Below are 57,671 nucleotides of genomic sequence, written 5' to 3'. Positions count from 1 at the left end.
ACCGAAACCGATATTACAGCTTTAGTAATCGTTGCCGATCCTGAAATCGAAAAGAAACAAACCCCGCATGGTGAACTTTCGTTTTTACAAATAGTCGGAATAACTTCTGCTGAATACGAAGCCATAAAAGAAAATCCCGGAATTGTCGAAGAATTAGTTAATAAGCTAAAAGAAAACAATCCGCTGTTAATTACAGATTTAACGAGAAAATCATAAAATATCAAAAATCCGATTGGTGAAAACAAATCGGATTTTTTTGATTTCCGTCTGTTAAAAATAATCTACACCCGCATTAATTTTAATAACTTTATCGGTAAATAATAACGCTATGAAAGAAATATGCATTGTTGAATTCACTTCTAATTTAGGTCTAAAAGAACCGAAACCAGGAAAAGAACCAGGCGTAAATCGTTTGCCGGATTGGTTATGGAAACATAATTTGCATAAAGCAATTAATCCAAAAAACATCATAAGAGTCGATCCTCCAAAATATTCGAATATAAAAGATCCCGAAACCAATATTCTCAACGCAGATTCATTAGTTACCTACGCCAGAGAACAAGCCTATTTAATAAACAATTTATTGAGTGCCAATAAATTTCCGTTTATTTTAGGCGGCGATTGCAGCATTCTTTTAGGCCCTGCAATGGCTTTAAAACAAAAAGGAAATTACGGCTTATTTTATTTTGACGGTCATACTGATTTTATGGATGTTTCTTTGTCTGAAACCGGTGGCGTTGGCGGCATGGCAGCTTCAATTGTTACCGGAAACGGGCATCAAAAACTAACCAACATTCTCAATTTATCTCCTTATATAAAAGAAGAAAATCTTTGGTGCGTTGGTAATCGCGAATACGATGATGAATACGAAAATGAAATCCAAAAATCTTCGGCAACATACATAAGCCTTCAGGAACTGCGAAAACAAGGTATTGCAAAAGCTGTAAAAACATTTCTTTCAGAAGTTGAAAACAAAAACTTAGATGGTTTCTGGCTTCATATTGATGTCGACGTTCTTAACGACGATATTATGCCGTGCGTAGACAGCAGAACGCCAGACGGTTTAACCTATGATGAATTTAATGAACTTACCTCCTATCTATTTGAAAGTAAAAAACTAAGCGGACTTGAAATAACAATTCTCGATCCTGATTTAGACGAAACCGGAAAATATACCAAAGATTTCGTAAACAATATTACACTTACTTTCAACAAACATTTCAATACTTGATTTAAAAACATAAACACCAAATAATCAATATTTTAATATTATTTTTACTTACTGACAAACCGTTGTCACAATGCCATTTTACCTTTACTAAAAAATAAGATTTATGGAAATGAAAGACGGAAAATTAGCAGTTTATGCCGAAACCAGAGCAGACTGGCGCAAATGGCTGACAGAAAACAGTGTAAACGAAAAATCAGTCTGGCTGATTTTGTTTCATAAAAAAAGCCAGACCAAAAGCGTAAATTTAATTGAAGCCACAGAAGAAGCGCTTTGTTTTGGGTGGATCGACAGTTTGTGCAAAAAACGTGACGGCGAAAGTTATTATCTCACTTTTTCGCATCGCAACCCAAAAACCAGTAAATGGAGCAAACCCAACATAGAAAGAGCCGAACGCATGATTCAGGAAAACTTAATGACCGAACACGGACAAAAGTTAATTGACATTGCCAAAGAGCAAGGAAAGTGGATTACAGATTAATAGAATAATTTGGGCGTTTCCTTCGGCCGGGCTGTACACTATATTCCCGATTAACAAAAACTACGGCTAAAAAGCCTTGTTTTTCTAAATCGGGAGATGCCGCTTCCATCCCTAACGCAAATCCGGTTTCATAAGAACATTGTTTTTTAATTGATCATTTTAGACAAAAAAGATTATTTTTAAAACAAAATTCAACAACCCGATTTGATGAAAATAACAGAAATTACAAAAAGTGATTTTGAACCTTTAAAAATCCTGTTTTTAAAAGAAAGACAAAGAACATTTTCGTGGCTTGATACATCAGAATTTAAATTAGATGATTTTGAAAAACATACGCAGGGAGAATACATTTTAGTAGCACATATTAATGATATTCCGGTTGGTTTTATTTCGATTTGGATGCCAAATAGTTTCATTCACCATTTATATGTTGATCAGGAATATCAAGGGCAGAAAATTGGAACCGAATTATTAAAAGCAGCCATTCAAAAAACTAAATTTCCGCTTACTCTAAAATGTTTAGAAAACAATAGCAAAGCCGTTGAATTTTATAACAAAACAGGATTTATTGAAAAAGAAAAAGGACGCTCTGAAAACGGAACTTACATTTTATTTGAACTTTCAAAAGATATTAATTAAAATTCAAAACCATGAATAAGGAAATCCAGGCATACAACGATTCTCAAAACGCTGAAGACAAAAAAATATGTGATATTTTAAGTGTCGAAATTAACGATTTCCTGCAAGAAGCCGAAAGCAAAATCTGGCATCGGCATCCGGTTTGGTTTTTAGACGGAAATCCTGTTGCCGGATATAGTAAACTTAAAGATTCTGTCAGACTGCTTTTTTGGAGCGGACAATCTTTTGAGGAAAGCGGACTTCAAAATGAAGGAAGCTTTAAAGCCGCTGAAGCACGTTATACAAGCCCCGATCAAATCAATATCGACGATTTAAAAAGATGGCTCGATAAAGCCAGAAACATTCAATGGGATTATAAAAATATTGTAAAACGTAAAGGCCTTTTGATTCGGTTGAAATAATTTAAACTTTTTAAAACACTTTAAAGCAACCATTTAACTTTTTTTTTCATCTATAAATAAACTACCAAAATTTAAACCGATGAAAAAATATTTACTTCTCCTTATTTTAATTGCATTCTCTTCCTGTAATGATAATGATGATAATCACTCTGCCGAAAATCGCTTAGAAGGCAAATGGAGCTGGGTTCGCACTTATGGCGGGTTTGGAGGACCAACCAGTTCAGAAACATCAGATCAAAAAGTTGTAATTGAGATCTCAAATTCTACAATTAAAACCTATATAAACGGAAATCTGTCCCAACAGCAGAAATTTTTTATCATAACAAAAAAATCTGTTTTTGGCGGAGACAGAAAAATGATTGTTATTGATAAAGGCGACTTCATTACACAAGAATATTATTTTGACAGGTCATTTGAGTTTCATGGCAATAAACTGTATTTAATACAAGAATGTATTGATTGCTCTACATCAGAATATGAACGCGTCAAATAATTGTAATTTGTTAATTATGAATTGTTAATTCAAAACTCAATTAAGTTAATAATCAATAATTAACGATTAATATTTAATAAATTTTTATCGATAAACAATAAATTACTATATTTGTTGCATACTTATTTTAAATCAAAATATTATGTCAACAAGATCAACTTACATTTTAAAGCTCCTATACGTAGTGTCATGGATTGCTTTTATTGGGCTTTGTATCAAAGCAGGAACACTTTTAGCCTCTTACGGGGTTAGTATGTTTATCAGCGAAGTTGGAGCAAAAAACCTGCAGTTAGGTTTAGATTTATCTTCGTTAAAAGCATACGACGTTGTCGATTACTCTATTATGGTTTTCTCAATTACGGTAATTACAATTTTAGAAGCTTTGGTGTTTTATTCTGTCATTCAAATTTTCCTCAAGATTAATTTTGTCAGCCCGTTTCATGAAACAATTGGAAAACTGATCCAGAAAATGAGTGGATTCTCCTTACTTGTTGGCATTTTTAGCAACATAACCGTTAATTATTCTCAAAAATTTACTGCAATGGGAATCCAGCTTCCAAATCTTACCGAACATATTGGTCTTGGAGATGCATTCTTCTTTTTTGCCGGAATTTTATATTTTATCTCACAGCTTTTTGCTAAAGGAATCGAACTTCAAAAAGAAAGCGAATTAACCATATAAGTTATGCCAATTATAGTAAATTTAGATGTAATGATGGCGAAACGAAAAATGTCATTAAATGAACTTTCAGAAAAAGTTGATTTGACTTTATCCAATCTTTCCATATTAAAAACAGGCAAAGCAAAAGCCGTTCGTTTTAGCACGCTCGAAGCAATCTGCAAAGTTCTGGAATGCCAGCCCGGAGATATTTTAGAATTTGTCGAAGAATAAGGTATTAGGATTTTATTCGTAATTTCGTATTAAAGAGAACTTTAGGTTCTCTTTTTTGATTTTATAACTTTCTAAAACCATCAAAATGAATATCTTAATCGTATACAGTCATCCGAGTAAAAAGTCTTATACATTTCAGGTTTTAGAACAATTAAAATCTGCAATTGCAAAACAAAACTGGAATCTTGAAGTTTCAGATTTATACGCTTCTAATTTTCAAAGCGATATGTCTGAAGAAGAATATAATAGAGAAGGTTTTGTAAAACTTAATCTTCCCATTTCTAAAGATGTTTTAGCAGAACAGCAAAAAATCGAAAAAGCCGATTGTATTATTTTTCTATATCCCGTTTGGTGGAGCGATTGTCCCGCAAAACTTAAAGGCTGGTTCGACCGCGTTTTTTCAGTTGGATATGCTTACGGACAAACCGACGATTTTCCAAAAATGAAAATAATTCCGTTTGGACTTGTAATCTGCACCGCCGGACATCCAAATGCTTTTTTAACCGAAATTAAAATGGCGCAAAGTATGGAAACCATAATGCTTGAAGATCGTTTGGGAAAACGCTTCGAAAACAAAGAAATGCTAATTCTGGGCGGAACTTTAGATTTGGAAAATGTGATGGAAAATCATTTTGTACAAATTCAAAAAGCCGTTGAAAATATTAAAAGTTATATTGCCTAAAAAATAGAAACTCATATTATAAAACAATCCCAAATAATGACAATAGAAGAAATAATGGACATTCAAATGTCAGCATTTAACAATAGATTCATACAACAAATGATGCCTTTGTACAGTGATGATATTAAAGTTTATAATTTTCAAGATCTTACATTAGCAATAAACGGCAAAAAAGAATGCGAAGAAATGTTTATCAACCTTTTTAAACAATCCCCAAATTTGAATGCCGAAATAATAAAATCCATCTTTTTTGATAACAAAGTAATACTTCACGAATATGTTTCCGGCCGAAATGGCGATGAAACTAAAAAAGAACAAGTTGTTATTTTTGAGATAACAAATTAAAAAATAAGCAGAATGGATATCATGAGATAATTTGAAAATTAGAAAATTAGAAAATGAGACAATTATATAATTAACTCAAAGTAAAATCTAAAATCAAAACATCTGTCCGAAATACACCTCACAATTGTCTTATTAAAACCTAACTTATTGATTTTTAAAGAATAAATTTGATATACAACTTAAAAACCATAAAAATGAGTGCATCAGATTTTACTACAGCAATATTAGTCAGTCAATCTCCGGAGGAAGTTTTTAATGCCGTTACAAACGTGCGCGGCTGGTGGTCAGAAGAAATTGAAGGAAATACAGCCAAACAAAATGATGAATTTAATTATCATTATGAAGATATTCACCGTTGCAAAATTAAGTTGACAGAAGTAATTCCGAATCAAAAAATTGTCTGGCTGGTTGAAGAAAACTATTTCAAATTTACCGAAGACAAAACCGAATGGACTGGAACAAAACCCACTTTTGAAATCACAGAAAAAGACGGAAAAACAGAACTTCGTTTTACGCATTTTGGTTTAAATCAAGAATACGAATGCTTCGAAATTTGCCGTGATGCCTGGACAAACTATATTCAAAACAGTCTTAAAAAACTAATAGAAACCGGAAAAGGCGAACCAAACGCAACCGGAAAACCCCAAACCGAAAACGAAAAGAAACTATCTCAAAATTAAGATACTGATTTAGCACACTGATTTTACGGATGAAACGGGTTTTCGCAGTTTATTTTAAAATATGCCACAGATTTAAAGGATTAAAATGATTTTAAAAATCTGAAATAATCCTTTAAATCTGTGGCAAAAAAATTAAAACGATCTAAAAAAAGCAACCAGTGAAAACCTGTTCAATCCGTAAAACCCGTGGGCAAAAAAGCAAAAACTTAGAATCTCAGCATCTAAGTAACTTAGAATCTTTTTTTCAGCTACAACAATAGTAGATTTGGCTACATTCCTCTTTTTGATGTTACGCAACTTTGTAACATCAAAATTTAGAACTTATGAAAATTATAATTACAGGTTCTCTAGGGAACATCAGCAAGCCTTTGGCAAAAGAATTAATTGAAAAAGGACATTCCGTTACCGTAATTGCCAGCAGTAACGAAAGAACACAAGAAATCGAAACCTTAGGTGCAAAAGCTGCTATTGGTTCTGTCGAAAATGTAGATTTTTTAACTAAAACATTTACAGACGCAGATGCCGTTTACTGCATGATTCCACGCGCTAATTATTTCGATCCGAAATTAGATTTAGACGCTTTTACACGCAAAATCGGAAATAGTTATGCCCAAGCCATTAAACAATCTGGTGTAAAACGTGTTGTTTTCCTGAGCAGTATTGGCGCACATTTAAAAGAAAAATCAGGAATTATTCAGCGTTATAATGAAATCGAAGCCGTTTTAAATCAGCTTTCAGACGTTTCGATTACGTTTATGCGTCCAACTTCTTTTTATTACAATTTACTCGCTTACATTCCTGCAATTAAAAATCAAGGTTTTATTTCGGCAAATTATGGTGCCGATGAATTAGTTCCGTGGGTTTCACCAAATGACATTGCCGAAGCTATTGCAGAAGAGCTTACAACTCCGCTTGACGGAAAAAAAGTTCGTTATGTTGCAAGTGAAGAATTAAACGGACACGAAACCGCTAAAATTTTAGGCGCAGCAATTGGAAAACCAGATTTAAAATGGAATTTCATAAGTGATGAAGAAGTCCTAAACGGAATAATTTCAGTAGGAATGCAACCCAAAATCGCAGCCGGTTTGGTCGAAATGTACGCTGCACTTTACAACGGTTTATTGGGCGAAGATTATTATAAAAACAAACCGGCAGTTTTAGGAAAAACAAAGCTGGCAGAATATGCAAAAGAATTTGCAGCAATATATAATCAAAAATAGGTAATTTAGGCTATGGCAAATCAACAACCACATCGAATAAAAAGTATCAGCGAATTTCATGAGTTTAGAGATTTGCCAAAGCCTGAACATCCGCTTGTTAGCGTATATAATTTTGAAGATTTAAAATTTCTCAACGAACAAGAACCCAAAAGTCTCATTCTTGATTTTTATTCCATTGCATTAAAAAGAAATGCCAATGCCGTAATGCGCTACGGGCAGCAAGAATATGATTTTAAAGAAGGCGTTTTATTGTTTATTGCGCCCGGTCAGGTTTTTTCTATCGAAGGAAACTCAGAATTGAAACATACAGGATATTCATTACTCGTTCATCCCGATTTTTTATGGAATACGCCGCTTGCGCAGAAAATCAAACAATACGAATATTTTGGATATTCGGTTTACGAAGCGCTTCATCTTTCTGATAAAGAAGAAAAAATGATTATCGATATCATGAAAAATATTCAGCAAGAATATCAATCTAATATCGATAAATTCAGTCAGGATGTTATTATAGCACAAATAGAATTACTTCTAACCTATTCTGAACGTTTTTATAACCGACAATTCATTACCCGAAAAATAAGCAATCATGAGATTCTGGCCCGTTTAGAAAAACTTCTCGAAGAATATTTTGCAAACGATTCTTTATCTAAAAAAGGTTTGCCAACAGTTCAGTTTATTGCCGATAATCTAAATGTTTCTCCCAATTATTTAAGCGGATTACTCAAACATCTTACTGGTCAAAGCACGCAGCAACACATTCACGATAAATTAATCGAAAAAGCAAAAGAAAAACTTTCGACCACAAATTTATCTGTAAGCGAAATTGCTTATGAATTAGGCTTTGAACATCAGCAGTCATTCAGTAAATTATTCAAAACAAAAACAAGCATTTCTCCTTTAGAATTCAGACAGTCTTTCAATTAAAAAAAATCCGGGCAAAACACGCATAATTTTCCTATATTCGTAACAATAAAATCAAAATTATGAATCCCGTTTTAAGGAATACTTTGGCTGTTATTGCCGGAATTATTATTGGAAGTATTGTTAATATGAGTATCATTTTAATCAGCGGTTCAATTATTCCACCGCCAGATGGAGTCGACAACACAACCATGGAAGGTTTGCAAAAAACAATGCATTTATTTGAAGTACAGCATTTTATTTTTCCATTTCTGGCTCACGCAATCGGGACATTTGCAGGAGCAGTTACAACGGCTTTAATCACTATTAATCACAAAAAGAAATTAGCCTTAGTAATTGGCGCTTTCTTTTTATTGGGCGGAATTGTAAGTGTCTGCTCTCTTCCGGCGCCAATGTGGTTTACTTTTGTAGATTTGGTTTTTGCTTATATTCCAACTGCCTATTTGGCTTTGAGATTAGTTTGTAAAAAGACGCAGAAAACAGCCTATTAAAATTCAGTAAAATGAGCGAGAAACCAGCAAAACAAAAACCGGCAAAAATGTGTTACGAACATATTGGCGGAAAACTCGGTCAATTGCTCGCTGTAACTTTTGCAGAAAAAAGATGGATCGCCAAGAAAAATCCCGCCGACAAACATTTTTATATTACCGATTTAGGTGAAAAAGAATTCACAAAATTAGGCATCGATATAACACAGATAAAACCTGAAGATTTATAAAAATTTTCAGGTTTTTTTAATTCAAAAAGTACTTCTAAATTTCATAACTTAGTTTGCTGTTTAATCCTGTTGATTATGACTAAGAAAGAAATCGTAGAAAACTTCTTAAAACTTGCTGCAAGCGGGCATCCGCATGAAGCCTTTAGACTTTATGTAGGGAAAAAATTTAAGCATCATAATATTCATTTTAAAGGAGATGCCCAGACTTTAATGCTGGCAATGGAAGAATCGTCAAGAAAAAATCCAAATAAAATTTTTAAGATTCATCATATCATTGCTGACCATGATTTGGTCGCTGTACATTCGCATTTAAAACAAAATTCAACCGATTTGGGATTTGTCGTAGTTCATATTTTCAAATTCGAATCAGATAAAATAATTGAACTCTGGGATTTAGGACAGCCAATTCCGGGTGAAATGGTTAATGAAAATGGAATGTTCTAAAATAGTGTACAGTTTTCAGTCACAGTCGCAGATGAAAACCGAAACTGAAAACTGAAAACTGAGACTGAAAACTAAAAAAAACCGAGACTAAAAAATGAGCCTTAAATACAAAATTCCTGCTTTATTACTTTTGACTTTTCTTTTGTCATACTGCTATTCTTCTGCACAAAAGAAAGATGATTATATCGCTAAAATTGACAGTCTTGTTGAACATACAACTTCTCCGGTTTTTAATGGTGTTGTTTTGATTTCTAAAAACGGAAAAACTTTATATTCAAAAGTAAAAGGTGTTGCCAATTTTGAAACCAAAAAACCTTTAACGGTAAACTCTCAATTCGAAATCATGTCAAACAGCAAACAGGTTGCTGCGGTTTTACTTTTGTTGGAAGTTGAAAAAGGTAAAGTCGATTTAAATACTCCAATTAAAAAATATCTTCCGGAATTAACCCAATCGTGGGCAGATTCGGTTACGGTTCATCAACTTTTAAATCATACACACGGAATTGTCGATTTGCAAAAACCTTTGGCTTTTAAACCCGGAACTCAATTTAGCTACGGAAATTTAAGTTTTAGCCTTGCTGAAAAAATTGTTGAATTAAGTACTAAAAAAAGTTATACCGAAGTGGCGAATGTTCTTTTTAAAAAATTAAAAATGAACAATACTTTTTGTTATGCAAAAGATAAAACCCAAAATTTAGCTACGGGATATTTTAACTCAAATGGAAAGTTTGAAGCTGTAAAAACTACACAGATTACACCGCAAAGTTTAGGCGCAGACGGAGTTGTTTCTACTGTGAATGATTTATCGATTTGGAATAATAATCTTCATAAAGGAAAAATCCTAAAACCAGAAACGTATCAATTAATGTTGAAATATAATATTTCGGCACAGCATGATTTCTTCGGAAAAGCAGATGAAGGTTATGGCTACGGAATTAAAATTATTGAGAAAGAAGCGGTAAAATATGTAGGTCACACCGGTTTAGGCGACGGATTTTCATCAGTAAATTTATATTTCCCTGAAAGTGATGTCAGCTTAATTGTGTTAGAAAATCAAATGAACGAAAGCCGCGATTTGTTTTATATTTCTGAATTTAAAATCAAAAATATTTTACTGAAAAGCGATTTAGTACATCAAAAATAAAAGACAATGGCAAAGAATAAAACAGCAGAAACCCAAAGCAGTGTTATTGATTTTATAAATACTGTAGACAGCGAAGCAAAAAGAAATGATGCTTTTGAACTGGTAAAAATAATGAAAGCGATTACAGGTTTTGAACCTAAAATGTGGGGACCAAGTATTATTGGCTTTGGAACTTATCATTACAAATATGCCACGGGACACGAAGGCGACGCACCTTTGGCCGCTTTTTCTCCCAGAAAAGCCGCAACAACAGTTTATTTTTATTTACCCGAAGAAAAGAGAGAAGAACTTTTTTCAAACTTAGGAAAATACAAAATATCAAAAGCATGTATTTACATCAAGAAATTAGCTGATATCGACGTTGAAATCTTAAAAAAGATTATTTCGCTTTCGATTGAAGAAGTTAAAAATTTATATCCCCAAAAATAAAAATGATCACATTCTTAATCGTACTATTAATAATAGTGCTTCTCGTTTACAATTTTTTACAACATCCAAAATTCGGAAAAAAGCCTTCCGGCGAAAGGTTAGCTTTAATTGAAAAATCGCCTCAATACAAAAACGGAAAATTCGAAAACCAAAATTTCACACCAGATCTTGCTGAAGGCGCGACTTATTTTAGCGTTTTAAGTGAATTTTTCTTCAAAAAAGTCGACAGGAAAATCCCAACCGATTTAATTCCGTCAGTCAAAACCAATTTACACGAAATTCCTCTCGATCAGGATGTTTTAGTTTGGTTTGGACATTCCTCTTATTATATTCAGTTAGAAGGAAAACGTTTCTTAATAGATCCCGTTTTTAGTGGTAACGCCTCTCCTATTGCAGGAACCACAAAATCGTTTAAAGGAACAGATATTTACACCGTTGATGATATACCGGAAATTGATTATTTGCTGCTTACACACGATCATTACGACCATTTAGATTATAAAACAATTCTTCAGCTAAAGCCGAAAACAAAAAAAGTAATCACCGCACTTGGCGTTGGTTCACATTTTGAATTTTGGGGCTTTTCAAAAGAAAATATTATCGAAAAAGACTGGCATGAAAAAATAGAATTAGACGAAAATCTAACGCTTTATATAACTCCGTCAAGACATTTTTCTGGCAGAAGTTTTAAACGCTGCAATACACTTTGGACTTCTTTTGTTTTAGAATCCAAAGATTTTAAAATGTATTTGGGCGGAGACAGCGGCTACGACCAGCATTTTGCAGAAATTGGCGAGAAATTCGGCCCTTTTGATATTGTTTTAATCGATAACGGTCAATACAATAAAAACTGGAAATACATTCATAATATGCCCGAAGATGTGATACAGGCGATTCAGGATTTAAAAGCAAAAAGAGCATTTCCGGTTCATTCGTCAAAATTTTCATTATCACTGCATGCCTGGGATGAACCCTTAATTAGAGTTACAGAACTAAATGCAAATTCAGCAAATCCAGTTCCTTTAATTACACCAATGATTGGAGAATTAGTTGAACTGAAAAATGAAAATCAGGAATTTAAGCAATGGTGGAAAGGGGTGAAATAATTTTAGATTGCAGATTTTAGATTTTAGATTGAAAACCTGAAACTTGAAACCTGAAACTTGAAAAACTGCATTGTCATCCTGAGCGAAGTCGAAGGGCACGCAAAGGGCTTCGACTTCGCTCAGCCTTACAAGACTTGAAACTTGAAAAACCTGACACAAAAAAATGAAACAAAAAATAAACTTCCTAACGATTGTATTTCTGATAACCTGCAGTATGTTTTCTCAAAATACTTATGTGTTTTTAGGATCATATAATCGGGATAAAACGGCAGAAGCAATTCAAATATATCAATTAGATACTTTAAACGGAAAACTATCCAAAATAGCCTCGGCAAAAAATATTATAAATCCTTCTTATTTAACTGTTTCGCCAAACGGAAAATATGTTTATGCCTGTACGGATACCAAAACGCCAAATGCCGGAAGTATAAGCAGTTTTGAATTTAATCCCGAAAACAAAAGTCTGATTTTTTTAAACAGCCAAAGAAGCGTCGGCGAAAATCCGGTTTATGTTACGGTTCATAAAAGTGGAAAATGGATTGCAAATGCCAATTATACAGAAGGAAGTGTTTCGGTTTTTCCAATTCTGGAAAACGGAAAAATTGATTCTATCGCGCAGAATTTTCAATATATGGATGGAAGTACACATAAAGAAAGACAAACAAGATCTCATGTTCATTCGGCTGTGTTTTCTCCTCAATTTGATTATTTATTTTACCTGATTTAGGTGCTGATAAAATTCGTAGTTATGCTTTTGATGAAAATAAAAAACAGCCTTTAACCGAAACTCAAACTCCATTTACAAAAACGGATTTAGAGGCCGGACCAAGACATTATTTTGCTTTTCATCCAAATCAGAAATTTGGATATTGTATTGAAGAAATGGCGGGACAGATAAGCGTTTATAATTATGTAAACGGAACTTTAAATAAAATCCAGCGTATTGCGACACATCCGGATAAAATAAAAGAAGGTTTTGAAAGTTCTGATATTCATATTTCACCAGATGGAAAGTTTCTGTATGCCACAAATCGCGGAAAGGAAAATAACATTGCTATTTTTTCAATTGATGAAAATGGATTATTGAAAAACATTGGTTATCAATCGACTTTAGGAAAACATCCGAGAGTTTTTGCCATCGATGAAACCGGAAAATTCTTGGTTGCTACCAATGTAATTACTGGAAATATTATTGTTTTTAGAAGAAATCCTAAAACCGGATTATTGAAGAAAACTGGAAAAGAAATTAAAATGGAAAATGTTTCGTGTGTGCAGATTAGAAGGATTTGATTACTTGATGGATGGCACACGGATTTAACTGATTGAAATGGGTTAACACGGAGGTTTTGTCATTTCGACTGAAAGGAGAAATCGCACAAGTAATTCCGCAACGAAAATCGCCCATCTTTGTCGATCTGCGTGTGTAATCCTTCGACTTCGTTCAGGATGACAAAAAAACAAACTATAAAAAACGCTATAAAATAACATTATAAAAAATGAAAAAAATAACTGTTTTCTGCGGATCAAGTTTTGGTACCGAAGAAATATATAAAGAACAAGCCGGGTTATTAGGAAAAACTTTAGCCAAACAAAATATTGGTTTGGTTTATGGCGGAGCAAATGTGGGTTTAATGGGCGCTGTTGCGGATGGAGCTTTGAGCGAAAACGGAACTGTAATTGGTGTTCTTCCTAATTTTTTAAGATCAAAAGAAATCGCGCATAAAGGTTTAACCGAATTAATTTTGGTAGAAAGCATGCACGAACGCAAAACTAAAATGAATGATTTATGCGACGGTGTAATTGCGCTTCCGGGTGGTTTTGGAACTCTTGAAGAGCTTTTTGAAATGCTGACCTGGGCGCAGTTGGGTTTACATAAAAAACCAATCGCAATTTTAAATATCAACGGATTTTATGATTCGCTTTTAGAATTACTTCAAACCATGAGTGAAAAAGGTTTATTGAAAGAAGCCAATCAAAAAATGCTTTTAGTAAGCGATGATATTGAAGATTTATTAAACCAAATGAAAAATTATACTCCGCCAACGGTTGGAAAATGGATTGAAAAAGATAAAGTTTAAAATTAGATTTATCTACAATTAAACTCTTTTAAACTGCTTTTTATAGTCACTTGGATTCAAGCCTGTATGTTTTTTAAACAAGCGATTCAGGTGACTTGCATCGCTAAAACCAAATTCATATACAATTTCATTGATCTGCATATTGGTAAATTTTAATCTCGTTTCGATTAATTTTACTTTATAAGCCATTGTGTATTCCTGAATACTCTGCCCTGTTTTGGTTTTAAAATATTCGCTGATGTAAGTTGATGAAACATTAAATGCTGCCGCCATATTTGACGCTTTTAATTGTTCTGGCTGATAAATATTCTGATGTACATAATTCAATAAATCCAAACTCGGAACCACATTGGTTTGGTTAAGATTAAGTGGTGCAATAAGTGAAATGTTTCTGGCTGCAATTGTAATAATCGTATTCAGAATTTGCTTAATAACTTCCTGCTGTTGCGGAAAGTTCGTGCTTTCTTCTCTAATAAGAGCTTCAATCATTGCCCTTACCAAAGGTTTGTCTGTTACAGTTTTTAAAATACAGCCCGGCCTGTGATTGTGGTTATGAAAAATAAATTCAAGCTTTTGAATCCAGTCACTGCTTTGTGTTTTAAGATAACTGTCATGAAATCGTATAAAGAAAAATTTCGTTTTCTCTGTAACTTCAAAACTATGCGTATCTTGCGGAAAGATTAAAAAAAACTTATCGCTGCTATAAGGCCATCGATGATCGTTTATAATTTGAGTTCCTTTTCCTTCCAGAACAAAAACCATTTCAAAAAAAGTATTTTTACGTTCTTTCGCTTCATATTCTAAAACTTCTAAAAACTGAAGTTCAAATGGGTGGTATAAATTTCTAATTTCCATCTTTCAAAAGTACAAATTATTCCAATGATTGTACAAATTTTAAAAAGCTGTTATCCGCAACTTTGTAGTATAAAATCACTTAATATGGAAACAACCTCTTTTTTATTATTACGTCTTGCAATTGCAATCAGCATGTTTGGCCACGGATTAGTCCGACTGCCAAAACTGACCACTTTCAGTAATTGGATGGTTGGCACTTTTGAAAATTCAATGCTGCCAAAAATCCTCGTAACACCTTTTAGTTATATTTTACCAATAGCCGAGTTTACCATTGGTCTTTTGTTATTATTAGGCTTATTTACCAAACCAGCTTTAATTGCCGGAGCTGTTGTTATGCTTGTCTTATTATTTGGCACTTCGATGATTGAGAACTGGGAAGCCGTTCCGTCACAATTAATTCACATTGCTTTTTTTGCTTTGCTATTGCATTTTGCAGCTTATAATAGCTGGGCTATTGATACCTTAATTAAAAAATAAATAGTATGAGTTCAAGAAGAAATTTTATTAGACAAACGGGAATAATAGGAATGGTGGGAATGATAAATCCTATTGAAACTTTTTCTGAAGTTTCAAAAAATACTCCAATTTTCTCTCCTCAAAAAACAAAATGGGCAGACGGTTCAAGATTAGTGGTTTCGATTTCAATGCAGTTTGAAGCTGGAGGACAACCTCAAAATGCAGAAAGTCCATTTCCTCAAAATATACAAAAAGGTTTTATTGATCTTCCTGCGGCAACCTGGTACGAATATGGATATAAAGAAGGCGTTCCGCGTATGCTCGACAATTGGGATAAACTAGGTGTAAAAGTAACGTCGCACATGGTTGGAACTGCGGTTTTAAAAAATCCTGAATTAGCCAAAGAAATTGTACAAAGAGGCCACGAAGCCGCTGCACACGGAATGAGTTGGAGCACGCAATACACCATGCCTTATGAAGAGGAAAAAAAGTTTATAAAAGATGGTGTCGACGCCATAAAAAAAGTTACCGGTTTTACTCCGGTTGGTTATAATGCAAACTGGTTACGCCGAGGACAAAATACACTTGAGATTCTGCAGGAATTAGGATTCAAATATCATATTGATGATCTTAGCCGCGATGAACCTTTTATCATTCAGGTAAAAAACAAAGATTTTGCCGTTGTTCCGTATACTATTCGATGCAATGATATTGTTTTGATTGAAGGGAAAAACTTTTCGGCAGATCAGTTTTTACAGCAAGCAAAACTGGAATTTGACCAATTATATGCCGAAAGCGAAACACAACGCCGACAAATGTCAATTAGTTTTCATGATCGTATTGGCGGAACTCCGCAAATGGTAAAAGCAACAAGTGATTTGATTAAATATATGCAGCAGCATCAAGGTGTAAGTTTTAAACGTAAAGATGAAATTGCAGAGATTGCACTTCATGATAAAACTACGATTAGAGAGTAAATTGCAGATTTTAGATTTTAGATTGCAGATTTAGAATTTGGAATTTTACTTCTCACATATAAAATTATAATCCACATGAGTTAAAGCTTGTGTGGATTTTTTTATTCCCTTTTTTGGAATTTCTTTCTTAAATTAGAAGTCCAAAAATCAACTCATTTTCATCTCTCACATTTTACTTATCAATCATGAAACCAGAAAACAACAAATTTGCAAAAGCCGAAATGCTGATTAGAAAACCTGTTTCAGAAGTTTTTCAGGCTTTTATTGATCCGGAAATTACCAGTAAATTTTGGTTTACAAAAGGTTCCGGAAAATTAGAAGAAGGTAACAAAACGGAATGGACTTGGGAAATGTATGGTTTTTCGCTTTCGGTTACGACATTAGTTTTACAGGAAAATAAAAAGATTGTTATTGAATGGGGAAATCCAGATGAAACGACTTTGGTAGAATGGATTTTTACACCATTAAATGAAAATGAAACTTTTGTAAGTATAATAAATTCAGGTTTAAAGGGAGATTCAGATAAAATAATCGATCAGGTTCGCAATTCTACCGAAGGTTTTACGTTAGTTGTAGCCGGAGCAAAAGCGTTTTTGGAGCATCAATTACAGCTAAATTTAGTTTTAGACAGATTCCCAAAAGGATTGGCATAGAAAAGTTTCACGTTTCAAGTTTCTTTAGTTTCAAGTTCTCTACAGCAACCTGAAACTTGAAACATGAAACAAAAAAAACTAAAAATTATGGATACTAAGAAACCCGAAAATATCGACGAATACATTGGCGGATTCCCTAATGATGTTCAGGAAATTTTAGAGAAAGTTAGAATGACTATTCAGAAAGCAGCGCCTGATGCCAAAGAAAAAATCAGTTATTCGATGCCGGCATTTGAGCAAAATGGAATCGTGGTTTATTTTGCGGCTTTTAAAAATCATATTGGATTGTATGCTTTGCCAAGCGGTCACGAAGCTTTTGCCGAAGAACTTTCTAAATATAAATCTGGAAAGGGTTCTGTTCAATTTCCTTTAAAAGAAAAAATGCCGTATGATTTAATTACTAAAATTGTAAAATTTAGAGTGAAAGAAAATCTGGAGAAAGCGAAAAAGAAATAACCAAAATGAATTTAGCAGAACATTACAATCAACTTTATAAAACTTCTTCTGAATCCATTTTAAAGCAAAATTACAGCTTAGATTCTAAAATAAATGATCCTTCAGATTCCCGATTTGGTATTACGCTTCTCCTCCGCCCCAGCGAAAAAATAAAAATCAATATTCAGTTATTTTTAGAAGAATTAAAAGCAGTTGAACCCAACCAATATTATTATCCTGATTCTGATATTCATATTACGTTAATGTCGATTATCTCGTGTTATGAAGGTTTTAATTTGAATAAAATTAATATTGAAGATTATATTAAAATCATTGAAAAAAGCTTAGAAGATTTAGGTAAGATCAAAATCAAATTTCGAGGTGTTACAGCTTCAAATTCTGCAATAATGATTCAGGGTTTTCCTTCGGATGAAACTTTGAATAATTTAAGAAATAAACTTCGTGAGAATTTTCGAAATTCAACTTTAGAACAAAGCATCGACAGTCGGTATTCAATTGCTACAGCGCATTCTACAGTAATGCGTTTTACAGAAAAACTTCAAAACCCTAAAAAATTAATTGAAGTTGTTGAGCAATTTCGGGATTACAATTTTGGAGAATTCACAGCCGATAAACTCGAATTAGTTTTTAATGATTGGTATCAGAGAAAAGAAAATACAATTCATTTGAAGGATTTTGTGTTGTGATTTTTTTTGCCACGAATTACACTAATTTTCACGAATTAAAAATAAAAAATTAGTGAAAATTCGTGGAATTTGTGGCAAACTTATTTTTTAAAAGTTCCAAAATGCCATAGAACCCCAGCCGAATCGTGGAGAAAACATTCACTTCCCCAGTCTAAATGGCGGGTTGGTGTTAGTTTTACGCCATATTTTTCAGTTAAGTTTAATTCTAAAAGTTCCTTATAATAACGATCTGCATCATCAACTTCAAGAAAAATCATGGTATTTTCAATCCAGCTTTTATCATAATAATCTTGTAGATAAAAAGCAGTTTCTCCTGATTTAAAAACAGAAAAATTAGATTCTAAAACTACTTCTTCAAAACCTAAATCGTGATAAAAACTTCTCGAAACTTCGAAATCTTTAGAACCAATAAATGGTCGGATTGATTTTATGTTGTGATTCATCTACACTGACATTTAATAATAACTAAATAAGATTATAAAAAAGTACTTTTCAAATATTTACTAGAAATAATAACATAAGAAATTATAATAACTAATATAATTAAAGCAATATTAATTAAATAATACTTATCAAATCTTTCACAAAAAAAGAAATTAAAAACCAAATGACTCATTGATAAAATTAACCATAGTATCAATGTCACTTGACCAATAGCTATATTAATCCTTGATGTAGAATAACCTCCAGCTTTTGTAGAAAAGATATTCCCATTTTTATCATCATTATCAAGCCCCATGTTACCCATAATATTATCATATGGCAATTTCAATTTTTTAAAATGAGTATTCTCAAATTTGTGTATAGCCGTTTCATAGACTTCATACCAAGCCTTAGAACCTTTTGCCATTAAAATCCAAACCAATGAAAATGTTGTACCTACAATAGTTATGAAAAGACAAATAGTACTTAATAATAATTTATCAAAAACTGAACTTTTTGAATCTACTAATTTATTTACAAGTTCTAATGCTAAATACCCATATGCGGTAAAACATAAAATTAAAAACACAGAAAGAAACACTGATCTTTGCCATAAATTAGAAATTTCAAGATCTCTACAATTATATAAACGATTTAGCGTAAATCTCAAATCTTGCTTTTTTCTCATTTTTCAACACGAATTTCTAAATTAATTTCAGCTGCTTTTTGCTACAATTATCTCTTCTTCAAAATACTTCCCAAACCAGCCCCAATCTGTTCAATTACTTCCAATCTTTAATTAATTAACTTTTACTTATCAAAACCAAGCTGTTTTCGTAAATCTAAATTCAAACTATACTGCTCCTGAATTGGAATTATTTTTCGCGAATTTTTATTAATATCACTTCCTTCAGCTGTCCATAGAAACGGATAAAAATTGAACACTTCGTCGCCTTTTAATTTAGACACTTCTGTTCTCCATCCATTCCATCTGTTGCCTTCATAAAACTTATCCAAATTATTGCTAAAACAAAATCCTAAAAATTCAGAATAGGTAATATCAAGCTGTTCAAACTCCAGATTATCAGGAGAAAAATAATAAATTTTCCCAACATCAGTTCCTAATCCTCCTCCATTTAAAAAATAAAAACCGCCAATTGCATCGTCGGCAATTAATAAAAAAGCGGGTGTTTCTCCAAACTCATTAAATGTTTTTCCTTTATTCCAATCTGGCAGCGACCGATTAAATTTTGAACTCCCCGAACCTAAAATCCTAATCCAGCCATCATCAATTAAAATACCGCCAGTATTAAAAATAACTGCTCCCATTGTCGAGCGGGTTGTCACCTGAGTTTTGTACAAAGCGTCTTTTGCTTTTACAGCATCAACCGGTAAAACCTCCACTTTATTTGTTGCTGTTTTAATCCAATCTTCTACAAGAGTCCAGCCCGGATCTGCTTTATCAATAAGTTCTTCGGCTTTTTTCATTTTGTTTTGTGCAGTCGCTGCAAAAGTTAAAAATGTCAGTACAATTAACGGAAACTTTGGTATCATTTAATGGCTTATAATTATTTAAATCTAACCCTTCTTCAAAATACTTCCTAAACCGCGGCCAATCTGTTCAATAGCTTCCAGACTTTTGGTTAATGGCGATGCAGTAAAATCTTCATAGGCATCCATAGAACTAATTTTACGATCGTCCTGCGGATAAACCAGAATGATATTATTATTGCTGAAGAATTTTTCGAATTTTTGCGGAAGTCTGTCAAAGATAGAATGATACGAAACAGAACCTTTTCGCGATAAGTTGAAAACAATTAAATCAGTTTCACGAATCTCATCTGAAATTGATTCAAAATCATCCCATTCTATTACACTTTTAAAACCCAATTTAGCATTCAAACGGAGATTATTCGCAATCTGTTGAATGGTTTGATGCGTTTTATATTCGGCATGAACTACAATCGGAATACTTAGTTCTTGCGACAACCTGCATATTTTTTGTAATAAAAGCTGAAATCCAATTCCTCTTTCTGAAAATGGCGGACAAATAAATACCAGTCTCTTATCTTCAATAAATGTTTTTTGAAATCTGCTGATAAACAAGCTTTTGTCAACATTGTTTATAATTGAATCTACATTTTCTCCAAAAATCTTATCTAAGAAACCTGTTTTCTTTGGCCATCCTACAATCACAATATCCGACATTATTTCTTTAGAAGTTCTTGCAATTCCACTCGCCGGATTGTGGTCAATTCTGGCAATCGTATTTATTTTCACTTCAGATGCCGAACCTTGAATTACAAATTTGTCAACTGCTTTTCGGTATTTTAAAATGTTCTTTTCAGCCTGATCGTTATTGGGTACAATCGTTAAAAGCGTAATTGGATTCGAAGATTTTTTATCTTTTATTAAAAGTGCAAAATCAAGTAAACTGGCTGCTGCCGAAGTTTTTGCTAACGGAATTAAAATATGTTCGTCTAAAATTTGATCTTTATCTGTGTCTGAATGTGAAATTTCTTCTTCGCAGATCGCTATTTTCTTAGCCGCTTTTTCGGTTGCAAAAGAAGCCACAATACAAGTAATCAGAATTAAAATAATAGTTCCGTTTAAGATATTTTCATCCAGGATTTTTGCTTTAAAACCCACTAAAATTACGGCCAGAGTTGCTGCGGCGTGCGCACTGCTCAAACCAAAAATAAGCTGTCTTTCGGTTTTACTGTATTTAAAAACAACCTGTGTAAAAAAGGCTGCGATCCATTTTCCAAAAATAGCCACAACACTCAAAGTTCCCGCAACAATTAAAGCCGTTGGCCCGCTTAAAATCACGCTGATATCAACCAGCATCCCAACAGAAATCAGGAAAAACGGGATAAATAAAGAGTTCCCTATAAATTCAATTCTGTTCATCAAAGCCGACGATTGCGGAATTAAAGGATTTAAGGCTAAACCGGCAACGAAAGCACCAATAATAGGCTCTACTCCTGCTACTTCGGCCAAAAAGGCGGCAAAGAAAACTACAGAAAGAACAAAAATATAATGGGCGTGTTTTTCACTTTCCAGTTTTTTGAAAAACCATTTGGCAATTCTCGGAATCAATAAAAACATTATGGCAGAGAAAATCGCCAATGAAACGCCTAATTTGATCCAAAAAGCCTGATTTAAACTTCCCTGACTGCTTCCCATAATTACGGCCAGAATAATCAAAACGGCAGTATCTGTTAAAATAGTTCCGCCAACGGTAATAGCAACAGCCTGGTTTTTTGCGATACCGAGTTTGCTCACAATAGGATATGCTACCAAAGTATGTGTTGCAAACATACTAGCCGTTAAAAAACTGGCATTGAAATCGTATTGCAGTAAATAAAAACAAACCGGAAAACCTATTGAAAGCGGAAGAATAAACGTAAAAAATCCGAACAATAAACTCTTGTTTCGGTTCGCTTTAAACTCATTCATATCCAATTCCAGACCCGCAATAAACATAATGTACAAAAGCCCGATTGTCGAAAATAAATCGACCGCAGAGTTTTTAGCCAGAATATTAAGTCCGTGAGGGCCAATAATAACACCCGAAATAATTAAACCGATAATTCCCGGAATATTTATTTTTTTAAGTAAAATGGGAGACAGCAGAATAATGAAAAGTATTAAAGAGAAAATCAATACTGGATTGCTGAGAGGTAATTCAAATTCGTGTAAAAAATGCTTGAAAAATTCTATCATAATATAATTTTATCTTTTTATGGTATTCTAAATTTTCGTAAAAAGACATTGGTAGAATTAAAACGAAATCATCTACAGTTTCGGCTAATTTTCAATTTTGGGCAATTAAAAGAAACAGCAGATTTTGATAGTTGCATCTTTACAAAAATACCTAAAAAAGGTGAACTTTTTACGAAAACCACATATTAAGGAATTAAATTTATTTCGTTGCCGAATTAATAAAATTTAATATTTTTTTTAACAAATACGCAAGATTAACATTCAAAATTAATTCTTCATTGCATTATTCAATTATCTTTGTCTTAACAAAAATTGCACAATGGAAGAATGTATCTCTGTTTTTGATATGCTTAAAATTGGCGTTGGCCCTTCTAGCTCACATACTTTAGGTCCGTGGAGAGCCGCTGAACGTTTTTTAGAAGAGCTAAAAAATGAATCAATTTTAGATCAGGTTAAACGTGTAAAAGTCGATTTGTACGGTTCTCTTTCCTTAACTGGAAAAGGCCACGCTACCGATTTATCTGTTATGCTGGGTCTAAGTGGTCAGGATCCTGAATATATTCCAGTCGAGAATATTGCCGGAATCATTAAAACCATTGAAGATACAAACGAAATCAATCTCGCAAATGAATATAAAATTCCGTTTTATTTCCTGCAGGATATTGTTTTCAATAAAGACTTTCTTCCTTTCCATGCAAATGGATTAAAATTCACGGCTTATAAAAATGACGATTCTGAATACGAATCTACTTTTTATTCTATTGGCGGCGGCTTTGTGGTAAAAGAAGAACGCGAAAATGCCAAAATCAAAGAAGTTATAAAATGTGCTTTTCCGTTTCCGATTCAAAATGCGGTTGAGCTTTTAAATTATACCGTTTCTGAAAACAAATCGATTTCTGAGATTGTTTATGAAAATGAAAAATCAATGCGCTCTGAAGAAGTAATTCATTCCGAATTAATGCGTATTTGGAATACAATGCTGGAATGCATGTACATTGGCTGTCATACCGGAGGAATCCTTCCGGGCGGTTTGCATGTTCGCAGAAGAGCTTTTGATATGCACCAAAATTTAATTGGACTTTCCAATTATACTAATCCGCAATCATGGCTGGAAGAAATCAGAAAAACGGAGGTGAAATTTCGTCAGATTTTAAAATGGGTAAGCTGTTTTGCATTAGCCGTAAATGAAGTAAATGCTTCGTTAGGCCGAGTTGTTACAGCTCCAACAAACGGAAGTGCTGGTGTTATTCCGGCTGTTTTAATGTATTATCTGGTTATTGAAAATCATGATGCAGGCGAAAAAGAAATCAAACAATTTTTGATGGTTGCCGGAGAAATTGGAAGTATCTTTAAAAAAGGCTCTACAATTTCTGCTGCAATGGGTGGTTGTCAGGCAGAGATTGGCGTTTCGTCATCGATGGCAGCGGCAGCGCTTTGTGAATTAATGGGCGGAACTCCTGCTCAGGTTTTAATGGCGGCAGAAATTGCAATGGAACATCATTTAGGTTTAACCTGTGACCCAATTGGTGGTTTAGTTCAAATTCCGTGTATCGAAAGAAATACAATGGGTGCGATAAAAGCCATAAATGCTGCTGAATTGGCTCTTGAAACGGATTCTAAAAATGCAAAAGTTCCGTTAGACAAAGTAATTAATACAATGTGGCAAACGGCAAAAGACATGAATTCTAAATACAAAGAAACCTCAGAAGGCGGACTTGCCATTGCGGTAAACATGGCGGATTGTTAAAAATATTTGCTTGCCACAGATTAAAAGGATTAAAATGATTTTTTCACGCAGATCCTGCAGATTTAAGCAGATTTTATTTAAAATTAAATCTTCTTATTTTTTAAAATTTGCATAAATAAAAATCTGTGAAAATCCTTTTAATCTGTGGCAAAAACTCAAAACTACTTCATGAAAAAACTCTACTTTCTAATTGCGATATGCTTTTCTTTTTTATCGCATTCACAGGAACGTTATTTTCTTAATTCAGATACCAGACTTTATATTTCAGCGAGTACTTCGGCTGATTTTTTGGGTTATTTTAAATATGGGGCAGCAGTTCGGTTATTATCAGAAAACCAAAATGGCTGGTATAAAGTTCAGGCGGATAATTTTAACGAAGGATATGTCCCCGAGAAATTTGTTGCTACAAGATTAAATGCAAAAGATATCAAAATAAAAGATCCTGAAAGTCCTATTCTCGAAGGCGGTGATGCATATTACGGCGGAAATCATTTATTTGTTTTAGTCGCAGGTTTAAAAGCCAGAGCGCTGCCGGATAAAAATTCAAAAATTAAAGAAATCCTTTTTACCGGAGATCCGGTTGCTGTAAACTATCTTCCTAAAAATCAAGAAGACTGGGTTAATATTAATGGAAATTTTGACGAAGAATATGCTAAATATACTTTGAGAAAATTCATTGGCGTAAGACCTGATTTTGAAACTTTATTGAAAGATTTTGATAAACTTGATATCAATGCAGTTTCCGAACGAAAAACGGTAAGCGAAAGACTTGTTGAACTAGCATGGAACAGTGAATATTTTAAATTAGAACCAGCTTACAAAAGATACTACGAAGTTGTTAAGCAGATAAATGATCCTAAATTACTTGCTGAAACTGAATTAAATATGGCTATAGCCAAAGGTTTAGCGAAACATAAATTATCGGAACAAATTGTTTCTTTTGTCAAAAAAGCAGAATTTAGTTTAAAAGGAACTAAAACCAAATCGTTGTATCTATCACAAAATGATTTAGTTAAAGTATTTGGCAAACCAACAAAAAAAGCAAATGTTGGTGACGAATGCAGAATTTATCTTAGTGATTTATTCTACTATTATCCAGACTTGGAAGTTTCTGTTGATGAAAAGAAAAACCAGGCAGAAATCGTAAAAGTTTTCATCAACGAAAACAACAAATTTATAATAAACCCAAATGCAGTTTTAGATAATTCAATATCCGAAAAAGCTTTCATTGAAAAATATGGAACTTATATCGATGCTTCGATAAAATCACCACATAAATATTCTATCATAATGGAAGACAGTCAGTTTAGATTAGAATTTAAAGACGGGAAACTTTTTTCTGTCGAAATATTCTTTTATTGCTGATTCTCAAGTTATAATTATTCAATACTTTTACATCTTCAAAAAAAAATAAAATGTCAGTAGCAAAAAAAGATTATAAAAGAATCACAACAAAGTCATTGATTGAAATGAAAAGCAACGGAGAAAAAATCTCTATGCTTACCGCGTATGATTATACAATGGCTAAAATTGTTGATACCGCAGGAGTCGATGTGATTTTGGTTGGAGATTCGGCATCAAATGTTATGGCGGGTCACGAAACGACGCTGCCAATCACTTTAGACCAAATGATTTATCACGCTTCGTCTGTAGTTCGTGCTGTAGAAAGAGGTTTGGTTGTGGTTGATTTACCTTTCGGAAGTTACCAGTCTGATCCTAAAGAAGCTTTGCGTTCTGCTATCAGAATTATGAAAGAAAGCGGCGGACATGCCGTAAAACTTGAAGGCGGAAAAGAAATTAAAGAATCGATCAAAAAAATATTAAACGCAGGAATTCCGGTTATGGGACATTTGGGTTTAACACCTCAGTCTATCTATAAATTTGGAACATACAGCGTTCGTGCAAAAGAAGAAGAAGAAGCTGAAAAATTAATTGAAGATGCTAAAATGCTCGAAAAAGTTGGATGTTTTGCAGTAGTTTTGGAAAAAATCCCTGCTGATTTAGCCGAAAAAGTAGCTAAAAGCATTTCGATTCCAGTTATTGGAATTGGTGCCGGAGGCGGTGTTGACGGACAAGTTTTAGTTATTCACGATATGTTAGGAATGAACAATGAATTCAGTCCTCGTTTCCTGCGTCGTTATTTAAACTTATACGAATTAATGACAAAAGCAATTGGCCAATATGCTGCTGATGTTAAGTCGAGTGATTTCCCTAATGCTGGGGAACAATACTAGTTTTTTAAGATGCTAAGTTGCTAAGGTTCTGAGACGCTAAGCTTTTTTTTGGTACAAAGGTTCAAAGTGACAAAGATTCAAAGGTTTTAAAAAACACAAAAATTTAATTGCCTCCAGCTTTAGCTGGAGGTATTTTTTAAGCTTCATTGAAGGCTTTAGCAAAACTTTTCCAATCTACAATCATAAATCTAAAATCTAAAATTCCTCCATAAGTCTAATATGAAAATTCTTTCGGATAAAAATAATCTACAAATCTTGCATGAAGACAACCATATCATTGTGGTTAACAAACGCGTAGGCGATATTGTACAAGGTGATAAAACAGGTGACAAACCTTTATCTGATGTTGTAAAAGAATACATAAAAGACAAATACAATAAACCATGTGATGTTTTCCTGGGTGTGATTCACCGTTTAGATCGTCCTACAACCGGAATTGTCGTTTTTGCGAGAACCAGTAAAGCATTGACACGAATGAACGAATTGTTCAGCAATCGTGAAACTAAAAAAACATATTGGGCTGTTGTGAAAAATAAACCTGTTGAAGCGACTGCAAAATTGGTTCATTATTTAAAAAGAAACGAAAAAAACAATACTTCAAAAGCGCATTTAAAAGAAGTTTCAGACAGCAAAGTGGCAAGTCTGGATTATAAAATAATCAAAGAACTTCAAAATTATACTGCTCTGGAAATCAATCTTCATACGGGGCGTCATCATCAAATTCGTGCGCAGTTGTCGGCAATTGGATCTCCAATAAAAGGTGATTTAAAATATGGAGCCGACAGAAGCAACCCCGACGGCGGAATTCATCTTCATGCCAGAAAACTGGTTTTTATTCATCCTGTTTCAAAAGAAAACATCACAATCATTGCGCCAACTCCAGATGAAACGATTTGGAATGCCGTCTGATTTTTATGATTAAATTGTTAATTTTTTAAATTTTATCGATTAACTTGCATATCCTAAAAAACAAGCTGATCATAAAATGGAATTCAAAAACGACATTGGTTACAGAAAAGAAACGCTGAAAAAGTTATTATATAACATTCAAAAAAGCGAAGATTTAATTGTAAAAGCTTTGTACGATGATTTTAAAAAACCAGAATTCGAAGCTGTTGTAACCGAGACAAATTATGTTATTTCGGAATTAAAAGATACTATCAAAAATCTTAATTCCTGGGCAAAACCCAAACGTGTCTTCCCTTCCCTTCTTAATTTTCCTTCTTCAGATTATATTTATAAAGAACCTTACGGAAATGTTCTGGTAATTGCTCCGTGGAATTATCCGTTTCAATTGGCTTTGTGCCCGTTGATTTCAGCCGTTGCTGCCGGAAACAGGGTTGTTTTAAAACCATCAGAACTTACACCGCATACTTCTTCCATTATTGCTAAAATCATTGAAAAAACATTTCATATAAGCCATGTTGAAGTTTTTGAAGGCGGTGTCGAAGTTTCAAATAAATTACTGGCACAGCGCTGGGATTATATCTTTTTTACCGGAAGTGCTCCTGTTGGGAAAATCGTGGCAAAAGCCGCTGCCGAAAACCTAACTCCTGTAACACTCGAATTAGGCGGAAAGAATCCTTGCGTTATTGATGAAACTGCTAATTTAAAACTGGCGGCAAAACGAATTGTGTGGGGAAAATTTATAAATGCCGGACAAACCTGCATTGCTCCGGATTATGTTTTGATTCAAAAAAACATGAAAGTCAATTTCATCACCTTTTTAATGGAAGAAATTGTAAAAGCATACGGTAAAAAGATTGACAAATCGCCAGATTTTGCCCGAATCGTAAATACCAAAAACTGGGTTCGTTTAGACCAAATGATTGAAAAAGAAAAGGTAATTTTTGGCGGAGATACAAATGCAGATAAATTGTACATTTCTCCTACTTTAATTGAAGAACCAAGTTTAGATAGTGCTGTAATGAAGGAAGAAATCTTTGGGCCAATCTTACCAATTTTAATTTATGAAACCGAAGCTGACATTCATAATGTGATTAGTAAGTACGAAAAACCTCTCGCTTTTTATATTTTCAGTGAAAATAAATCATTTGCTAAAAAATTAATTGCAAATTACTCTTTTGGAGGCGGCTGCATAAACGATACAGTAGTTCATTTTTCTAATAAAAGGCTTCCTTTTGGCGGTGTTGGCCACAGCGGAATTGGGGCTTATCACGGAAAATTGAGTTTTGATATTTTTTCGCATCATAAAGCAATAGTTAAAAAAGCAAACTGGCTTGATCTGCCTATGCGTTACGCGCCATACAAAGACAAACTGGCTTCGATAAAACGAATTTTAGACTGGCTTTAAATTAGGCAAACAATTTTGTAATATTTGTAGATTTTTATTCGGAATTGATTTAAAATATTATATTTACGTCAACTAATTTATTACGACGAAGAATATAAAACAACTTTACTTTTAAAATGAAATCTACACTTGAACAAATTGAGGACATCAAAAAAGATGGCTATTCGATAGACTTTTCTACTGTTTTTACTTATGCTTTTGAAAATTACAAAAAGATAGCTTTGTATTCCGGATTGATAATTCTTGTGTTTTCAATTCTTGCTTTTATAGTAATCATGGGATTAGCCACCGTAGTTTATGGTATACAAGCACTCTCAGAAGATTTTATTAAAAACTTCGAAAATCAAAAACTTACTTACCTTGAACAATTATTTTCAACAGTTGCTGTTGCAGTTGTAAGCGCAATATTTGCACCGCTTGGGGCCGGATTTCTTAAAATGGCTGACTGCGCAGATAAAGATGAAGAGTTTAATGTTTCTACAATTTTTACCTATTATAAAGCACCGTACTTTTTTCAATTATTCTCTTTAGCATTTCTGTTAGCTATTGTAAGTACTGGAATTTCGTATGCTTTAGACAGTACCGGAATCATGTTTTTGGGCGGCGGAATATCAATAATGATTTCGTTTTTTACTTATTTTGCAATTCCCTTAGTGATTTTTGGAAATCTAAAAGCAATAGATGCCATTAAATCAAGTATTGTTATCGTAAGTAAAAATCCATTAATAATTTTCGCTCTGTTTATCATAGGATTTCTTGGTTCACTTGTGGGCCTTGTCGCATGCTGCATCGGAGTAATTTTTACTGTTATATTCAATACATCAGTAACATATGCTACTTATTATTCAATTTTTACCGAAGAAGAGCAAGCAGATTCTATTGATTCAATTGGAAAATCGGATTTTGAATAAAAACAAAGTTCTAGTAAATTTCAAAGGGCTTAACCAACTCTATTATTAGAATTTAAATTGCTATTTACTAAACCAAACATATCCCAAAATCTATGGTAGAAAACTATAGTTTTTTCAATCTATTGGTTTCAGGTATTACCTGTTCTGGTAATACTCTGAAATCAATTATGACAAACTGGTATGTTTTCAATTCAGATATTATTTTTTATAATAATCCCAAATTTATAGTTCTCGGCTTCTCTTTGCTGGGATTTTTGGGACTTTTGGTTTATCAGTTTTTTCGCATAAAAGCAAAAATTGGAAATTTCATCGAAAAAAAGAAAGAAGCAGAAACCGCAGGAAGGGAATATCAGCTTTATATTTTATTTTTTGGAATTGCAGTTATTGTAATCGAAATCATAAATGAAATTTTTAAAATCAGGCCAAAAAGTTTATTGGTCGTAAACGTTTCAATTGGTTTTTCTGTTCTTGTAGCTTATGTAATAACCGATAAAGTAAAATGGCTGAGAGATAAAATTCAGTTTATTTTTATTTTTTGCTTCTTTATTTACATTAGTTACGTTTGTTACAACATCATTTTTCTGGCAGAAGATGTTGTTCCCATAATCGTTTTTTTAATCTCCTTTTTCTTTTCTTACAACATTTTAAAACCAATTAAAGTTTACTGGTTTTTTGTGGGTCTCGTTTTTATATTTCTCTTTTCAACAGTTACTTTTCAATTAATTCCTTTAAAATCTTCTATTTTATTAATTAATTTCTGCATCCTGATTTTTATTATTAATCAGGTAAAATATGCCGTTTTACAAAATAATCGGGACAATTTCAGGTTTGCAAACGAAATTGTACACAAAGGAAATTCACTGACAATTGCAACAGATCAAAAAGGTGAAATATTATTTTGCAGCGAAACCGTAACTTCTATTTTAGGTTATCAGCCCGAAGAAGTTATGGGGCTTAATTTCTGGAAGCTTACAAAAGGAGACGAATACAACAAAAATATTTCTATCATACATCATGAAGAAAATAAAATTTATACCCGAAAATTAAAGACTAAAAACGGAGAATACAGATATATACAATGGAAAGATAAAAAATTCTCTGAGGATTTAATTATAAGTATTGGTCAGGATGTTACCGAGCAGATTATTGTTCAGGATCAATACAAAAACTTAATTCAAACGGCGACAGATATTATTTTTGAAGTTGATGCCGATGGTTATTTTACTTTTATAAATGAATTTGCATATTCGCTTTTAGGTTATTCTGAAGATGAAATACTTCAAAAACATTATTCAAATTTCATTCATGAAAAGTACTCTATGAGTGCGGTTGATTTTTATGAGAATTTTGAAAGTAACGGAAATAAATTTCCCATAATTGAACTTCCTATTTTAAAGAAAAACGGACAGGAATTATGGATTTCGCAAAAGATCATTATTCGTAAAAACGATTTAGATCAAACCATTGGTTTTGCAGGAATTGCAAGGGATATTACCGAAATTAAAAATGCCGAAAACGAAAAAAAGAGACGTCTCGAAAAAATCGAAGCCTATAATAATTCAACTAAAAAACTATCCACAACCGATTTTAGCACTTACAATAACTTAAATACGGTTATCGATTATATTATAAAAGAAGCCTCGACCGTAAGTCAAGCTAATCGCGTAAGTTTTTGGAAATACTCCAGAGATTTAATTAGCTGCAAAAATCTATATAGTGTTGACAATCAAAATTTAAACGACAAAAACATTCTAAACAAAGAATCCTATCCTATATATTTTGAGACTTTAAAAAATAAAGCAATTATAAATGCTCCGGATGTTTTTAATAAATTAGAAACATCTGAATTTGAAAAGCTTTATTTCACTAAAAACAAAATTAAATCAATGCTCGATGTTCCGATTTTTTTAAGCGGACAGCTAGCCGGTGTTGTTTGTTTTGAAAGCACAGAGGAACAAAGAGATTGGGATAATGAAGATATCAATTATGCCAGAACAATTTCTGACGTTGTTTCGCTGGCCATTTCGATGCAGATGCGTTTGGAAACAGAACGCCGATTAGAATTTAAAAGTCAGCTTTTATCAGCACTTTCCCTTTGTACAGAGAAATTTTTGATGAGCAAATCAACAGAACAAATGTTTCAGGAAACGTATGATTTGATTGGAAAAGCTTCAAAAGCAGATCATATGTTTTATTATGAAAGAGATTTTACGACCAATACTGTTGTTCAAAAATACAAATGGTCGCGAAAAGGAATTCCGCATCAAATCACACCTTTGCGGCATATGACCGAGGATAATTTGAAAGAAATCTTTGAAGCCGCAAAAAATAAACGAATCGTAAATACGTATACCAGAAAGCTTGAAGACAGGTTTTTTAAACAATTACTGATCAATAATGAAATAAAATCAATTCTAATCCTGCCGTTGTACATCAACGATATTTTTACCGGATTTATTGGTTTTGATGATTGCAATAAAGAACGAAAATGGTCTGAAGAGGAAATTTATATCTTTCAGGTTTTGGCCAATAACATTTCATCTGCATTAGAAAGAAACCGAAATGAAAGTAAGATTATTGAAAGTGAAGAAAAATTCAAATTAATCGCCAACAATATTCCGGGAACCGTTTATTTATCGAAGTTTGATGCATTTTCGACTAAAATTTTCCTAAACGACGAAATTCAAAATTTAACCGGATATTCTAAAGCAGAATTTATCGAAAACAACCTTTCGTTTTTATCCCTGATTCATCATGAAGACCGCGATGAAGTTATTAATAATCAAATTGATAATCTTCAAAACGGAATTCCGCTGCATAATGTTTACCGAATTAAAAGAAAAACAGGAGAATATATTTGGGTGGAAGAATTTGGTGACGTTATTAAAAAAGGTGATGAAATTGAATTTGTGGGTGGAATTTACTTTGATATCACCAATAAAAAAGAAACCGAAGACGCCATTAAAGCCAAACAATTAGCGGAAGCAGCTAATAAATCAAAATCTGATTTTCTAGCCAATATGTCGCATGAAATTAGAACGCCTTTAAACGGAATTATTGGTTTTACCCATTTATTGATGAAAACTGAATTAGAAGAAATTCAGGAAAAATACATGACCACCATTAATCAATCCGCGCACTCGCTGTTGGAGATTATCAATGATATTCTTGATTTTTCTAAAATTGAAGCCGGAAAACTGGAGCTTTTTATTGATTTATATGATATTAAAAAAGTATTGGGTCAGGTTTTCGATTTAATTGTTTTTGAATCCAATCAAAAAAACCTGCAATTGGAACTCAATGTCGATCAGGATGTTCCTAAATATATCTGGACAGATATTGTGCGAATCAAACAAATTCTGATTAATCTGCTTTCTAACGCGGTAAAATTTACCAATGAAGGTTCTATCAAACTGAATGTTTCTGTTTTATCAAAATCAAAAAATAACTTTTCGACCATCCGATTTTCTGTAATTGATACGGGAATTGGGATTATGGAGAAAAATCAGAAGAAAATTTTTAAAGCTTTTTCCCAGGCAGACAGCTCTACAACAAGAAAATTTGGCGGAACCGGTTTAGGTTTAACAATCTCAAATCAGCTTTTAGCTTTAATGGAAAGCCGACTACAGCTGGAAAGTAAAATTGGTGAAGGAAGTAATTTCTTTTTCGATTTAAATTTAAAAACCAGCAATCAAAGCATAAACGAAAAATACAATACAGAATTAAAAAACTTACAGGCTCTTCCTGATGAAAATTATAATGAAACAAACAGCAAAAACATACGTTTTTTAATTGTTGAAGACAATAAAGTTAACATGCTGCTTTTAAAAACGATTGTAAAAAACCTGTATCACAATGCTTTTATTTTTGAATGCGAAAATGGTTATGAAGCTGTAAAACAATTTGAAAGCATTAATCCAACACTTGTTTTTATGGATATTCAAATGCCAATTATGAATGGTTACGAAACAACAAAAGCCATTAGAAATACTTCTGCAGGCAAAGATATTCCAATTATTGCCGTAACTGCGGGAGCCGAAAAAGAAGAGCGCAACAAATGTATTTCTGCCGGAATGGATGATTATATTTCAAAACCAATTATGAAAGGCACTGTCGAGGAAACTTTGGTAAAATGGCTAAAATAATTAAAACTAAATCGTCACAAATCATAAGTTATTCCCAAAAATTATATAAATTCGTACAAGAAAAAACATAAAAAGCTTAAAATAAAAATACTATGAAGTGGCTAGGCAGAAGACAAAGTGATAATGTAGAAGACCGCAGATCAGTTTCTGGAGGTAAAATCGCTGTTGGAGGCGGAGTTATTGGTATTATTATTTTGCTATTGAATGTTTTTGGCGGTGAAAACGCAAAACTCATTACACCTGTCTTAGAACAAATGCAAGGCGGACAGACCCAAACTGAAGCTGCTGCACCATTAAGCAAAGCAGACGAGGAAATGGGGGATTTTGTGAGAGTTGTTTTAGCAGATAACGAAGATATCTGGGGGAAAATATTTGCCGAACACGGAATGACTTATAAAAATCCAAAATTGGTGCTTTTTAGAGGTTCTGTTCAAACTTCTTGCGGAGGCGCTTCATCAGCTTCAGGACCATTTTATTGTCCGGCAGATCAAAAGGTTTACATGGATTTAGATTTCTTTGAAGAACTAAAAACAAAATTTGGTGCTAAAGGCGGAGATTTTGCCATTGCGTATGTTATTGCCCATGAAGTTGGACATCATATTCAGACTTTATTAGGTACTTCTGCAAAAATGCATCAGGATCAGGAAGGCAAAAGCCAGGCAGAAGCCAATAAACTTTCTGTAGCCTTGGAATTACAAGCCGATTTTTATGCGGGAGTCTGGGCGCATTACAATCAGCAAAATTTAGATGAAGGTGATATTGAAGAAGCATTAAGTGCAGCAAATGCCGTTGGTGATGACGCAATACAAAGCAAAATGCAAGGACAAATTGTTCCGGATTCCTTTACCCACGGAACATCAGAACAAAGAATGTACTGGTTTAAAAAAGGTTTTAAAACCGGCGATATTAAACAAGGAACAACTTTCGAGGAAATTTAAAAACACAATAAGCCAAATATAATAACCACTAAAGCATGATTTAACCGTCATGCTTTTTTTTGTTTTTATTTTTAACCATATAAGTTATGTAAGGTCATTTTAGATTGGTTTGTGGTTATTTTAATGTTATAATTATTATAGATCATATAAAGTATCATAGCCAGCGGTTTTAACCGCTGGAACGCAACGTATTTCACATCTCAATACAGCAACGAATATCACAATACGTACCCTGAACGTCCTCGCGGTTGAAACCGCGGGCTATATTTGAAATACAATAACATTTTAGATGAAATTTAGATAAGCTGCATCAAACATAGCCAGCGGTTTTAACCGCTGGAGCGTAATGTATATCACAAACGCAATATCTCACAACGCATATTATATATAATACGCATTTCTTAAACGTCCTCGCAGTTGAAACCGCGGGCTATATTTAAAATAAGAAAGATTTTGAGATACAAGAAATACTAAGCTATTCTCTTTAAACTTATTAATCACAGCATTCAAGCCTAAATCTAAAATGACCTTACATAACTTATATGGTTCAAAACAAATAAGCACAAAAAAAGCCTTGAATTTCTTCAAGGCTTTAAATTTCTGGGTGGCTGACCGGGTTCGAACCGGCGACCCGCGGCACCACAAACCGCTACTCTAACCAGCTGAGCTACAACCACCATTTTTGCTTAGCGAGTGCAAATATATAACAAAGGTTTACTTCTACAAAGAAAAAAATGAAAAATTTACATCAAATTTTCTAAGCTATTGACTGCCAAACACCTTTCAACCGTAAAACCTTCTGCAAAATCTTTTCCAACGAGCCTTCCTAAGTCCTGCGCACGATAATTTAAGCTCTCAAAGAAGTTTTTACTTGTAATTGGCGTAGCAGGTTCTTTTGAATTCGGATCGTAAAATTGAGTTTTATAAGCAGAAATAGCTTCCACCTTTTTCTTTTCAAAACCTGTAATATCGACTACAAAGTCTGGAGTAATGTTTTTCCACTGAATATAATGGTACACTACTTTTGGTCTCCAGGCTTCTTGTTTCTCTCCGTCTATTGAAGTTTCGATCTTCATCAATCCCGATAAAAAACAAGCATCAGAAACTAGTTTGCTTCCTTTTCCGTGATCGATATGGCGATCATCAACTGCGTTGCACAATACGATTTCAGGTTTGTATTTGCGGATCATTTTAATGACTTCTAATTGATGTTTTTCATCGTTTACGAAAAATCCATCGCGTAAACCTAAATTCTCACGAACTAAAACTCCTAGAATCTTTGCGGCAGCTTTTGCTTCTTCATCTCTGGTTTCTGCCGTTCCTCGTGTTCCTAATTCGCCGCGCGTTAAATCTACAATACCTACTTTTTTCCCAAGGGAAACCTCTTTTAAAATTGTTCCGGCACAACCCAATTCCACATCATCCGGATGTGCGCCAAAGGCTAATATGTCTAGTCTCATTTTTGTTTTTTTGTTTGTTTTGTTTCAGGTTTCACGTTTCAGGTTGCACACAGAACGTGAAACTTGAAACATGAAACCTGAAATTTTTTTAAGCTATTTTTTTAAAACTTTCTTCATCGTCATTGATTTATTGACGCTTTCCTCCCATTCTTTTTCGGGAATACTTTCTCTTGTAATGCCGCATCCCATGTATAAAATCGCTGTTTTATCCTGAATCTGCATGCTGCGCAAATTTACGAATAAATCAGAACTTGTTTTACTCCCCGCAAAACCGCTGTTTAATTCCCCCAGAAAACCCGTATAAAAAGTTCTGTCGTAATTTTCATTTTCTATAATAAACGCTTTTGCTTTTTTCTTTGGTAATCCGCAAACTGCCGGAGTTGGATGAAGCGTATCAATAACTTCTTCCAAAGTTGAATTCTCATTTAAAACTCCCGAAATATCTGTTTTAATATGCCAAATTGAACCTGCTTTTAAACTATACGGTTCTGTAACCACAACAGAATTGGCAACTTCTCTTAAACGTTTTACAATGAAATCGGTTACATATTGCTGTTCGTCTTTTTCTTTTTGTTCCCAGCGAATTTCAGTTTCTAAATTTGCTTTTTGCGTTCCCGCCAAAGCGGTTGTTTCAAAAACATTTCCGTTTGCTTTTAGCAGTTGTTCCGGTGTTGCGCCCATCCAAAGTCCAATTTTAGGATGAAAAAAACAATAACAAAAAGTCGTAGGATATATTTGAACCAAATGTTGGAAAGTCTGAACAAAATCAAATTTAGATAAATTTACTTTTTCGCTTCGGGATAAAACTACTTTTTTGAATTCTTCGTTTTTAATTGCCTCAATTCCTTTTGAAACTAAATCTTCATATTGAATTTTAGCTTCTGCATCAAAATTCAGATCATCAATTTCAGCTGTTTCAAATCCAGTAACTTCTTTGTCAGCACTAATAATTTCCGATTCATTTTCGGGAATTAAAACAAGCTGTTTTTCATCAAAAGAAGCAAAAACGAATCCTTTTTCACTGTAATCAGTAATTTTATATAAAGTGTCATTTTGCTGTAAAAGCCCAAAAACACTTGAAGTATTAGGTTTAGAATAAATTACAAAAGGTAAATTTTGATTGTAATGTTGTTTTGTTTTTGAGAAAAAATTATTCATATTCATTATTCTGTTTTCTTCTTCTCTAAAACAATATTTGTAAGCTTACAAAGCGAAATTAAATTCCCGGCTTCATCCGTGATTTTAATTTCCCAAAGGTGAAGACTTCTTCCTTTGTGAATAATTCTGGCTGTACCAAAAACTACGCCTTCGCGAATGCTTTTTAAATGATTTGCAGAGATTTCGATTCCGCGGACTTCTTGTTCTTTTGGATTAATAAAAAAGTGTGAAGCTGCACTTCCAACGCTTTCTGCCAAAGCTACAGAAGCTCCTCCGTGAAGCAGTCCCATTGGTTGGTGAACACTTGGATTTACAGGCATTTTTGCAGTTAAAAAATCTTCCCCAGCGTCGATATATTCTATTTTTAGCGTTTCCATCAAGGTGTTTTTAGAAAACTCATTGCAGTACGTTAAAATTTGTTCTTTTGTATAATTCATTAAAATGGACTTTAAAATCGTAAAATTAAAGAAAAGATGAGATACAAATTCGAAAATCATATTCTAAAATTAAAATTCAACTTCAAACATGTAAGTTTTTTGCTATTTTTACAAAAACAATCAAACATCAATCTTTGGCTGGAAGTTTTTTTTTGCCACAGATTACACAGATTACTCAGATTAAAAAAATTTAAAAATATACAGCCCCGAATTTCACGAATTTCCACGAATTTTAATTTGTGAAAATTCGTGAAATTCGTGGTGAAAAAAATCTTTTTAATCCTTTTAATCTGTGGCAAAAAACAAAACAAATATGCGTCAATACTTTGTACTTTTTATTTTCGGAATAATTCTAGCTTTTAGTTCTTGCCGAACTGATTTTGATACCGTTGCCAGTACCGGAGATTTAAAGTTTTCAAAAGACACTGTTTATTTAGATACTGTTTTTAAAAACATTGGTTCAAGCACCTATCAGCTTAAGGTTTACAACCGAAGCAAAAACGATATTTCAATTCCAATTGTACAGCTTAAAAAAGGGCTTAATTCAAAATACCGAATGACGGTTGACGGAATGAGCGGCAACAACGGAAAGATTTTTAAAGATGTTACGCTTTTAGCAAAAGACAGCCTTTATATTTTTATAGAAACGACAGCAGATATTACTGATGCTGATCCAACTGATTTTTTATATACCGATGAAATTCAGTTTGACAGCGGCGCTAATCTTCAGGAAGTAGCTTTGGTTACTTTAATTCAGGATGCTGTTTTTTTATTTCCAAAACAAAATGCCGACGGAACTAAGGAAAAAATCAAAATTGAAGGAAAAGATGTCGACGGATTTTATCTGGACGAAAATGATCCTGAAAACGGAAATGAATTGATTTTTACCAAACAAAAACCATACGTTATTTACGGTTATGCCGGAGTTCCAGAAAATAAAACCGTAACTTTTGAAGCCGGAGCAAGAGTTCATTTTCATGCTAATTCTGGTTTGTATGTTGGCGATAAAGCCACACTTCAAATTAACGGAACTACTTCAACAACCGAAAAACTAGAAAACGAAGTTATTTTTGAAGGTGATCGTCTGGAATCTCTTTATTCTGATATTCCGGGACAATGGAAATCTGTTCTTTTTGCAAACGGAAGCACAAATCATTCGATCAATCATTTGACTTTAAAAAATGCTGTTGTTGGATTGGATTTTAAAAATCCGTTAAATACAATTGAAATCAAAAACACACAAATTTACAATTGCGTCGAATACGGAATTTTAGCCCAAAATGCTCATATCAACGGTGAAAACATCGTAATCAATTATGCCGGAATTGCAGGTTTATCTTGTGTTTACGGCGGAAATTACAGCTTTACACATTGTACCTTTAATAATAACTGGCAAAACAGTTCGCATTTTGCGGTGAACTTAAGTAATAGTTTAGCCGGAGCCTCACCGGAAACAAATCCGTTAACACAGGCGACTTTCAATAATTGTATTATTTATGGTTCCAGCACGAATGAATTCAATTTACAAAAAAATGCAAGTGCTGCTTTTGTTTATCAGTTAAATAATTGCCTGTTGAAATTTGGTACAACATCAAATCCTGATTATCAGTTTAAAACAGATACGGAACATTATAATAATATTATTGTAAACGAAAATCCAAAGTTTTATAATGTTTCTAAAAATCAGTTGAATATTGATAAAACTTCTGCCGCTTTCGCGAAAGGGAATCCGGCGTATATAATTCCATTGGATATTTTAGGAGCTGCAAGAACTTCTCCGCCAGATTTGGGTGCTTATCAAAGTAAAGATTTTCCTAAATAGATTTTTTTGCCGCTAAGGCGCTAAGACACGAAGTTTTTTTTACCATATAAGTGGTATAAGAAATTTAAGTTTTGGGTGAATTTTGTTCGTAAAAATTGCGAAGTCGTAAATTTAAAAATACAATAGTATTCAATGAAAAGAAGTTTTTTAGCCATTATTTTTCTATTAAGCTGTATTTGTACGTTTGCTCAGAATACACAAACAATTAAGTGTGATTCTATTTATAAAAACAAAGGAATTACAATAAAACTAAAGAATTTTGGCCCTGAAACAGATGGTTATGATGATGAAAAAAATTCAATTTTAATTATCAGTCAAAAACTAAATGGTAAAAATTCAGTTTTAGTAAAAGACTCGATTTTTAGCCTTGTTCAAAAAATTGAATTCAAAGATTTTAACAATGATGGTATAAAAGATGTTTTGGTTCAAAACATTTCTGATGTCCGAAGTAATTGGACGTATAATCTGTATCTCTACAATTCAAAAACAAATAATTTCAAACGAGTAATTGGTTTTGACGAAATTAAAAATCCAAGATATAATACTAAATATAATATTATTGAAAGCTATATTGTTTCTGGTGACGATTGGATATTTTTTTACGGAATTAAAAAAAACAAAGTCTTTGATTACGGAATTAAGGTAAAAGACGATTATGGTAAAAGCTTTGATAAAGACTATAAAAAAGCGATAAAACGTATAGTTGCAATAAAACAAAATTCAAAATAATATTTTAAAAAAACCTAAAAATGAAATTTCTTCAAAAAATATTTTTAGTCCTTACAGTATTTTTCTCCTGTTATGCTTTCTCTCAAACTACTTCTAAAATTATTGGAGAATGGTCTGGAATAGATTCTGATGGAAATCAGGGTAAATTTATTTTTACTGAAGATAATTATGCCTCAGTAACAGTTGGCGGTGAATTTATCGATGGGAAGAATTATATAATCAGAGGAGGAAAAAATGATGGTAAATCAGGTGAAGTAAAATATTCTATCGATTATTCAAAAAGTCCACTTACAATAGATTTTATAATATTATTAGCAGAGAATGAAAAATTTGTTGAAAAAGGTAAAATTCTAGGCTTAATAAAATTCATAACTGATACAGAAATGCTTTTTGCATTGAGTTTAACAGGGAAACGAGATACCGATTTCAATCAAGAAAACATGAGCACTACAATGACGCTGAGAAAAAATAATTAGATTCAACAATATAACATTTGGCAATAAAATCAACACGTAAGAAAATATACCTCAAAATTAAACATCACTTAACGTTTCGTATTCATAAAAGTAATAGATTTGCTACAATACTTATTTAAAATTCTAAAATTCAGAACTTTAAAAAGTATTACAACCAAACTTAAAACCCCTATTTTTATGAAAAAAAATTACTTTTTACTGTTATTGCTGTCTGTTACAATTGGCTTTGCCCAAATTCCTTCTGGTTATTACAACACCGCAACCGGAACAAGTTATACTCTAAAAACGCAATTGTATAATATTATTAAAGGTCATACTGATAATGGATATGCTGGTTTATATACCACGTATCAAACTTCTGACGTTGATAATTTTTACGAAAATGACGGAACAGTATTAGACATGTATTCTGAAAATCCATCAGGAACAGATCCATACAATTACAGCACAGGAAGTACGCAACGCTGTGGAAATTATTCTGCTGAAGGTGATTGCTACAACAGAGAACATATTATTCCACAGTCGGTTTTTAATGAGCAGTCGCCAATGGTTGCCGACGCGCATTTTATCACTCCAACAGATGGAAAAGTAAACGGAATACGTTCTAATTATCCACACGGAACGGTAAGTTCTGCAACTTATACTTCTCAAAATGGAGGAAAATTAGGATCGAGTTCTGTATCTGGATACTCAGGAACTGTTTTTGAACCTATCAATGCTTTTAAAGGAGATATTGCCAGAATGTATTTTTATTTTGCAACTCGCTATGAAAATACTGTTTCAGGATATTCTTATGCGATGTTTGACGGTTCAAGCAATCAAGTTTTTACAACTGCTTTCTTAAATGTTCTTTTGGCATGGAACGCCCAAGATCCTGTAAGTGCAAGAGAAATTGCAAGAAACAATGCAGTTTATGCACGTCAGGGTAATAGAAACCCATATATCGATCATCCGGAATATGTGAATCAAATTTGGGGCGGAACTCCTTCTGGAGATACTCAGGCACCAACTACTCCAACAAGTTTGGCTTCGACTTCAAAAACAGCAACTTCAATTTCACTTTCGTGGACAGCTTCTACAGATAATGTTGCCGTGACAGGTTACGATGTTTATGCAAACAGCGCTTACAAAACCACAGTTTCAGGTACAGCCACAACTATTACAGGCTTAACTGCTTCTACAGCTTATTCTATTTATGTAAAAGCAAAAGACGCTGCCGGAAATGCTTCTGCATCAAGTAATACTATTTCGGTTACTACCAACAGCAGCGGAACAGGAACTGCAACCGATTTGCTTTTCTCTGAATATATTGAAGGTTCTGGAAATAACAAAGCTTTAGAAATTGCAAACAACACAGGAAGTTCTGTTAGTTTGTCTGCTTACACAATAAAAAAACAAACCAATGGCGCTGGTTCATGGAGTACAGGTTTAGCTTTAAGCGGAACTTTAACAACTGGAAGTAAATTTGTAATTGTAAACAGTTCTATTTCTTCAAGCTGTTTTTCTCCAAGTTCAGCCAATATTTCAACAACGGCAACTGAATTAACTTTTAACGGAAATGACGCTGTAGGTTTATTTAAAAATGGGGTTTTAATTGACATCATCGGAACTTTTAATGGCGGAACTGCAAATTTTGCTGTTGACGTTACTTTAAGAAGAAAATCAACGGTAACTTCTCCAAGCACTACATTCAATTTAAGCTCACAATGGGATTCATTTTCACAAGATACTTGTAATAACTTAGCAAGTAAAATAGCTAAACCAATTGAAGAAGAAGTGGTAGAACTTTCAGATGAAATTGTGGTTTTTCCAAATCCTTCTGATGGAATTTTCAATATTGTTTTAGACAATTCTGATTCTCCTTATTCGATAGAAATCCTTTCGTTTTCAGGTCAAAAAGTTTTCGAAAAACAAAACGCAACAGATTCTGTATTGTCAGTAAGTCATCTTTCAAGCGGAATTTACATCGTTAAAATCACAAGAGATTCAAAAACTATAATTAAAAAGATAGTAATCAACTAAATATTTTTGTTCACACAGATTTGGCGGATAAAGCAGATTAAAAATTTTAATAAATATTGACACAGATTTATTGATAACTCTACCCAAAAAAATCTGCTCAATCTGCTGAATCTGCGTGAAACAAAAAACTTTGCATACGAGAAGACGCACTTCTGTGCGCCTCTACACTGTAATAAAAAAACTTTTTTTTTACGCAGATTTGGCAGATATAACAGATTTAAAAAATCTAATAAATATTGACACAGATTTATTAATAACTCTACCAAAAAAAATCTACACAATCTGAATCTGCGTGAAACAAAAAACTTTGCGTCTTAGCGACTTTGCGAGATTCAATACATTTTTTGCGAGAAAACCTTACACACAAGAAGATGCACTGCTATACGCCTCTACAAAACATTGACACTGATTTATTAATAACTCTACCCAAAAAAATCTGTTCAATCTGCCAAATCTGCGTGAAACAAAAAAACTTTGCGTCTTAGCGACTTTGCGAGATTAAATACATTTTTTGCGAGAAAACCTCACACACAAGAAGACGCACTGCTGTGCGCCTCTACAAAACATTGACACCCATTTATTAATAACTCTACCAAAAAAAAAATCTACACAATCTGCTGAATCTGCGTGAAACAAAAAAACTTTGCGTCTTAGCGTCTTTGCGAGATTAAATACAAAATCCTTAAAATTCAATCCCTTTTCAAAGCAACTTCATTTTTTTTAAAAGAGTTTGTTATCAAATTTGTGCTTACTATTTATTTACACTAAATTTGCAGCTCAATACAACAAACTACACATCACAATGATCCATTTCTTTGAAAACCAAAGCAAAACTGTTTTTGCCGTACAAACGCAAAACGAAATTTCAGCTCAAGACATTTCAAAATTAAACTGGCTTTTTGCCGACTCGAATAAGATCGAAAAATCCGCACTGACGGGTTTTTTTGTTGGTCCCCGCGCCACTATGATCACACCTTGGAGTACAAATGCTGTAGAAATCACTCAAAACATGGGTGTTCCGGGCATTATCAGAATTGAAGAATTTCATCCGGCAACGGAAAATTTCGCTGATTTTGATCCGATGCTTTTCCAAAAATTCAATGAATTAGATCAGGAGATTTTTACTATCAACATTCAGCCAGAACCAATTCTGGAAATTGATGATATTGCTACTTACAATAAAGTAGAAGGTTTAGCTTTAAGCGAAGAAGAAGTAGAATATTTAAACAATCTTTCAACAAAACTTGGAAGAAAATTAACTGATTCTGAAATTTTCGCTTTCTCTCAAGCCAATTCAGAACACTGTCGTCACAAAATTTTCAACGGAACTTTTGTTATTGACGGTGAAGAAAAAGAAACTTCTCTTTTCAAATTAATCAAAAAAACATCTCAGGAAAATCCTAACGACATTGTTTCTGCTTACAAAGACAACGTTGCTTTTGTAAAAGGACCAAAAGTGCAGCAATTTGCACCAAAATCAGCAGACAAACCTGATTTTTACGAAATAAAAGAATTCGATTCTGTAATCTCTTTAAAAGCAGAAACACACAATTTCCCAACAACAGTTGAGCCTTTCAACGGAGCTGCAACAGGTTCTGGTGGAGAAATTCGTGACCGTTTAGCGGGTGGACAAGGTTCATTGCCATTAGCAGGAACTGCCGTTTATATGACTTCATATTCTCGTTTAAACGACGACAGAAAATGGGAAAACGCTCTTGAAGAAAGAAAATGGTTGTACCAAACACCAATGGATATTTTAATCAAAGCTTCAAACGGAGCTTCTGATTTCGGAAATAAATTTGGTCAGCCGTTAATTACAGGTTCTGTTTTAACTTTCGAACATTCAGAAAACGAACGAAAAATTGGTTACGATAAAGTAATCATGCAAGCGGGAGGAATTGGATACGGAAAATTAGATCAATCAATTAAAAAGAAACCACAAGAAGGCGATAAAATCGTAATTCTTGGAGGAGAAAATTATAGAATTGGAATGGGTGGTGCTGCGGTTTCTTCTGCAGATACTGGAGCTTTCGGTTCAGGAATTGAGTTAAATGCGATTCAGCGTTCAAATCCTGAAATGCAAAAACGTGCAGCAAACGCGATACGTGGTTTAGTAGAAAGCGATAATAACCCAATTGTTTCTATTCACGATCATGGAGCTGGAGGACACTTAAACTGTCTTTCGGAATTAGTAGAAGAAACTGGAGGTTTAATCGATTTGGATAAATTACCAGTTGGAGACCCTACTCTTTCTGCAAAAGAAATTATTGGTAACGAATCTCAGGAAAGAATGGGATTAGTTATTGGTCAAAAAGATATTGATACGTTACAAAGAATTGCCGACAGAGAGCGTTCGCCAATGTATCAGGTTGGAGATGTAACGGGAGATCACCGTTTTACTTTCCAATCACACTCAAATGGTTCAAAACCGATGGATTATGCTTTAGAAGATTTCTTCGGAAGTTCTCCAAAAACGGTTATGACAGATAAAACTATCGATAGAAAATATGCTGATCTTGCTTATTCAGCAAATGATTTCGAAAGTTATTTAAAAGACGTTTTACGTTTAGAAGCTGTTGCTTCAAAAGACTGGTTAACGAATAAAGTGGACCGTTGTGTTGGAGGAAAAGTAGCAAAACAGCAAAATGCAGGTCCGTTACAATTGCCTTTGAATAACGTCGGCGTTATGGCTCTGGATTATTTAGGAAAAGAAGGAATTGCAACTTCTATTGGCCACGCTCCTATTGCGGCTTTGATTGATCCGGTTGCAGGAAGCAGAAATGCTATTGCAGAATCGTTATCAAACATTATCTGGGCGCCAATTAAAGATGGTTTAAAAGGTATTTCATTATCTGCAAACTGGATGTGGGCTTGTAAAAATGAAGGTGAAGATGCTCGTTTATATGCTGCTGTTGAAGGCTGTTCGGAATTTGCAATTGAATTGGGAATCAACATTCCGACAGGAAAAGATTCACTTTCGATGAAACAAAAATATCCAAATGACGAAGTAATTGCGCCGGGAACGGTTATTATTTCGGCTGGAGGAAATTGTACCGATATTAGAAAAGTAGTTGAACCAGTTTTACAGAAAAATGGAGATTCTATTTATTATATCAATTTGTCGCAGGATGATTTCAAATTAGGAGGTTCCTCTTTTGCACAAATCAGAAACACAATCGGGAATGAAACGTCTACAATTAAAGACGCTTATTTCTTCAAAAATGCATTTAATACAATTCAGGAATTAATCGGCGAAAGCCAGATTTTAGCGGGTCACGATATCGGAAGTGGTGGTTTAATTACTACTTTATTAGAATTGTGTTTTGCTGATGTGAATTTGGGAGCTAAAATTGATTTCAGCGCTTTCGCAGAAAAAGACTTATTGAAAATCCTTTTCGCAGAAAACATCGGAATCGTTTTCCAAGCTAAATCTGATGCAGCTGTTGAAGCTAAATTAAACGCAAACAACATCGAATTTTTCAAATTAGGTACAGTTCAAAGTACACCAAGTTTGGAATTTGGAATTTATAATTTGGATATTGCGAAGTACAGAGACATTTGGTTTGAAACTTCTTATTTATTAGATCAAAAACAATCTAAAAACGGAAGAGCTCAGGCACGTTTTGAAAACTATAAAAATCAGGTTTTAAATTATACTTTCCCAGCACATTTTACTGGTAAAAAGCCTGTCATCTCGAGCGAAGTCGAGAGACCAAAAGCGGCTATTATTCGTGAAAAAGGAAGTAATTCTGAGCGTGAAATGGCAAATGCGATGTACTTAGCAGGTTTTGATGTAAAAGATGTTCACATGACCGATTTAATTTCGGGTCGTGAAACTCTTGAAGATATTCAGTTTATTGGTGCAGTTGGTGGATTCTCTAACTCTGACGTTTTAGGTTCTGCTAAAGGTTGGGCTGGAGCTTTCTTATACAACGAAAAAGCAAAAACAGCTTTGGATAATTTCTTCAAAAGAGAAGACACTTTATCTGTTGGAATCTGTAACGGATGCCAGTTGTTTATGGAATTGGAAGTGATTAATCCAGAGCACGAAGTTCACGGAAAAATGCTTCATAACGAAAGTAACAAACACGAAAGTATTTTTACTTCTGTAAAAATTCAGGAAAACAATTCAGTTATGTTATCAACATTGGCTGGAAGTACTTTGGGAGTTTGGGTTTCTCACGGAGAAGGTAAATTCAAATTACCTCTTACAGAAGAAAACTACAACATTGTTTCTAAATACGCTTACGAAGGTTATCCTGCAAACCCTAATGGTTCTGATTACAACACGGCAATGATGTGTGATAAAACAGGAAGACATTTGGTTATGATGCCTCATATTGAGCGTTCGACTTTCCAATGGAACTGGGCACATTATCCAAAAGACAGAAATGACGAGGTTTCGCCTTGGCACGAAGCTTTTGTTAATGCCAGAAAATGGATTGAGAAAAACTAAAAAATATATTTTTATTAAAGCGCCCGAATTTTATCGGGCGTTTTTTTTGCCACAGATTAAACAGATTAGCACAGATTTTTTCTGCAAAAAGAAATCATTTTAATCCTTTTAATCTGTGGCTATAAAAAAATAATTCGTGTAATTCGCAGCGATTTTTATATAATCTTAAAATGCTTTTAGTCTTTAAATAAAATAAAAATACCCCGACGCTATCCCTAAATCGAGGCATTTTTTTTAGTCTTTAAATGCTGATGCAATTCCGGTTATGACATTGGCTGTCCCAAATGCAAATAGCCCTGAAGCGACTGCATTTTGACCTGCAAAAAATTGATTTTCTGCAATTGCATTACTAAAGAATAAGCCGCCGGCTGCTCCCGCAACCAGTCCGATTCCAATTAATGCAATAGTCCACCAGGGTTCCGGATCCGGAGGCGGCGGAGGGCTTCTCCAAAAGCGTTTCCACCAGCCTGGATATTTGGTACCGCACCAGCCCATTGCTAAATAGAAGGCAGTTTCCATAATTATTTTTGGTTGATTAGTGCCTACTCTATGTGCTTTTCGGCTTCCGCATTGAACGGGGTAAAAATAAAATAAGCCTAATCTAAATTAACAAGGTAATCTACTGTTTTTAAAAGGGGAAAAACACGGTATTTTTTAGTTAAATCAAATTCTTCTGTTTTAATCAAAATTTAAGTTATATTCGCTACATAAAAATTAGCCGCTGATTTTTATAAACGCCAAAAAACACTTTTAAACCTTCATACAAATGAAAGCCGTACATTTATTACTTATTACGTTATTTTTTGCTGCCTCAAAATCATACTCACAAGCTGAAGTAAATGTAATCACCCACAATTCAAAAGAGCGTTATATTACAACCACTATTGGTTTTCCTGTTCAGGGAACTTATGCTCCTATTGGTTTAAAACAACCTGTTACCATTTTAAATCCTGACGGAACGGGTTCTATTCAGGCCGAAGATTTAAGCAAGCAAAAAATCAATTGGGGAATTGAATGTAGCGAAGAAGGAACTCCAATTTTTAAAGAAGGTTTCAATAGTAAGTCCTACACATTTTGGTACAGACCCGTTGAAGGTAACGAATGGTTCTATTCTCAATTCTCGATTCATTTTGTTAAGAAAAAAATGTTCTTAATGGGTGAAAGAGTAAAAGAATACGAAGATTACAACGTACAATAGACTTTTAAAATACCATCGCAAATTAAATTTTTCTTGGTTTTTGGGAATATTCGTTATAAAAAAGAAAACGTTTTCGTAAATTTTTAATAGTGTCTATAAATTTTCCCATAAAATTCCATAAAATAAAAAATCATACCTTATTTTTATTTAATTTGCAGTAAAATTCAATATATTAAACATGGTTTCAATCACACGACTTTTTGATTTTCCCTATTATCAACAAGAAACTTATAACCTTCCGGTTGCACTTGCAACTAAAAAAAACGGAGTCTGGGAAAAAACATCCAGCGCAGAATATATTGCAAAAGCTAATGCCGTTTCAAGAGCATTATTGCGTATGGGCGTTCAAAAAGACGATAAAATTGCCTTAATTACTTCAAATAACAGAACCGAATGGAATGTGATGGATATTGGTATTTTGCAGACTGGTGCGCAAAATGTTCCTATTTATCCAACAATTGCTGAGGAAGATTACGAATATATTTTAAACCATAGCGGAAGTATCTATTGCTTTGTTTCTGATGATGAAGTATATCAAAAAGTACAAGCGATTAGAGCTAACGTTCCTACTTTAAAAGAGGTTTATTCTTTTAATGAAATTCCGGGCTGCAAACACTGGTCTGATTTATTATTAGCCGGAGAAGACGACAGCAACCAAAGTGAAGTTGAAGCCAGAAAAGACAGCATCAAAACAGATGATTTAGCTACTATTATTTATACATCCGGAACTACGGGAAGACCAAAAGGTGTTATGCTTTCGCACAACAATATTGTTTCTAATGTTTTAGACAGTGCGCCAAGAATTCCGTTTGATCCGGGAAAAAGTTCAGCTTTGAGCTTTTTGCCAATCTGCCATATTTTTGAGAGAATGATTTTATACATTTATCAATATTATGGTGTTTCGGTATATTTTGGAGAATCGATTGATAAAATCAGTGATAACTTAAAAGAAGTTCGCCCGACCGTTATTACGGCTGTTCCGAGGCTTTTAGAGAAAGTTTACGATAAAATTTATGCAAAAGGAACTGAATTAACCGGCATCAAGAAAAAACTGTTTTTCTGGGCTATTGATTTAGGTTTAAAATACGAACCATACGGAGCAAATGGCTTTTGGTATGAGTTTCAGTTAAAAATTGCCCGCAAACTTATTTTCAGCAAATGGAAAGAAGGTTTGGGCGGAAATTTAGATTTAATGGTTTCCGGAAGTGCTGCTTTACAGCCGCGTTTAACTAGAGTTTTTGCTGCTGCAGAAATTCCGGTTATGGAAGGTTACGGATTATCTGAAACTTCTCCGGTAATTGCAGTTAACGATCAAAGAAACAAAGGTTTTAAAATTGGAACTGTTGGAAAACCAATCCGTAATATTGAAGTCAAAATTGCACAAGACGGAGAAATTCTTTGTAAAGGGCCAAACGTAATGTTGGGTTATTTTAAAGATCCTGAAAAAACAGCTGAAGCTTTACAAGATGGATATTTCCACACAGGAGATATTGGTGAAATTGACAGCGAAGGTTTCTTAAAAATCACGGATCGTAAAAAAGAAATGTTCAAAACATCAGGAGGTAAATATATTGCACCGCAAATGATCGAAAATGCCATGAAACAATCTCGTTTTATCGAGCAGATTATGGTTATTGGTGAGGGCGAAAAAATGCCGGCAGCCTTTATTCAGCCAAACTTTGAGTTTGTAAAAGAATGGGCAAAAATCCATAAAATTACTGTAGGAAGTACAGATAAAGAAATCAGCGAAAATCCAGATGTTATCAAACGTATCGATGAAGAAGTAGAAGGCATCAATAAGAAATTTGGACACTGGGAACAAATCAAACGTTTTGAGCTTACGCCGGATGCTTGGTCTATCGATGGCGGACAGCTTACTCCTACTCTAAAATTAAAACGTAAAATCATTAAAGAAATCTATAAAGATCTTTACGCTAAAATCTATAATCACAATTAATCAAAATAATTTAACCAAAGAAAAAGGCTGTCTTAATAAGACAGCCTTTTTTAATGCCTAAAAAACAAAAACTGCAAACAATATATATTCGCAGTTTCTTTGTACAGTTATCCGCTATCCTTTAGATAACTGCTCTTAACAAATTAAATTCTAATTTTTAAGGCACCAATGCAAAATCTTGGCGATGTTTTTAGCATCGTCAATTCCGCGGTGATGTGTTCCTTCTAGCGGAATATTCAGCATCTGTAAAGCACCATTCATTCCAGTTGACCTTTGCAGACCAAACTTTTCGGCAAAATGTTCTTTTACATTGATATGCTCGTCTCCCATTGGATATGAAATACCAAACGATTTACATTGTTTTTTAAGCATATTCAGGTCGTACTGACCGTAACTTGCCCACGTATATAAATCGGGATTATATTCGTCGATTAACTCGTTAATGGCATCTTCAAAACTTACTCCGTTTTTATCCAATAAATCCTGAGTTATGGTGGTTAATTCAGTACAAAACGGACTCACGTGCGAACGCTGCGGTTTTATTAAAATGCCTTTGTTCTTAGTAATCTGTCCGGTTTCTGAATCTAAAACGGCTAATCCGATTTCGATAATTTCATTTTGCTGGCCTTGCGGGACCGAGCCCTGCCAACATGTGGCTTCTAAATCAATGATGATAATTTTATCTGTAGTTTTCATTTCTTTAATTTTTAAATATTTTATAATTCTCTATCTCCAAAAGGAGCTTTCCAATCTTTCTTCATAATGATTGCTTTTACTTCATCATAAGAAAGCGGTTCATAATTGTGGCAGTCTACGCCAACATCAAAAGAGCGTGATGTTTCATCGTCAAACAAATGACCGTGTGAGTGACCGTATAAATGCCATGTTCCTCTAAATGAACTTCTCCACACTTTCATGGCGTAATGAAACAAGATTATTTTCTGTCTTCCGTTTGGTGCATCTGCATCTTCAACACTTAATTCATAATAATCTTTAATCCACTCAAATCGCTTTTTATAACTTAAAGCCGATTTATCGTGATTGCCTTGTACCAGAAAAATTGAACCGTTTAACTGGTCTAAAATTTCTTTTGTTCGTTCTGGTCTTGCCAGAGAAATATCACCTAAGTGATAGACAATATCCTTCGGACTCACCTTTTCATTCCATCGTTTAATGAGTTCCGAATCCATTTCTTGCACCGAAGCAAATGGACGCTCGCTAAACTTAATTATGTTTGTATGACCAAAATGATGATCAGACGTAAAAAATATTTTTTGATTCATTTTAAATTTTATTTTTAAACTAAAACCACCAGCGTTTCCGTTGATGGTTTTTCTTTATTTCACGAAGATTTCCTTCAATTGACCAATTACGTTTCCGCTTCCTGAAATTGTGATTTCTCCAATTTTATCGGCGATTTTTTCAACGTATTCCATCTCTTTCAATTTCCACAACATTTCGTTTTCTTCCATCAGCTTTGCTGTGTTCAATAAACTTCTTGTTGAAGCGGTTTCTTCTCTTCGCATAATACTGTTGGCCTGTGCTTTTTTCTCAGCAACCAAAACCTGGTTCATGATCTCTTTCATATCTCCAGGCAAGATTACGTCACGAATTCCGGCATCAGAAATCGTTAAACCTAAATCTTCTATTTTAGTTGTTACTTCAGCCAATATAGCTTCGGCAATGGTATCTTTTTTAGCCAATAATTCGTCTAAAGTCAATCCGCCTACAAAAGCTCTTAAAGCCAATTGCATGGCGACATACAATTGCTTTTCAAAATCTTTATTATCTACCAAAGCTTTCATGATATTCACAACTTGGTATCTCACAAAAAAGTTGATTCTTAATCCTGCTTTATCTTTGGTCAATAATTCCTGTCCTGAAATTTCTACTTGTTGTTGTCTCATATCAATCGTTTTAACTTCGATTGTAATGGAGTTATTCCAAAAGTAATGTGTTCCGGATTTTAATTCTTTAACGAAAGTTCCATTCACAAACAACAAAGCTTTGTCGTTGCTTGCTACAATAAATTTTCTAACAAAGTATTTCAATTGATTATGTTCTAATAAGTTTACTGGAACATTCTCTGTGATTTCAATTTTAGAAAGATCTGCTTTTTTGAATTCGTTTTTCACAATTCCTTTCCAGAAAGGATGTCTTCCCGGAGTCAGCGTTCCTTTAAAGTTTCCGTTTACGAAATGCAAAACAATCTCGTTATCGGCAACCTCAACAACTTCAAGCATTGAAGCCAAGACTTCATTCTGCAATAAAATGTTCAATTCAAAAGGAGCGTGAAAAATGGCATTCATATCGTAAATCATTACATTTTTGTCTCCAAAAATCCAATGCAAACCTTCTTCTAATACTTTAATTAATTTTCTGTTTTCGAAAAGCAAACCCACTTGGTATGCTTCGATTTTAATTCTTTTTATCATGATGTTTTTTGTTTCAAGTTTTTCTTGTTTCAGGTTTCAAGTTGTGAAACAGTCGAAAATCTTTGTTCTATATTTTTATTTTTTGTTTCAAGTTTCAAGTTGTAGAACAATCGAAAATCTTTGTTCTATATTCTTTATTCTATATTCTTTATTCTATATTCTTTATTCTATGTTCTTTACTCTATTCTCTTGCTTCTATAATCTTGCTTCTATTCTCTCTTTCTAAATAAAAAAACCTCTTTGCCTTTCTCCTCCGAAAAAAACGGATGAAGAGTTTGTAATTTGTTTACCCGAATTGTTTTCGATTGTATTTTGCAGAGACGATCCCCAAATCATCTTAACAATCAAATCGAGAAGAAAACAAGTGTTTCTCAAAACATTGCTTTTCGCACTGGCTTTATCATGAGTGTGAAATTTCAGGTTCAAAAACCTTAGTTTCACTGACAAAGACAAATCAGCTTTTTTTCTGGTCATCTTTTTAAGAGTGATGGTCTCTGGAAAAACAGATTTTCAGTCTGTAGTTGACTTACCGCTCGTCCAACTACCCCATCGGGAGTAGTGCAGGATTCGAACCTGCGTTGACTTCTATTACTCTCCCGGATTGAGTTATCGCATTGCTGCGAATGGGATTCGAACCCACAACACATAGATGGAGATCATTTTTTGGAAAACAATCAAAAACCTCCAAACCAAGCTGCATAGAAAAACATAATTCGCTTTCGCGGAAAGTTCCCTACAATGGTGCTATACAGAAACACGCAACTGGGCTTGTTTGATATTTTTAAAATTTCATTATTCTAAGATTATAATCATCTATAACTTCTTTTATAATAATATTGTTTAAATCGAAATTTATATAATGTGGTGTCCAGCAATCTGAAACTTCTGTTGCTACTTCATGGCCATTTTTACAAGTCTTATTCATTCCATCCGTTCCAGAACTTCCACAACATCCTGTAAATCTTCTCAAATCTTTATGATTTTTTAATTCATAATTTTCAATAGCGACAATTAATTCTTTAACGTTATTGTCATCTTCCCAAATCGAAAATTTACCTGAATCAATTGCTCTAGTTCCATCTTCAAATCTTAAATGTTTTGATTCTGTTTCAACTAAATTTTGAGTTAGCTGTTCTTTACATTTTTTACAATAAATTCTAATCGTTTTCATAACCATTATTTTTCCTGAACAAATATTCAAATTACACTGCGCAGTAATTTTGCGCAGTGTAAAAAGTTTTAGTTAATCCATTCTATTACAGTCGATAAATAGACTTGTCTAACCTCTTCAAATCGGGTTATGTTGGGAATATGATTGACTTCTAATAAATATTTAGAACCGTCTTTTGCAACGATGTAATCATTTCCAATCATGTCCATCTGCAAAACATTCTTGATATAAAGCGTGTCTTCTAACAAATCCTGATCGACAGGCATAAAATTGGCATTATCAGGATGAATAGATTTTAACCAATCGTCACCTTCTAGTTTTATCTGCCAATACGTTTCACCAATCATCATAATACGAACGGCATCACCTTCAAAATAAGGTTCAATGGTTGCGGTAAATTCGCTTTCCCATTCTCCGGTAAAGCGATGTTTGTTTTCACCACAATGCCAGTTTCCCCATTTTGCAATCGTATCTCCGGTTGTGTTAACAGAAGCGCCTGCACTTATAAATCCGCGTGGAGCACTAAATCTTGAAAGAGACAATGCTTTTACCAGACAAGGAATTTTAAAACGGCAGTCTAGCATTGCTGAAGCCTTTGGATAACAATCTCCATTCCAGATCGCAAGACCGGTAATAAAATCAAAATCATTGTCGTAAATTCCGTAATAGACGACTTTATCTACAGGTAACATTCCAACTCCATTCGATTTTTCCATATACAAAACCTCATCTTTAACCACAATTTTAGGTATAGACTGATGCCAGATAATATGTCCTGAATACTGGGCTTTTATAATGTCATATTCTTCCTGTTCAATTCCAACAAGGGCTATTCGGTTGTATTTTTGTTTCATCGTTTTTAATTTTAAATGTTACTTGTTTTTTCCTGTTGAGCATAATTTTTAAACACATAGGAACATAGATTTTCTGCCTCAAAAAAAGGCGTTTCACTTGTTTAAATACACAGAGTTAGCTATGTGAGAGAAATATGTTTCTCTTTTGTATTCTTTACTCTTATTTTAAATCTATGTTTCTATGTGTTGAATATTTTTTTATGAATTACATTCAACAGATTTGTTTTACTTTTAAACGGCTTCTAGTTTTAGGCGTTTGATTCCGAAATCTGTTTTTCTTAATTTGCACATTCTTCCGTCTGAAATGTGGTGGAAAACAATTCCTTCAATATCATTTTCTGATAAGATTTTTTCTAAATCATCGAAATCAAGACTTACAAAATCAAGAATTTCACTGCCGTGCTTTACTAAAGTATGTTTCTCAAAATTTTCAGGGTTACCTTGAACTTTTGGTCCGCATAACTCGTATGTTCCGTCTGTTTTATCTTCTAAGCGATCGAAAGCTTCGAAGAAATGTTTGTCTTCAGATTTTGAACGATCACATTTTAACCAATGCGGGTGATGTCCAGTAATTAAATCTGCTTCCTGACACGGAATCGCATTCGCCGGAATCGTACGCCCTTTTTTGGCGTCGAATCTTTTGTATAATTCTCCGTTGATAATGGCCGAAGATGTACCGTCAAATTTTCTCGTTGCGATTGCTTCTCCGTTTATTACCCATGCATTTTCTGCATTGATTTTATTTACTACTCTTGCTAAGTTATTTGGGTCTTTAGCAAACAATGTGCTTATCTTTTTCATTTTTTATTTTTTTAGGTTCTAAGTTGCTGAGATACTAAGAGACTAAGTTTTTTTCTCTTTGTGTCTTTGCGACTTATTATTGTTTAGTACAGGAAGAGAGACTCGAACTCTCAAAAAACTGATTCTAAGTCAGCCGCGTCTACCAATTGCGCCATTCCTGCATATGTCTGGTCCCGATAGCTATCGGGAGAACCTGCGACCTCTCGCGTCCAAGGCGGGTAAACAACCACCGTTATCTTCCCAGTTTTTTTTATTTTGCCACGAAGGCACTAAGACACAAAGTTTATTTTTCTCTGCGTCTTGGCGACTTTGCGAGAAAATTGCTCGCCAGCTCTTTTTGCAATACTTTGTCAATCTCTCGCAAAGTCACAAAGTTTATACTTTAAGTAAATCTGCTCAATCTGCGTGAAACAAAAAACTTTGCGTCTTAGTGCCTTTGCGGCAAACTCGCGGCTCATACGGGAGTCGAACCCGTTTCTCCCGAGAGACAGTCGGGAAGGTTAGCCAGTAACCCCAATGAGCCAGTTCCTTCTAGAGAACAGTGCGATTTCGGAAGGAATCGAACCTTCAACCTATTGATTAACAGTCAAGCGCTCTGCCAATTGAGCTACGAAATCATAATTTTTGGGCATAAAAAAAGCACCCTGTTAAAGGTGCTTTATAAATTCAATATGATATAACTATCCTATTGCCTGTATTGATGCACCTGTGTTGTTAAACGTCCAAGATCGAATCTCGGGTCTAGCAGTTGTGTGTTATATATGTTCATATTTAAAACCATTTTATATGTTGTATTATATTTTGAAATTGTTGTTGATATTTGAATTTCTGTTTTCAAATTTTCTTCGGCAAAGATAAAGTCGAAAAAATCAATTATCCAAATCATTTTTAAAATTATTTTATTGATTATCAAATATTTACACTTAAAATTAAAACATAGAAATCCTTGTCCGCATACTGGTGCAGATTCCTTTTTGTATCAAATGACTGTCTCTCATCAGATTACTTTTCAAGATTATATTTCGCTATTTAGATTATGCATTAAACATTTGGTCAATTATTTTTTTAATTATTTTTAGTTAAGGTTTATTTTTTATCATTTTTCTTGTCATGTTGAGCGAAGTCGAAACATTTTTTTGTCACACTGAGCGAAGTCGAAGTGCTTTTTAAACGAAATCGAAATGCCTAAAAACAAAAAAAGCGTCCCGAAATAAGGACGCTTTTATATTTTATGTTGAGTTGAACTCTAAAACTTACATTTCAATTTCATAAAAATACATGATACATCCTGATATTTTAGCCGGAAGATTTCCTGCTAAGTGATCAAAATATTGTCTTACTGAAAGTATCATCTGTATTTTTTGTTTTTTTATTACGGGTGCAAATGTAGATGTTTTTTTCTATTTATATAATTCTCTTGTTAATTTTTATTATCGCTGTTTCTTTTCTTTCGATTTGCTTGCCTGGCTTAAGCGTTCTGCCTGCGCTCTTGCTTGTTCTAAAGTAACGGGTTTCTGCCTTGCCAATTGTTCCATAGCTATTTCAGCCCTTTCTTTGAATGTTAATTTATGGTTCATCTCAAATTATTTTTAAAAATTAATTAATTGAAGGTTTTCAAAAGTAAGAAAAAGAATATATTTACTACTTGAAAAATATCTAAAACCGTAAATTATCAAATCGATCTTGTATTTTACGGACAGTTATTTTTATCAAAAATTTTAAATATCTTTGAATTATGAGCACAGAAACCAGACCCAGAAATATTGGCCGAAATATCAGCCGAATAAGAGAGCTTCGCGGAATGAAACAAGGAGCACTTGCAGATGCCATTGGCACAAGCCAGCAGACTATTTCCAGCATTGAAACCAGCGAAACTGTTGATTTCGAAAAATTGGTACAAATTGCAAAAGCACTTGGCGTGACAGTAGAAGCTATTGAAAATTTTACAGAAGAATCTGTTTTTAATTTCTTTAATAACTTTTACGATAATAGCGCTAACCACGGCCAAGTAAATGGTCCTTTTAATTCTTGCACATTCAATGCTCTTGATAAAGTTGTGGAACTTTATGAACGTTTGGTTCAGGCTGAAAAAGATAAAGTTGAATATTTAGAAAAATTGATGAAAGGGAAATAGGGATTTTCTAAATTGAATTATAAAAAAAATACGCAAATTACTTTTGGAGTTATGCATTTTTTATAATTGTAAATTTGAAATCAAGAAACTTTGTAAAGCAAAGAGACTTATATTAAAATCAAAAGCTATTCTTCAT

At 33.6% G+C, this 57,671-nt stretch carries 58 protein-coding genes, 4 tRNA genes and 1 pseudogene (2 of these 63 cut by a window edge); 42 read left to right on the top strand and 21 right to left on the bottom strand.

Translation table 11 applies throughout. From position 1 onward, the window contains the following. The 21 genes and pseudogenes from ACODSB_RS12235 to ACODSB_RS12135 form a co-directional block, all read left to right on the top strand. Positions 1-216, top strand: the final stretch of a protein-coding gene (locus tag ACODSB_RS12235; RefSeq protein WP_488937253.1) for a suppressor of fused domain protein. Its footprint begins 432 nt before the window's first position; the window shows 216 of its 648 coding nt (coding positions 433-648); its start codon lies beyond the left edge, outside the window; it ends in the stop codon at positions 214-216. 112 nt (positions 217-328) lie between these two features. Continuing rightward, entirely contained in the window at positions 329-1,231 is a 903-nt protein-coding gene (locus tag ACODSB_RS12230; RefSeq protein ID WP_488937252.1) for an arginase family protein, read from the top strand. Positions 1,232-1,334: 103 nt separating this feature from the next. Beyond that, positions 1,335-1,709, top strand: a complete 375-nt coding sequence (locus tag ACODSB_RS12225; RefSeq protein WP_488937251.1) for a YdeI/OmpD-associated family protein — start codon at positions 1,335-1,337, stop codon at positions 1,707-1,709. A gap of 207 nt (positions 1,710-1,916) precedes the next feature. Next, the gene (locus ACODSB_RS12220) at positions 1,917-2,348 is read left to right on the top strand and encodes a GNAT family N-acetyltransferase (RefSeq protein ID WP_488937250.1); all 432 of its coding nucleotides are present in this window, start codon (positions 1,917-1,919) and stop codon (positions 2,346-2,348) included. Positions 2,349-2,359: 11 nt separating this feature from the next. After that, entirely contained in the window at positions 2,360-2,749 is a 390-nt protein-coding gene (locus ACODSB_RS12215; RefSeq protein ID WP_488937249.1) for a DUF1801 domain-containing protein, read from the top strand. Between the two features lie 79 nt (positions 2,750-2,828). Further along, complete coding sequence (locus tag ACODSB_RS12210) at positions 2,829-3,242, top strand: hypothetical protein (RefSeq protein ID WP_488937248.1); 414 nt, start codon at positions 2,829-2,831, stop codon at positions 3,240-3,242. Positions 3,243-3,384: 142 nt separating this feature from the next. Continuing rightward, positions 3,385-3,924 carry a hypothetical protein gene (locus ACODSB_RS12205; RefSeq protein ID WP_488937247.1) on the top strand — a complete coding sequence of 180 codons (540 nt, stop codon included), beginning with the start codon at positions 3,385-3,387 and terminating at the stop codon, positions 3,922-3,924. Positions 3,925-3,927: 3 nt separating this feature from the next. Continuing rightward, positions 3,928-4,134, top strand: coding sequence for a helix-turn-helix domain-containing protein (locus ACODSB_RS12200; protein WP_053471727.1), 207 nt, complete (start codon positions 3,928-3,930; stop codon positions 4,132-4,134). A gap of 85 nt (positions 4,135-4,219) precedes the next feature. Beyond that, positions 4,220-4,816: an NAD(P)H-dependent oxidoreductase gene (locus ACODSB_RS12195; protein ID WP_488937246.1), complete on the top strand. Its 597-nt coding sequence runs from the start codon at positions 4,220-4,222 to the stop codon at positions 4,814-4,816. A gap of 36 nt (positions 4,817-4,852) precedes the next feature. Continuing rightward, on the top strand, positions 4,853-5,161 hold the full coding sequence (locus ACODSB_RS12190; protein WP_488937245.1) for a nuclear transport factor 2 family protein: 309 nt from the start codon (positions 4,853-4,855) through the stop codon (positions 5,159-5,161). Positions 5,162-5,355: 194 nt separating this feature from the next. After that, positions 5,356-5,841, top strand: coding sequence for an SRPBCC family protein (locus ACODSB_RS12185; RefSeq protein ID WP_488937244.1), 486 nt, complete (start codon positions 5,356-5,358; stop codon positions 5,839-5,841). 323 nt (positions 5,842-6,164) lie between these two features. Beyond that, positions 6,165-7,061: an NmrA family NAD(P)-binding protein gene (locus ACODSB_RS12180; protein ID WP_488937243.1), complete on the top strand. Its 897-nt coding sequence runs from the start codon at positions 6,165-6,167 to the stop codon at positions 7,059-7,061. 12 nt (positions 7,062-7,073) lie between these two features. Then, positions 7,074-7,988: a helix-turn-helix domain-containing protein gene (locus ACODSB_RS12175; RefSeq protein WP_488937242.1), complete on the top strand. Its 915-nt coding sequence runs from the start codon at positions 7,074-7,076 to the stop codon at positions 7,986-7,988. Between the two features lie 59 nt (positions 7,989-8,047). Beyond that, positions 8,048-8,476, top strand: coding sequence for a hypothetical protein (locus tag ACODSB_RS12170; RefSeq protein ID WP_488937241.1), 429 nt, complete (start codon positions 8,048-8,050; stop codon positions 8,474-8,476). Positions 8,477-8,487: 11 nt separating this feature from the next. After that, positions 8,488-8,703: an ArsR family transcriptional regulator gene (locus ACODSB_RS12165; protein WP_488937240.1), complete on the top strand. Its 216-nt coding sequence runs from the start codon at positions 8,488-8,490 to the stop codon at positions 8,701-8,703. A gap of 75 nt (positions 8,704-8,778) precedes the next feature. Continuing rightward, complete coding sequence (locus ACODSB_RS12160) at positions 8,779-9,147, top strand: nuclear transport factor 2 family protein (RefSeq protein WP_488937239.1); 369 nt, start codon at positions 8,779-8,781, stop codon at positions 9,145-9,147. Between the two features lie 94 nt (positions 9,148-9,241). Then, on the top strand, positions 9,242-10,291 hold the full coding sequence (locus tag ACODSB_RS12155) for a serine hydrolase domain-containing protein (protein ID WP_488937238.1): 1,050 nt from the start codon (positions 9,242-9,244) through the stop codon (positions 10,289-10,291). 6 nt (positions 10,292-10,297) lie between these two features. Beyond that, positions 10,298-10,720, top strand: a complete 423-nt coding sequence (locus ACODSB_RS12150) for a DUF1801 domain-containing protein (RefSeq protein WP_488937237.1) — start codon at positions 10,298-10,300, stop codon at positions 10,718-10,720. A 2-nt stretch (positions 10,721-10,722) separates the two neighbouring features. After that, positions 10,723-11,826, top strand: a complete 1,104-nt coding sequence (locus ACODSB_RS12145) for an MBL fold metallo-hydrolase (RefSeq protein WP_488937236.1) — start codon at positions 10,723-10,725, stop codon at positions 11,824-11,826. A gap of 163 nt (positions 11,827-11,989) precedes the next feature. Further along, positions 11,990-13,116, top strand: a pseudogene (locus ACODSB_RS12140) (lactonase family protein). Between the two features lie 206 nt (positions 13,117-13,322). Next, positions 13,323-13,904: an LOG family protein gene (locus tag ACODSB_RS12135; protein WP_488937235.1), complete on the top strand. Its 582-nt coding sequence runs from the start codon at positions 13,323-13,325 to the stop codon at positions 13,902-13,904. 18 nt (positions 13,905-13,922) lie between these two features. Here ACODSB_RS12135 and ACODSB_RS12130 read toward each other — a convergent pair whose 3' ends face one another. Continuing rightward, positions 13,923-14,759 carry a helix-turn-helix domain-containing protein gene (locus ACODSB_RS12130; RefSeq protein ID WP_488937234.1) on the bottom strand — a complete coding sequence of 279 codons (837 nt, stop codon included), beginning with the start codon at positions 14,757-14,759 and terminating at the stop codon, positions 13,923-13,925. Positions 14,760-14,843: 84 nt separating this feature from the next. Between ACODSB_RS12130 and ACODSB_RS12125 the strand changes: the two genes are divergently transcribed. From ACODSB_RS12125 to ACODSB_RS12105, 5 genes are all read left to right on the top strand, one after another. After that, positions 14,844-15,236 carry a DoxX family membrane protein gene (locus tag ACODSB_RS12125; protein WP_180858329.1) on the top strand — a complete coding sequence of 131 codons (393 nt, stop codon included), beginning with the start codon at positions 14,844-14,846 and terminating at the stop codon, positions 15,234-15,236. Between the two features lie 5 nt (positions 15,237-15,241). Then, complete coding sequence (locus ACODSB_RS12120; protein WP_488937233.1) at positions 15,242-16,192, top strand: polysaccharide deacetylase family protein; 951 nt, start codon at positions 15,242-15,244, stop codon at positions 16,190-16,192. Between the two features lie 185 nt (positions 16,193-16,377). Continuing rightward, the gene (locus tag ACODSB_RS12115; RefSeq protein WP_488937232.1) at positions 16,378-16,845 is read left to right on the top strand and encodes an SRPBCC family protein; all 468 of its coding nucleotides are present in this window, start codon (positions 16,378-16,380) and stop codon (positions 16,843-16,845) included. Between the two features lie 87 nt (positions 16,846-16,932). Then, positions 16,933-17,301 carry an iron chaperone gene (locus tag ACODSB_RS12110; RefSeq protein WP_256635574.1) on the top strand — a complete coding sequence of 123 codons (369 nt, stop codon included), beginning with the start codon at positions 16,933-16,935 and terminating at the stop codon, positions 17,299-17,301. 5 nt (positions 17,302-17,306) lie between these two features. Next, entirely contained in the window at positions 17,307-17,987 is a 681-nt protein-coding gene (locus tag ACODSB_RS12105) for a 2'-5' RNA ligase family protein (protein ID WP_488937231.1), read from the top strand. Positions 17,988-18,067: 80 nt separating this feature from the next. On the opposite strand, the gene ACODSB_RS12100 is transcribed toward ACODSB_RS12105, so the two are convergent. The 4 genes from ACODSB_RS12100 to ACODSB_RS12085 form a co-directional block, all read right to left on the bottom strand. Continuing rightward, positions 18,068-18,430, bottom strand: coding sequence for a VOC family protein (locus tag ACODSB_RS12100; protein WP_488937230.1), 363 nt, complete (start codon positions 18,428-18,430; stop codon positions 18,068-18,070). A gap of 32 nt (positions 18,431-18,462) precedes the next feature. Next, entirely contained in the window at positions 18,463-19,098 is a 636-nt protein-coding gene (locus tag ACODSB_RS12095; RefSeq protein WP_488937229.1) for a RipA family octameric membrane protein, read from the bottom strand. A 122-nt stretch (positions 19,099-19,220) separates the two neighbouring features. After that, positions 19,221-19,964 carry a DUF2625 domain-containing protein gene (locus tag ACODSB_RS12090; RefSeq protein WP_488937228.1) on the bottom strand — a complete coding sequence of 248 codons (744 nt, stop codon included), beginning with the start codon at positions 19,962-19,964 and terminating at the stop codon, positions 19,221-19,223. 24 nt (positions 19,965-19,988) lie between these two features. Beyond that, the gene (locus tag ACODSB_RS12085) at positions 19,989-22,136 is read right to left on the bottom strand and encodes a cation:proton antiporter (protein ID WP_488937227.1); all 2,148 of its coding nucleotides are present in this window, start codon (positions 22,134-22,136) and stop codon (positions 19,989-19,991) included. Positions 22,137-22,455: 319 nt separating this feature from the next. On the opposite strand from ACODSB_RS12085, the gene ACODSB_RS12080 reads away from it, so the two are divergent. The 8 genes from ACODSB_RS12080 to ypfJ all read left to right on the top strand — a co-directional run bounded on the left by ACODSB_RS12080 (position 22,456) and on the right by ypfJ (position 34,425). Further along, positions 22,456-23,883, top strand: a complete 1,428-nt coding sequence (locus tag ACODSB_RS12080) for an L-serine ammonia-lyase (protein WP_488937226.1) — start codon at positions 22,456-22,458, stop codon at positions 23,881-23,883. A gap of 168 nt (positions 23,884-24,051) precedes the next feature. Further along, complete coding sequence (locus ACODSB_RS12075; RefSeq protein WP_488937225.1) at positions 24,052-25,248, top strand: SH3 domain-containing protein; 1,197 nt, start codon at positions 24,052-24,054, stop codon at positions 25,246-25,248. A 50-nt stretch (positions 25,249-25,298) separates the two neighbouring features. Continuing rightward, a complete protein-coding gene (gene panB / locus ACODSB_RS12070; protein WP_053471752.1) occupies positions 25,299-26,117 on the top strand; it encodes a 3-methyl-2-oxobutanoate hydroxymethyltransferase in 819 nt (272 codons plus the stop codon). A 219-nt stretch (positions 26,118-26,336) separates the two neighbouring features. Continuing rightward, entirely contained in the window at positions 26,337-27,026 is a 690-nt protein-coding gene (locus tag ACODSB_RS12065; protein WP_488937224.1) for an RluA family pseudouridine synthase, read from the top strand. Positions 27,027-27,102: 76 nt separating this feature from the next. Continuing rightward, complete coding sequence (locus ACODSB_RS12060; protein WP_488937223.1) at positions 27,103-28,431, top strand: aldehyde dehydrogenase; 1,329 nt, start codon at positions 27,103-27,105, stop codon at positions 28,429-28,431. A gap of 116 nt (positions 28,432-28,547) precedes the next feature. After that, a complete protein-coding gene (locus tag ACODSB_RS12055) occupies positions 28,548-29,342 on the top strand; it encodes a hypothetical protein (protein ID WP_488937222.1) in 795 nt (264 codons plus the stop codon). 92 nt (positions 29,343-29,434) lie between these two features. Then, a complete protein-coding gene (locus tag ACODSB_RS12050) occupies positions 29,435-33,487 on the top strand; it encodes a PAS domain S-box protein (RefSeq protein WP_488937221.1) in 4,053 nt (1,350 codons plus the stop codon). Between the two features lie 92 nt (positions 33,488-33,579). Next, on the top strand, positions 33,580-34,425 hold the full coding sequence (gene ypfJ, locus ACODSB_RS12045) for a KPN_02809 family neutral zinc metallopeptidase (RefSeq protein ID WP_488937220.1): 846 nt from the start codon (positions 33,580-33,582) through the stop codon (positions 34,423-34,425). Between the two features lie 603 nt (positions 34,426-35,028). Here the strand turns inward: ypfJ and ACODSB_RS12040 are convergent. From ACODSB_RS12040 to ACODSB_RS12025, 4 genes are all read right to left on the bottom strand, one after another. Continuing rightward, positions 35,029-35,102 (bottom strand) — tRNA-His (locus ACODSB_RS12040). Between the two features lie 66 nt (positions 35,103-35,168). Further along, a complete protein-coding gene (gene bshB1 / locus ACODSB_RS12035; RefSeq protein ID WP_488937219.1) occupies positions 35,169-35,885 on the bottom strand; it encodes a bacillithiol biosynthesis deacetylase BshB1 in 717 nt (238 codons plus the stop codon). A gap of 93 nt (positions 35,886-35,978) precedes the next feature. Further along, positions 35,979-37,043 (bottom strand): chorismate-binding protein, encoded by a 1,065-nt coding sequence (locus ACODSB_RS12030; RefSeq protein ID WP_488937218.1) that lies wholly within the window; start codon positions 37,041-37,043, stop codon positions 35,979-35,981. A gap of 5 nt (positions 37,044-37,048) precedes the next feature. Next, positions 37,049-37,480, bottom strand: a complete 432-nt coding sequence (locus ACODSB_RS12025; RefSeq protein WP_488937217.1) for a PaaI family thioesterase — start codon at positions 37,478-37,480, stop codon at positions 37,049-37,051. A gap of 313 nt (positions 37,481-37,793) precedes the next feature. Here ACODSB_RS12025 and ACODSB_RS12020 point away from each other — a divergent pair, with 313 nt between their 5' ends. The 5 genes from ACODSB_RS12020 (at position 37,794) to purL (ending at position 46,985) form a co-directional block, all read left to right on the top strand. Then, complete coding sequence (locus ACODSB_RS12020; RefSeq protein WP_488937216.1) at positions 37,794-39,302, top strand: hypothetical protein; 1,509 nt, start codon at positions 37,794-37,796, stop codon at positions 39,300-39,302. Between the two features lie 132 nt (positions 39,303-39,434). Next, positions 39,435-40,031 carry an XAC2610-related protein gene (locus tag ACODSB_RS12015; protein ID WP_488937215.1) on the top strand — a complete coding sequence of 199 codons (597 nt, stop codon included), beginning with the start codon at positions 39,435-39,437 and terminating at the stop codon, positions 40,029-40,031. Positions 40,032-40,051: 20 nt separating this feature from the next. Continuing rightward, on the top strand, positions 40,052-40,507 hold the full coding sequence (locus ACODSB_RS12010) for a hypothetical protein (RefSeq protein WP_488937214.1): 456 nt from the start codon (positions 40,052-40,054) through the stop codon (positions 40,505-40,507). A gap of 177 nt (positions 40,508-40,684) precedes the next feature. Continuing rightward, positions 40,685-42,529 (top strand): endonuclease, encoded by a 1,845-nt coding sequence (locus ACODSB_RS12005; protein ID WP_488937213.1) that lies wholly within the window; start codon positions 40,685-40,687, stop codon positions 42,527-42,529. A gap of 802 nt (positions 42,530-43,331) precedes the next feature. Continuing rightward, entirely contained in the window at positions 43,332-46,985 is a 3,654-nt protein-coding gene (gene purL / locus ACODSB_RS12000; protein ID WP_488937212.1) for a phosphoribosylformylglycinamidine synthase, read from the top strand. Positions 46,986-47,219: 234 nt separating this feature from the next. Here purL and ACODSB_RS11995 read toward each other — a convergent pair whose 3' ends face one another. Beyond that, the gene (locus ACODSB_RS11995) at positions 47,220-47,504 is read right to left on the bottom strand and encodes a hypothetical protein (RefSeq protein WP_053471761.1); all 285 of its coding nucleotides are present in this window, start codon (positions 47,502-47,504) and stop codon (positions 47,220-47,222) included. 247 nt (positions 47,505-47,751) lie between these two features. On the opposite strand from ACODSB_RS11995, the gene ACODSB_RS11990 reads away from it, so the two are divergent. After that, positions 47,752-48,183, top strand: coding sequence for a hypothetical protein (locus ACODSB_RS11990; protein WP_488937211.1), 432 nt, complete (start codon positions 47,752-47,754; stop codon positions 48,181-48,183). Positions 48,184-48,361: 178 nt separating this feature from the next. Then, positions 48,362-50,140 carry an AMP-dependent synthetase/ligase gene (locus ACODSB_RS11985; RefSeq protein WP_488937210.1) on the top strand — a complete coding sequence of 593 codons (1,779 nt, stop codon included), beginning with the start codon at positions 48,362-48,364 and terminating at the stop codon, positions 50,138-50,140. Between the two features lie 150 nt (positions 50,141-50,290). On the opposite strand, the gene ACODSB_RS11980 is transcribed toward ACODSB_RS11985, so the two are convergent. From ACODSB_RS11980 to ACODSB_RS11935, 10 genes are all read right to left on the bottom strand, one after another. Next, positions 50,291-50,836 carry a 3'-5' exonuclease gene (locus tag ACODSB_RS11980; RefSeq protein ID WP_256635585.1) on the bottom strand — a complete coding sequence of 182 codons (546 nt, stop codon included), beginning with the start codon at positions 50,834-50,836 and terminating at the stop codon, positions 50,291-50,293. Between the two features lie 20 nt (positions 50,837-50,856). Continuing rightward, a complete protein-coding gene (locus ACODSB_RS11975) occupies positions 50,857-51,423 on the bottom strand; it encodes a metallophosphoesterase family protein (protein WP_488937209.1) in 567 nt (188 codons plus the stop codon). Between the two features lie 54 nt (positions 51,424-51,477). After that, positions 51,478-52,575, bottom strand: coding sequence for a slipin family protein (locus ACODSB_RS11970; RefSeq protein WP_053471766.1), 1,098 nt, complete (start codon positions 52,573-52,575; stop codon positions 51,478-51,480). A gap of 781 nt (positions 52,576-53,356) precedes the next feature. Beyond that, complete coding sequence (locus tag ACODSB_RS11965; protein WP_488937208.1) at positions 53,357-53,746, bottom strand: hypothetical protein; 390 nt, start codon at positions 53,744-53,746, stop codon at positions 53,357-53,359. Positions 53,747-53,814: 68 nt separating this feature from the next. After that, complete coding sequence (locus tag ACODSB_RS11960) at positions 53,815-54,600, bottom strand: hypothetical protein (protein ID WP_488937207.1); 786 nt, start codon at positions 54,598-54,600, stop codon at positions 53,815-53,817. A gap of 231 nt (positions 54,601-54,831) precedes the next feature. After that, the gene (locus tag ACODSB_RS11955) at positions 54,832-55,401 is read right to left on the bottom strand and encodes an RNA ligase 1 family protein (protein WP_488937206.1); all 570 of its coding nucleotides are present in this window, start codon (positions 55,399-55,401) and stop codon (positions 54,832-54,834) included. 87 nt (positions 55,402-55,488) lie between these two features. Next, a tRNA-Leu gene (locus ACODSB_RS11950) sits at positions 55,489-55,562 on the bottom strand. Between the two features lie 289 nt (positions 55,563-55,851). Further along, positions 55,852-55,924, bottom strand: a tRNA-Asp gene (locus tag ACODSB_RS11945). Positions 55,925-55,945: 21 nt separating this feature from the next. Beyond that, a tRNA-Asn gene (locus tag ACODSB_RS11940) sits at positions 55,946-56,018 on the bottom strand. A gap of 813 nt (positions 56,019-56,831) precedes the next feature. Beyond that, positions 56,832-56,978, bottom strand: a complete 147-nt coding sequence (locus ACODSB_RS11935; protein WP_488937205.1) for a hypothetical protein — start codon at positions 56,976-56,978, stop codon at positions 56,832-56,834. Positions 56,979-57,136: 158 nt separating this feature from the next. On the opposite strand from ACODSB_RS11935, the gene ACODSB_RS11930 reads away from it, so the two are divergent. Beyond that, the gene (locus tag ACODSB_RS11930; RefSeq protein ID WP_488937204.1) at positions 57,137-57,535 is read left to right on the top strand and encodes a helix-turn-helix domain-containing protein; all 399 of its coding nucleotides are present in this window, start codon (positions 57,137-57,139) and stop codon (positions 57,533-57,535) included. 125 nt (positions 57,536-57,660) lie between these two features. Here the strand turns inward: ACODSB_RS11930 and ACODSB_RS11925 are convergent, their stop codons facing one another. Continuing rightward, positions 57,661-57,671, bottom strand: partial view of a hypothetical protein gene (locus ACODSB_RS11925; RefSeq protein ID WP_488937203.1) — the 3' portion only. 202 nt of this gene lie beyond the right edge of the window; only the last 11 of its 213 coding nucleotides appear in the window; the start codon falls outside the window, past its right edge — the gene reads right to left on this strand; the stop codon is at positions 57,661-57,663.

The sequence above is a fragment of the Flavobacterium sp. FG68 genome, assembly GCF_057808895.1.
This window is presented reverse-complemented; position numbering and strand designations above follow the sequence as displayed.

Excerpts from the sequence above, each read along its gene's own strand:
- ACODSB_RS12230 (WP_488937252.1), top strand. The coding sequence starts at position 329 with ATGAAAGAAATATGCATTGTTGAATTCACTTCTAATTTAGGTCTAAAA.
- ACODSB_RS12225 (WP_488937251.1), top strand. The coding sequence starts at position 1,335 with ATGGAAATGAAAGACGGAAAATTAGCAGTTTATGCCGAAACCAGAGCA.
- ACODSB_RS12220 (WP_488937250.1), top strand. The coding sequence starts at position 1,917 with ATGAAAATAACAGAAATTACAAAAAGTGATTTTGAACCTTTAAAAATC.
- ACODSB_RS12215 (WP_488937249.1), top strand. The coding sequence starts at position 2,360 with ATGAATAAGGAAATCCAGGCATACAACGATTCTCAAAACGCTGAAGAC.
- ACODSB_RS12210 (WP_488937248.1), top strand. The coding sequence starts at position 2,829 with ATGAAAAAATATTTACTTCTCCTTATTTTAATTGCATTCTCTTCCTGT.
- ACODSB_RS12205 (WP_488937247.1), top strand. The coding sequence starts at position 3,385 with ATGTCAACAAGATCAACTTACATTTTAAAGCTCCTATACGTAGTGTCA.
- ACODSB_RS12200 (WP_053471727.1), top strand. The coding sequence starts at position 3,928 with ATGCCAATTATAGTAAATTTAGATGTAATGATGGCGAAACGAAAAATG.
- ACODSB_RS12195 (WP_488937246.1), top strand. The coding sequence starts at position 4,220 with ATGAATATCTTAATCGTATACAGTCATCCGAGTAAAAAGTCTTATACA.
- ACODSB_RS12190 (WP_488937245.1), top strand. The coding sequence starts at position 4,853 with ATGACAATAGAAGAAATAATGGACATTCAAATGTCAGCATTTAACAAT.
- ACODSB_RS12185 (WP_488937244.1), top strand. The coding sequence starts at position 5,356 with ATGAGTGCATCAGATTTTACTACAGCAATATTAGTCAGTCAATCTCCG.
- ACODSB_RS12180 (WP_488937243.1), top strand. The coding sequence starts at position 6,165 with ATGAAAATTATAATTACAGGTTCTCTAGGGAACATCAGCAAGCCTTTG.
- ACODSB_RS12175 (WP_488937242.1), top strand. The coding sequence starts at position 7,074 with ATGGCAAATCAACAACCACATCGAATAAAAAGTATCAGCGAATTTCAT.
- ACODSB_RS12170 (WP_488937241.1), top strand. The coding sequence starts at position 8,048 with ATGAATCCCGTTTTAAGGAATACTTTGGCTGTTATTGCCGGAATTATT.
- ACODSB_RS12165 (WP_488937240.1), top strand. The coding sequence starts at position 8,488 with ATGAGCGAGAAACCAGCAAAACAAAAACCGGCAAAAATGTGTTACGAA.
- ACODSB_RS12160 (WP_488937239.1), top strand. The coding sequence starts at position 8,779 with ATGACTAAGAAAGAAATCGTAGAAAACTTCTTAAAACTTGCTGCAAGC.
- ACODSB_RS12155 (WP_488937238.1), top strand. The coding sequence starts at position 9,242 with ATGAGCCTTAAATACAAAATTCCTGCTTTATTACTTTTGACTTTTCTT.
- ACODSB_RS12150 (WP_488937237.1), top strand. The coding sequence starts at position 10,298 with ATGGCAAAGAATAAAACAGCAGAAACCCAAAGCAGTGTTATTGATTTT.
- ACODSB_RS12145 (WP_488937236.1), top strand. The coding sequence starts at position 10,723 with ATGATCACATTCTTAATCGTACTATTAATAATAGTGCTTCTCGTTTAC.
- ACODSB_RS12135 (WP_488937235.1), top strand. The coding sequence starts at position 13,323 with ATGAAAAAAATAACTGTTTTCTGCGGATCAAGTTTTGGTACCGAAGAA.
- ACODSB_RS12130 (WP_488937234.1), bottom strand. The coding sequence starts at position 14,759 with ATGGAAATTAGAAATTTATACCACCCATTTGAACTTCAGTTTTTAGAA.
- ACODSB_RS12125 (WP_180858329.1), top strand. The coding sequence starts at position 14,844 with ATGGAAACAACCTCTTTTTTATTATTACGTCTTGCAATTGCAATCAGC.
- ACODSB_RS12120 (WP_488937233.1), top strand. The coding sequence starts at position 15,242 with ATGAGTTCAAGAAGAAATTTTATTAGACAAACGGGAATAATAGGAATG.
- ACODSB_RS12115 (WP_488937232.1), top strand. The coding sequence starts at position 16,378 with ATGAAACCAGAAAACAACAAATTTGCAAAAGCCGAAATGCTGATTAGA.
- ACODSB_RS12110 (WP_256635574.1), top strand. The coding sequence starts at position 16,933 with ATGGATACTAAGAAACCCGAAAATATCGACGAATACATTGGCGGATTC.
- ACODSB_RS12105 (WP_488937231.1), top strand. The coding sequence starts at position 17,307 with ATGAATTTAGCAGAACATTACAATCAACTTTATAAAACTTCTTCTGAA.
- ACODSB_RS12100 (WP_488937230.1), bottom strand. The coding sequence starts at position 18,430 with ATGAATCACAACATAAAATCAATCCGACCATTTATTGGTTCTAAAGAT.
- ACODSB_RS12095 (WP_488937229.1), bottom strand. The coding sequence starts at position 19,098 with ATGAGAAAAAAGCAAGATTTGAGATTTACGCTAAATCGTTTATATAAT.
- ACODSB_RS12090 (WP_488937228.1), bottom strand. The coding sequence starts at position 19,964 with ATGATACCAAAGTTTCCGTTAATTGTACTGACATTTTTAACTTTTGCA.
- ACODSB_RS12085 (WP_488937227.1), bottom strand. The coding sequence starts at position 22,136 with ATGATAGAATTTTTCAAGCATTTTTTACACGAATTTGAATTACCTCTC.
- ACODSB_RS12080 (WP_488937226.1), top strand. The coding sequence starts at position 22,456 with ATGGAAGAATGTATCTCTGTTTTTGATATGCTTAAAATTGGCGTTGGC.
- ACODSB_RS12075 (WP_488937225.1), top strand. The coding sequence starts at position 24,052 with ATGAAAAAACTCTACTTTCTAATTGCGATATGCTTTTCTTTTTTATCG.
- panB (WP_053471752.1), top strand. The coding sequence starts at position 25,299 with ATGTCAGTAGCAAAAAAAGATTATAAAAGAATCACAACAAAGTCATTG.
- ACODSB_RS12065 (WP_488937224.1), top strand. The coding sequence starts at position 26,337 with ATGAAAATTCTTTCGGATAAAAATAATCTACAAATCTTGCATGAAGAC.
- ACODSB_RS12060 (WP_488937223.1), top strand. The coding sequence starts at position 27,103 with ATGGAATTCAAAAACGACATTGGTTACAGAAAAGAAACGCTGAAAAAG.
- ACODSB_RS12055 (WP_488937222.1), top strand. The coding sequence starts at position 28,548 with ATGAAATCTACACTTGAACAAATTGAGGACATCAAAAAAGATGGCTAT.
- ACODSB_RS12050 (WP_488937221.1), top strand. The coding sequence starts at position 29,435 with ATGGTAGAAAACTATAGTTTTTTCAATCTATTGGTTTCAGGTATTACC.
- ypfJ (WP_488937220.1), top strand. The coding sequence starts at position 33,580 with ATGAAGTGGCTAGGCAGAAGACAAAGTGATAATGTAGAAGACCGCAGA.
- bshB1 (WP_488937219.1), bottom strand. The coding sequence starts at position 35,885 with ATGAGACTAGACATATTAGCCTTTGGCGCACATCCGGATGATGTGGAA.
- ACODSB_RS12030 (WP_488937218.1), bottom strand. The coding sequence starts at position 37,043 with ATGAATAATTTTTTCTCAAAAACAAAACAACATTACAATCAAAATTTA.
- ACODSB_RS12025 (WP_488937217.1), bottom strand. The coding sequence starts at position 37,480 with ATGAATTATACAAAAGAACAAATTTTAACGTACTGCAATGAGTTTTCT.
- ACODSB_RS12020 (WP_488937216.1), top strand. The coding sequence starts at position 37,794 with ATGCGTCAATACTTTGTACTTTTTATTTTCGGAATAATTCTAGCTTTT.
- ACODSB_RS12015 (WP_488937215.1), top strand. The coding sequence starts at position 39,435 with ATGAAAAGAAGTTTTTTAGCCATTATTTTTCTATTAAGCTGTATTTGT.
- ACODSB_RS12010 (WP_488937214.1), top strand. The coding sequence starts at position 40,052 with ATGAAATTTCTTCAAAAAATATTTTTAGTCCTTACAGTATTTTTCTCC.
- ACODSB_RS12005 (WP_488937213.1), top strand. The coding sequence starts at position 40,685 with ATGAAAAAAAATTACTTTTTACTGTTATTGCTGTCTGTTACAATTGGC.
- purL (WP_488937212.1), top strand. The coding sequence starts at position 43,332 with ATGATCCATTTCTTTGAAAACCAAAGCAAAACTGTTTTTGCCGTACAA.
- ACODSB_RS11995 (WP_053471761.1), bottom strand. The coding sequence starts at position 47,504 with ATGGAAACTGCCTTCTATTTAGCAATGGGCTGGTGCGGTACCAAATAT.
- ACODSB_RS11990 (WP_488937211.1), top strand. The coding sequence starts at position 47,752 with ATGAAAGCCGTACATTTATTACTTATTACGTTATTTTTTGCTGCCTCA.
- ACODSB_RS11985 (WP_488937210.1), top strand. The coding sequence starts at position 48,362 with ATGGTTTCAATCACACGACTTTTTGATTTTCCCTATTATCAACAAGAA.
- ACODSB_RS11980 (WP_256635585.1), bottom strand. The coding sequence starts at position 50,836 with ATGAAAACTACAGATAAAATTATCATCATTGATTTAGAAGCCACATGT.
- ACODSB_RS11975 (WP_488937209.1), bottom strand. The coding sequence starts at position 51,423 with ATGAATCAAAAAATATTTTTTACGTCTGATCATCATTTTGGTCATACA.
- ACODSB_RS11970 (WP_053471766.1), bottom strand. The coding sequence starts at position 52,575 with ATGATAAAAAGAATTAAAATCGAAGCATACCAAGTGGGTTTGCTTTTC.
- ACODSB_RS11965 (WP_488937208.1), bottom strand. The coding sequence starts at position 53,746 with ATGAAAACGATTAGAATTTATTGTAAAAAATGTAAAGAACAGCTAACT.
- ACODSB_RS11960 (WP_488937207.1), bottom strand. The coding sequence starts at position 54,600 with ATGAAACAAAAATACAACCGAATAGCCCTTGTTGGAATTGAACAGGAA.
- ACODSB_RS11955 (WP_488937206.1), bottom strand. The coding sequence starts at position 55,401 with ATGAAAAAGATAAGCACATTGTTTGCTAAAGACCCAAATAACTTAGCA.
- ACODSB_RS11935 (WP_488937205.1), bottom strand. The coding sequence starts at position 56,978 with ATGAACCATAAATTAACATTCAAAGAAAGGGCTGAAATAGCTATGGAA.
- ACODSB_RS11930 (WP_488937204.1), top strand. The coding sequence starts at position 57,137 with ATGAGCACAGAAACCAGACCCAGAAATATTGGCCGAAATATCAGCCGA.